The organism is Brevibacterium renqingii, from assembly GCF_017808105.1.
GTDB classification, from domain to species: Bacteria; Actinomycetota; Actinomycetes; order Actinomycetales; family Brevibacteriaceae; genus Brevibacterium; species Brevibacterium renqingii.
In genome coordinates this window covers 171,721-229,391 of sequence record NZ_JADBHF010000003.1, presented here as the reverse complement: position 1 = coordinate 229,391, position 57,671 = coordinate 171,721, and the positions used below count along the sequence as shown (strand labels likewise).

General features: G+C 67.1%; 49 protein-coding genes (2 of these 49 only partly in view). 36 read left to right on the top strand and 13 right to left on the bottom strand.

All coding sequences use genetic code 11. The features are described 5' to 3' along the window. Positions 1-238: the 3' portion of a hypothetical protein gene (locus IHE57_RS05045; RefSeq protein WP_343071753.1), read on the top strand. It extends 1,487 nt beyond the left edge of the window; 238 of the gene's 1,725 nt are visible here — the last part of the coding sequence; its start codon lies off the left edge, out of view; the stop codon is at positions 236-238. Positions 239-264: 26 nt separating this feature from the next. Here IHE57_RS05045 and IHE57_RS05040 read toward each other — a convergent pair whose 3' ends face one another. Together IHE57_RS05040 and IHE57_RS05035 are read right to left on the bottom strand one after the other, a co-directional pair. Beyond that, positions 265-657, bottom strand: coding sequence for a hypothetical protein (locus IHE57_RS05040; protein ID WP_209324089.1), 393 nt, complete (start codon positions 655-657; stop codon positions 265-267). An 89-nt stretch (positions 658-746) separates the two neighbouring features. Beyond that, complete coding sequence (locus IHE57_RS05035) at positions 747-1,097, bottom strand: hypothetical protein (protein WP_209323391.1); 351 nt, start codon at positions 1,095-1,097, stop codon at positions 747-749. Between the two features lie 113 nt (positions 1,098-1,210). On the opposite strand from IHE57_RS05035, the gene IHE57_RS05030 reads away from it, so the two are divergent. From IHE57_RS05030 to IHE57_RS04985, 10 genes are all read left to right on the top strand, one after another. Next, positions 1,211-2,422 (top strand): cysteine desulfurase family protein, encoded by a 1,212-nt coding sequence (locus tag IHE57_RS05030; protein WP_209371288.1) that lies wholly within the window; start codon positions 1,211-1,213, stop codon positions 2,420-2,422. Further along, positions 2,419-3,639 (top strand): tRNA 2-thiouridine(34) synthase MnmA, encoded by a 1,221-nt coding sequence (mnmA, locus tag IHE57_RS05025; RefSeq protein ID WP_209323389.1) that lies wholly within the window; start codon positions 2,419-2,421, stop codon positions 3,637-3,639. Before IHE57_RS05030 ends, mnmA begins: the two co-directional genes overlap by 4 nt. A gap of 44 nt (positions 3,640-3,683) precedes the next feature. After that, positions 3,684-5,708 (top strand): S9 family peptidase, encoded by a 2,025-nt coding sequence (locus tag IHE57_RS05020; RefSeq protein ID WP_209371286.1) that lies wholly within the window; start codon positions 3,684-3,686, stop codon positions 5,706-5,708. Continuing rightward, positions 5,701-6,825: a uroporphyrinogen decarboxylase/cobalamine-independent methonine synthase family protein gene (locus tag IHE57_RS05015; protein ID WP_253719910.1), complete on the top strand. Its 1,125-nt coding sequence runs from the start codon at positions 5,701-5,703 to the stop codon at positions 6,823-6,825. The genes IHE57_RS05020 and IHE57_RS05015 overlap by 8 nt, the downstream gene beginning before the upstream one ends. Continuing rightward, entirely contained in the window at positions 6,822-8,990 is a 2,169-nt protein-coding gene (gene ligA, locus IHE57_RS05010) for an NAD-dependent DNA ligase LigA (RefSeq protein WP_209323386.1), read from the top strand. Before IHE57_RS05015 ends, ligA begins: the two co-directional genes overlap by 4 nt. A gap of 127 nt (positions 8,991-9,117) precedes the next feature. Next, entirely contained in the window at positions 9,118-9,516 is a 399-nt protein-coding gene (locus IHE57_RS05005; RefSeq protein ID WP_209323385.1) for a hypothetical protein, read from the top strand. Between the two features lie 122 nt (positions 9,517-9,638). Next, positions 9,639-9,944: an Asp-tRNA(Asn)/Glu-tRNA(Gln) amidotransferase subunit GatC gene (gene gatC, locus IHE57_RS05000; protein ID WP_209323384.1), complete on the top strand. Its 306-nt coding sequence runs from the start codon at positions 9,639-9,641 to the stop codon at positions 9,942-9,944. A 1-nt stretch (position 9,945) separates the two neighbouring features. After that, the gene (gene gatA, locus IHE57_RS04995; protein ID WP_209323383.1) at positions 9,946-11,448 is read left to right on the top strand and encodes an Asp-tRNA(Asn)/Glu-tRNA(Gln) amidotransferase subunit GatA; all 1,503 of its coding nucleotides are present in this window, start codon (positions 9,946-9,948) and stop codon (positions 11,446-11,448) included. After that, positions 11,445-12,926: an Asp-tRNA(Asn)/Glu-tRNA(Gln) amidotransferase subunit GatB gene (gene gatB, locus IHE57_RS04990; RefSeq protein WP_209323382.1), complete on the top strand. Its 1,482-nt coding sequence runs from the start codon at positions 11,445-11,447 to the stop codon at positions 12,924-12,926. Before gatA ends, gatB begins: the two co-directional genes overlap by 4 nt. A 192-nt stretch (positions 12,927-13,118) precedes the next feature. Then, positions 13,119-14,153: a hypothetical protein gene (locus IHE57_RS04985; protein WP_366933856.1), complete on the top strand. Its 1,035-nt coding sequence runs from the start codon at positions 13,119-13,121 to the stop codon at positions 14,151-14,153. Between the two features lie 61 nt (positions 14,154-14,214). Here IHE57_RS04985 and def read toward each other — a convergent pair whose 3' ends face one another. Then, positions 14,215-14,787 carry a peptide deformylase gene (gene def / locus IHE57_RS04980; protein ID WP_209323381.1) on the bottom strand — a complete coding sequence of 191 codons (573 nt, stop codon included), beginning with the start codon at positions 14,785-14,787 and terminating at the stop codon, positions 14,215-14,217. Positions 14,788-15,157: 370 nt separating this feature from the next. On the opposite strand from def, the gene cysK reads away from it, so the two are divergent. Together cysK and epsC are read left to right on the top strand one after the other, a co-directional pair. Next, the gene (gene cysK / locus IHE57_RS04975; protein WP_209323380.1) at positions 15,158-16,084 is read left to right on the top strand and encodes a cysteine synthase A; all 927 of its coding nucleotides are present in this window, start codon (positions 15,158-15,160) and stop codon (positions 16,082-16,084) included. Positions 16,085-16,263: 179 nt separating this feature from the next. Beyond that, positions 16,264-16,950, top strand: coding sequence for a serine O-acetyltransferase EpsC (gene epsC, locus IHE57_RS04970; protein WP_209324087.1), 687 nt, complete (start codon positions 16,264-16,266; stop codon positions 16,948-16,950). Positions 16,951-17,099: 149 nt separating this feature from the next. Here epsC and IHE57_RS04965 read toward each other — a convergent pair whose 3' ends face one another. Next, a complete protein-coding gene (locus IHE57_RS04965) occupies positions 17,100-18,041 on the bottom strand; it encodes a hypothetical protein (protein WP_209323379.1) in 942 nt (313 codons plus the stop codon). A gap of 524 nt (positions 18,042-18,565) precedes the next feature. On the opposite strand from IHE57_RS04965, the gene IHE57_RS04960 reads away from it, so the two are divergent. The 6 genes from IHE57_RS04960 to IHE57_RS04935 all read left to right on the top strand — a co-directional run bounded on the left by IHE57_RS04960 (position 18,566) and on the right by IHE57_RS04935 (position 24,926). Beyond that, positions 18,566-19,741, top strand: coding sequence for an LLM class flavin-dependent oxidoreductase (locus tag IHE57_RS04960; RefSeq protein ID WP_209323378.1), 1,176 nt, complete (start codon positions 18,566-18,568; stop codon positions 19,739-19,741). Next, positions 19,738-20,451 carry a CE1759 family FMN reductase gene (locus IHE57_RS04955; RefSeq protein WP_253719909.1) on the top strand — a complete coding sequence of 238 codons (714 nt, stop codon included), beginning with the start codon at positions 19,738-19,740 and terminating at the stop codon, positions 20,449-20,451. Before IHE57_RS04960 ends, IHE57_RS04955 begins: the two co-directional genes overlap by 4 nt. A gap of 2 nt (positions 20,452-20,453) precedes the next feature. Next, on the top strand, positions 20,454-20,918 hold the full coding sequence (locus tag IHE57_RS04950; protein ID WP_209371282.1) for a MarR family winged helix-turn-helix transcriptional regulator: 465 nt from the start codon (positions 20,454-20,456) through the stop codon (positions 20,916-20,918). 15 nt (positions 20,919-20,933) lie between these two features. Then, the gene (locus IHE57_RS04945; protein ID WP_209371280.1) at positions 20,934-21,878 is read left to right on the top strand and encodes a 2-hydroxyacid dehydrogenase; all 945 of its coding nucleotides are present in this window, start codon (positions 20,934-20,936) and stop codon (positions 21,876-21,878) included. 181 nt (positions 21,879-22,059) lie between these two features. Continuing rightward, a complete protein-coding gene (gene ilvD, locus IHE57_RS04940) occupies positions 22,060-23,772 on the top strand; it encodes a dihydroxy-acid dehydratase (protein WP_209323375.1) in 1,713 nt (570 codons plus the stop codon). Between the two features lie 212 nt (positions 23,773-23,984). Beyond that, on the top strand, positions 23,985-24,926 hold the full coding sequence (locus tag IHE57_RS04935) for a D-2-hydroxyacid dehydrogenase family protein (RefSeq protein WP_209371278.1): 942 nt from the start codon (positions 23,985-23,987) through the stop codon (positions 24,924-24,926). A gap of 107 nt (positions 24,927-25,033) precedes the next feature. On the opposite strand, the gene IHE57_RS04930 is transcribed toward IHE57_RS04935, so the two are convergent. Beyond that, positions 25,034-25,855: an aldo/keto reductase gene (locus IHE57_RS04930; RefSeq protein ID WP_209323368.1), complete on the bottom strand. Its 822-nt coding sequence runs from the start codon at positions 25,853-25,855 to the stop codon at positions 25,034-25,036. A 205-nt stretch (positions 25,856-26,060) separates the two neighbouring features. Here IHE57_RS04930 and IHE57_RS04925 point away from each other — a divergent pair, with 205 nt between their 5' ends. Further along, on the top strand, positions 26,061-27,026 hold the full coding sequence (locus IHE57_RS04925) for a hypothetical protein (RefSeq protein ID WP_209371276.1): 966 nt from the start codon (positions 26,061-26,063) through the stop codon (positions 27,024-27,026). A 144-nt stretch (positions 27,027-27,170) separates the two neighbouring features. Here the strand turns inward: IHE57_RS04925 and IHE57_RS04920 are convergent, their stop codons facing one another. Then, positions 27,171-27,689, bottom strand: coding sequence for an adenine phosphoribosyltransferase (locus tag IHE57_RS04920; RefSeq protein WP_209371274.1), 519 nt, complete (start codon positions 27,687-27,689; stop codon positions 27,171-27,173). A gap of 118 nt (positions 27,690-27,807) precedes the next feature. On the opposite strand from IHE57_RS04920, the gene IHE57_RS04915 reads away from it, so the two are divergent. Next, positions 27,808-28,398 carry a protein-L-isoaspartate O-methyltransferase family protein gene (locus tag IHE57_RS04915; RefSeq protein ID WP_209371271.1) on the top strand — a complete coding sequence of 197 codons (591 nt, stop codon included), beginning with the start codon at positions 27,808-27,810 and terminating at the stop codon, positions 28,396-28,398. Positions 28,399-28,431: 33 nt separating this feature from the next. Here the strand turns inward: IHE57_RS04915 and IHE57_RS04910 are convergent, their stop codons facing one another. Then, positions 28,432-30,282 (bottom strand): ABC transporter ATP-binding protein, encoded by a 1,851-nt coding sequence (locus IHE57_RS04910; protein WP_209371269.1) that lies wholly within the window; start codon positions 30,280-30,282, stop codon positions 28,432-28,434. Next, positions 30,279-32,033 (bottom strand): ABC transporter ATP-binding protein, encoded by a 1,755-nt coding sequence (locus IHE57_RS04905; RefSeq protein ID WP_366933855.1) that lies wholly within the window; start codon positions 32,031-32,033, stop codon positions 30,279-30,281. The genes IHE57_RS04910 and IHE57_RS04905 overlap by 4 nt, the downstream gene beginning before the upstream one ends. 323 nt (positions 32,034-32,356) lie before the next feature. On the opposite strand from IHE57_RS04905, the gene IHE57_RS04900 reads away from it, so the two are divergent. The 5 genes from IHE57_RS04900 (at position 32,357) to serA (ending at position 39,188) form a co-directional block, all read left to right on the top strand. Next, positions 32,357-34,291, top strand: coding sequence for an acetolactate synthase large subunit (locus IHE57_RS04900; protein WP_209371267.1), 1,935 nt, complete (start codon positions 32,357-32,359; stop codon positions 34,289-34,291). Further along, complete coding sequence (ilvN, locus tag IHE57_RS04895) at positions 34,288-34,800, top strand: acetolactate synthase small subunit (protein WP_209323361.1); 513 nt, start codon at positions 34,288-34,290, stop codon at positions 34,798-34,800. Before IHE57_RS04900 ends, ilvN begins: the two co-directional genes overlap by 4 nt. Positions 34,801-34,922: 122 nt before the next feature. Further along, positions 34,923-35,954 (top strand): ketol-acid reductoisomerase, encoded by a 1,032-nt coding sequence (ilvC, locus tag IHE57_RS04890; RefSeq protein ID WP_209371265.1) that lies wholly within the window; start codon positions 34,923-34,925, stop codon positions 35,952-35,954. 230 nt (positions 35,955-36,184) lie between these two features. Further along, positions 36,185-37,477 carry a GNAT family N-acetyltransferase gene (locus tag IHE57_RS04885; RefSeq protein ID WP_209371262.1) on the top strand — a complete coding sequence of 431 codons (1,293 nt, stop codon included), beginning with the start codon at positions 36,185-36,187 and terminating at the stop codon, positions 37,475-37,477. A gap of 118 nt (positions 37,478-37,595) precedes the next feature. Beyond that, positions 37,596-39,188, top strand: a complete 1,593-nt coding sequence (serA, locus tag IHE57_RS04880; protein WP_209371261.1) for a phosphoglycerate dehydrogenase — start codon at positions 37,596-37,598, stop codon at positions 39,186-39,188. 20 nt (positions 39,189-39,208) lie between these two features. On the opposite strand, the gene IHE57_RS04875 is transcribed toward serA, so the two are convergent. Together IHE57_RS04875 and IHE57_RS04870 are read right to left on the bottom strand one after the other, a co-directional pair. Beyond that, entirely contained in the window at positions 39,209-39,988 is a 780-nt protein-coding gene (locus tag IHE57_RS04875) for a phosphatase PAP2 family protein (protein WP_209371259.1), read from the bottom strand. Beyond that, complete coding sequence (locus IHE57_RS04870) at positions 39,985-40,836, bottom strand: HpcH/HpaI aldolase/citrate lyase family protein (protein WP_209323356.1); 852 nt, start codon at positions 40,834-40,836, stop codon at positions 39,985-39,987. The genes IHE57_RS04875 and IHE57_RS04870 overlap by 4 nt, the downstream gene beginning before the upstream one ends. Positions 40,837-41,125: 289 nt before the next feature. On the opposite strand from IHE57_RS04870, the gene IHE57_RS04865 reads away from it, so the two are divergent. From IHE57_RS04865 to IHE57_RS04820, 10 genes are all read left to right on the top strand, one after another. Beyond that, positions 41,126-42,163, top strand: coding sequence for a 3-isopropylmalate dehydrogenase (locus IHE57_RS04865; protein WP_209371255.1), 1,038 nt, complete (start codon positions 41,126-41,128; stop codon positions 42,161-42,163). A 250-nt stretch (positions 42,164-42,413) separates the two neighbouring features. Further along, on the top strand, positions 42,414-43,505 hold the full coding sequence (locus IHE57_RS04860) for a branched-chain amino acid aminotransferase (RefSeq protein ID WP_209371251.1): 1,092 nt from the start codon (positions 42,414-42,416) through the stop codon (positions 43,503-43,505). Between the two features lie 207 nt (positions 43,506-43,712). Continuing rightward, positions 43,713-45,104 (top strand): MFS transporter, encoded by a 1,392-nt coding sequence (locus IHE57_RS04855; protein ID WP_366933854.1) that lies wholly within the window; start codon positions 43,713-43,715, stop codon positions 45,102-45,104. Positions 45,105-45,195: 91 nt separating this feature from the next. Continuing rightward, positions 45,196-46,815, top strand: coding sequence for an HNH endonuclease (locus IHE57_RS04850; RefSeq protein ID WP_209371247.1), 1,620 nt, complete (start codon positions 45,196-45,198; stop codon positions 46,813-46,815). Positions 46,816-46,934: 119 nt separating this feature from the next. Next, positions 46,935-49,136, top strand: coding sequence for a prolyl oligopeptidase family serine peptidase (locus IHE57_RS04845; RefSeq protein WP_209371244.1), 2,202 nt, complete (start codon positions 46,935-46,937; stop codon positions 49,134-49,136). Between the two features lie 10 nt (positions 49,137-49,146). Continuing rightward, positions 49,147-50,226, top strand: coding sequence for a lipoate-protein ligase small subunit (lplB, locus tag IHE57_RS04840; protein WP_209371243.1), 1,080 nt, complete (start codon positions 49,147-49,149; stop codon positions 50,224-50,226). Then, on the top strand, positions 50,205-51,053 hold the full coding sequence (locus IHE57_RS04835) for a Type 1 glutamine amidotransferase-like domain-containing protein (protein ID WP_209371242.1): 849 nt from the start codon (positions 50,205-50,207) through the stop codon (positions 51,051-51,053). Before lplB ends, IHE57_RS04835 begins: the two co-directional genes overlap by 22 nt. Further along, entirely contained in the window at positions 51,050-51,466 is a 417-nt protein-coding gene (locus tag IHE57_RS04830) for a hypothetical protein (RefSeq protein WP_209323348.1), read from the top strand. The genes IHE57_RS04835 and IHE57_RS04830 overlap by 4 nt, the downstream gene beginning before the upstream one ends. 131 nt (positions 51,467-51,597) lie before the next feature. After that, a complete protein-coding gene (gene thyX / locus IHE57_RS04825) occupies positions 51,598-52,383 on the top strand; it encodes an FAD-dependent thymidylate synthase (RefSeq protein WP_209371241.1) in 786 nt (261 codons plus the stop codon). Positions 52,384-52,418: 35 nt separating this feature from the next. Continuing rightward, complete coding sequence (locus IHE57_RS04820) at positions 52,419-52,994, top strand: maltokinase N-terminal cap-like domain-containing protein (RefSeq protein WP_209371240.1); 576 nt, start codon at positions 52,419-52,421, stop codon at positions 52,992-52,994. Positions 52,995-53,028: 34 nt separating this feature from the next. Here the strand turns inward: IHE57_RS04820 and IHE57_RS04815 are convergent, their stop codons facing one another. The 3 genes from IHE57_RS04815 to hrpB all read right to left on the bottom strand — a co-directional run. Beyond that, entirely contained in the window at positions 53,029-54,084 is a 1,056-nt protein-coding gene (locus tag IHE57_RS04815) for an alcohol dehydrogenase catalytic domain-containing protein (RefSeq protein WP_209371239.1), read from the bottom strand. 79 nt (positions 54,085-54,163) lie between these two features. After that, a complete protein-coding gene (locus IHE57_RS04810; RefSeq protein ID WP_253719923.1) occupies positions 54,164-55,015 on the bottom strand; it encodes a 3-methyladenine DNA glycosylase in 852 nt (283 codons plus the stop codon). 77 nt (positions 55,016-55,092) lie between these two features. Beyond that, positions 55,093-57,671, bottom strand: partial view of an ATP-dependent helicase HrpB gene (hrpB, locus tag IHE57_RS04805; RefSeq protein WP_209371237.1) — the 3' portion only. The gene runs 97 nt beyond the window's last position; only the last 2,579 of its 2,676 coding nucleotides appear in the window; its start codon lies beyond the right edge, outside the window — the gene reads right to left on this strand; it ends in the stop codon at positions 55,093-55,095.

Sequence of the window (57,671 nt, the reverse complement as noted above, 5' to 3'; positions counted from 1 at the left end):
GCTGAGCACGGAGAACGGTGCGATCGGCATGGGCGAGGTCCGCTGCACGCTGACGATCAAGGTCCCCACCGACTATGCCCTCGATCTCGGTGACACCGTCGAAGCCGTGAAGACCAATGACAAGGACGGCGACACCGTGAAGGTCGACACCGCGCACCCCTATGTGCTGATGAAGACCGGGGAATCGCTCACGGCTGTGGCCACAGACTGGAACGTTCTGTCCTCGCGCGTGGAATGAGCGAGAGGCCGGGTCCGGCAGGAACGTCAGCCCTTCGCCGCCCGGCGGCCCACGTGGACCAGCCACCAGAGGCCGATGAGCGGCAGGACGAGGGGGATGAACCCGTAGCCGCTGCCGAAGTTCGACCACACCGAAGGCTTTGCGAAGTCCTCGGGGTGGGTGTGGCTGAGGATGCCGACGACGATGACGCCGAGGAACTCGATACCGCAGGCGGTCAGGGCGATCCGGTGTGCGACGCGGTTGCCGATGACCAGGCAGATCGTTGCGAGAATGTAGATGACCGCGGCCAGCGCCGACAGTGAATAGGCGATCGGGGCGACATCGAATTCGCGGATGAGCTGATAGCCCGCCCGTGCCGTGGCCGAGAGCGCGAAGACACCGTAGACGGCGGTCAGCGCCCGGCCGGGACCGGTGTGCATCGCCGAATACGGGGTGCTCGTCCGGGTCTCCTCTGCATGGGCATCGTTCGCCGAGGCCGCGCCGGCCCCGCCGAATCTGCTGCGTCTCTTCACTGCCAAATCTGGTCCAATCTCTCGATCATCACGACCACCGTCAGTCCCGCCGCGGCGAGCACCCCCGGCCCCCACCGACTGAGTTCGGCGAACGCCCAGAAGCCGGCCAGGCCGATGACGAGGATCGCGGTGATCACGTAGCCGAAGTAGAGCAGGGGATCGACGTCATGGGCGGATCCGAAGGTCGCGATCGAGAGCACGAGCTGCACGATGAGCAGCAGCAGGAGCAGCGCGGCGGCTGCCAGCAGCGCCTTTCCTGCTGGTCTGTTGCGGATGGTCTCGACGATCGACCACACGGTCAGGACGCCGGTGACGGCGTAGAGGACGATGGTGAAAACGGTGAACACGCGCCCCAGTTTAGTCGCCATCGGAGGCGAGGCCGCAGTTCCGCGGACGTACCCGGCGGGTGAGATGCCGCACGATCCTGGCCGAAGCCGGGCTCACCCCCTAAAATTGCAGGGTGCCCATCTATCTCGACCACGCAGCCACCTCGCCGATGCCCGCCGAGGTGCTTGACGTGTACACCAGGGAGCTGGCCCGCCGGGCCAATCCCTCGGCTCTGCATGCGGTCGGACAGGCCGCTCGGATGCGCATCGAAGAGGCCCGCGAGGACATCGCCCGAGCGGTCGGTGCGGCCACCTCGTCGGAGGTCATCTTCACGTCCGGAGGCACCGAGGCGGACAACTTCGCGCTCAAGGGCCTCTACCTCTCACGCAACAGCGGTTCCTTCGACGCCCCGCTGCGGCCCCGCGTGCTGACGACGACGATCGAACACCATGCCGTCCTCGACTCCGTGGAGTGGCTGGCCGACTTCGGAGCCGAGATCGTCTACCTCGACGTCGACTCCTCCGGACGCCTCGACCTCGAGTCGTGCCTGGCCGAGCTGCGCCGGGAGCCCGAACGCACAGCACTCGTGAGCGTCATGGCCGCGAACAACGAGATCGGCACTCTGCAGCCGATCCGCGAGATCGGTCAGGCGGCGGCCGAACTCGGCGTGCCCTTCCACATCGACGCGGTGCAGGCACTCGGACAGATCCCACTGGACTTCGCCGAGTTCCGGGCCACCGCCATGACGATCACCGCGCACAAGATCGGCGGTCCCGTCGGCATCGGTGCTCTCCTGCTCGACCGTTCTGCCGCTCCGACGCCCATCCTCCACGGCGGGGGGCAGGAGCGCGGAGTGCGCTCGGGCACCCTCGACGTCGCCGGAGCCGTGGCCTTCGCGGCAGCTGTCGACCTGGTCACACGTGATCTCGAAACACGAGCGGCACGGCTGTCAGGTCTGCGCGACCGCCTCATCGCCGGCATCGAATCCGACGTCGACGGAGCCGTCCTCTCCGGCCCGCGCGGTCAGGGCCGCCTGCCGGCCAACGCCCACTTCACGTTCCCCGGCTGCGAGGGGGACTCGCTGCTGTTCGGTCTCGACGCCCGCGGCCTGGCCACCTCGACGGGTTCGGCCTGCTCGGCGGGAGTCTCCCGCCCCTCGCACGTGCTTCTGGCCTGCGGGATGGACGAGGACGCTGCCCGGTCCGCCCAACGCTTCAGCCTCGGTCACGACACCACCGAGAACGATGTCGATGCCCTGCTCGCGGCCCTGCCCGAGGTCGTCGAACAGGCACGCCGAGCCGGGATGGTCTCGGCAACACCCCGATGGATGCAAGGAGCATCATGAGAGTACTCGTCGCCATGTCCGGCGGAGTCGACTCGTCCGTGGCCGCGGCGCGCGCCGTCGATGCCGGCCACGAAGTCGTCGGCGTCCACCTGGCCCTGTCCCGCATGCCCGGCACCCTGCGCACGGGCTCGCGCGGCTGCTGCACGATCGAAGACTCCCGCGACGCCCATCGGGTGGCCGGGATGCTCGACATCCCCTTCTACGTCTGGGACTTCTCCGAGAGGTTCAAGGAAGACATCGTCGACGACTTCATCGCCGAATACGCGGCCGGGCGGACCCCGAACCCCTGCATGCGCTGCAACGAGCGCATCAAGTTCGCCGCCCTCCTCGACCGGGCGCTGGCCCTGGGCTTCGACGCCATCGCCACCGGCCACTATGCCGAGGTGCTGCGTGATGACGATGGGAAGCCCGAGCTCCACCGCGGTGAGGATCTGGCCAAGGACCAGTCCTATGTCCTCGGCGTGCTCACCTCCGACCAGCTCGAACACTGCTACTTCCCGATCGGTGCCACCGCTTCGAAGGCCGAAGTGCGCGCCGAGGCGTCCGAGCGCGGCTTCTCCGTGGCGAACAAGCCCGACTCCTATGACATCTGCTTCATCCCCGACGGGGACACGAAGGCCTGGCTGGCCGACAAGATCCCCATGCGGCCGGGCCTGATCAAGGACGCCGAAGGCGAGGTGCTCGGCGAGCACGACGGTGCGATGACCTTTACGATCGGACAGCGCAAGGGCCTGGGCATCGAGAAGCCCGCTCCCGATGGAAAGCCGCGCTTCGTCACCGGCCTCGACCCGGCCGCGAACACGGTCACCGTCGGTTCGCGCGCCGATCTCGCCGTATCGCATCTGACCGGCATCCGCACCTCCTGGGCAGGTTCGGCACCGGCGGACATGGGACGGAGTCCGGAATCCGCGATCGACTGCGAAGTCCAGATCCGCGCCCATTCCGACCCGGTTCCGGCCCGTGCCTGGCTCGGCGAGTTCGTCGCCGAGGTGCCCGAGCACGAAGCGAATCCCGTCGTCGACGAGGTCGAGGTGCCCGCTGCCCGCCCTGCCGGACAGCTCATGCACGTCGACGTCGACGAAGAGCTCTCGGGCGTGGCGCCCGGGCAGACCATGGTCATCTACCGCGGCACCCGCGTGCTCGGCCAGGCCACCATCGACTCCACGGCGAAGGACCACGTCGGCCCGCAGCGCGTCGCGGCCCGCCTCGGCTCCTGAGCCGGCCCCGGCCGGGCGGCAGGGCATGACGATACGCTGAGGACATGAAGGAATCTCCCCAAGATGTCGTCACGGCACCTTATGGAACCTGGACGTCACCTCTCAGCGCCGTCGAGGTGGCCGCCGGTGCCACGCCGATCTTCGACGCGGCCTTCCGCGGGGACGAGATCTTCTACTCGACGAAGATCCCCGCCGAGAAGGCCCGCACCGGGCTCGTCCGCACCTCGCTGTCGCGCCCCGGAGCCCGCGAGCAGATCCTGCCGGCCGGCTTCAACATCCGCTCCGCCGTCCACGAATACGGGGGAGCGGCTTGGGCGCTGGATCCCGGCAGCGAGGTCATCTACTTCGTCAACGCCGCCGACCAGCGGGTATGGCAGATCATTCCCGGCCGGGCGCCGCACGCCCTGACCCCGGACACCTCGGGGAGGATCCGCTACGGGGACCTGCACATGACCCCCTGGGGGCTGCTCTGCGTGCGTGAGGACTGCCGGTCCACCCGGCGCGAACGCGCCATCGTCCTGCTGACCAAGCACGGAACCACGAACGTGCTGTCCACGCACTCTCACTTCATGGCCTGGCCGCGACTCTCACCCGATGGCAGCACCCTGGCGTACATCGGCTGGGAACACCCGAACATGCCCTGGGACGGCACGAACCTGTGGCTGATCGATGTGCGCACGCCTGCCACACCCGCCGCAGCAGTGCTCATCGGCGACGCCGTCGAACGGCCTCTGCACGCCCCGCCGAGCCTGCCGACACCGGCGGACGGGGGAGTCTCACTCCTGCAGCCGGAATTCACCTCGGATTCCTCGCTCCGCCTCATCTCCGACCACCGGGGACACTGGACGCTCTACAGCCTCGACTTCGCTCCTGTGGCCGCGAGTCCCATCGTCACGGACGCCTCCCATGCTCCGGCGACCACGGAGATGGGGATCGAACAGCTGCGCCCCGTCCTCGACACCGGCATGGAGATCGGCGCTGCTCTGTGGCAGCTCGGCGCCAAGTGGCACCTGCACGACGGTGACGAGGTCTGGGCGCACGCCCAGGCGGCGACGGCCGCACTGGTGCGCTGTCGGCTCACTGACGGCACCTGGGCGACGGTCGCTCCGCCGGGGGAGACGTTCGGCACGATCGAACTCCTCGACCTCGGCCGCGCCCACCTGCTTATGACGGCCAGATCGACGACGAGAACCGGCATCCTCTATGCCGTCGACCGCGCCACCGGGCAATTCACCGAGATCGCCGGAGAGCGGCTCGACACCCATCAGGGCTGGTACTCCCGTCCCCGTGTGGGCGAACTTGGGGGAGTCCCGGTAGTCATCCACCCACCGCACAATCCCCGCTTCGCCCCTGTCGAGAGCGAACTGCCGCCCTATGTGGTCTCGATCCACGGCGGACCCACGGGACAGGCGACGCCGGAGATGTCGGCGCGGACGAGCTTCTTCACCTCCCAGGGGATCGGCGTCCTCGAAGTCAACTACGGCGGTTCGACGGGCTTCGGCCGAGCCTGGCGCGACCGTCTGCGCGGGCAGTGGGGAATCGTCGACGTCGAGGACACCGTGGCCGCCGTCGAGGGGCTCATCGCCGCTGGGCTGGCCGACCCGAAGCGCATCGCGATCTCCGGATCCTCCTCGGGCGGGTGGACTGTGCTCTCGGCCCTGGCCTCGACGGACGTCTTCGCCTGCGGCACCTCGTACTTCGGCGTCACCGACCTCCTGCGTTTCGTCGTCGACACCCACGACTTCGAATCCCACTACATCGACGGCCTCGTCGGACCGCTGCCCGAAGCCCTCGACGAATACACTCGCAGGTCGCCGCTGCGAAGAGTCAGCGAGATCAGCGTGCCCGTCGCCGTCATGCAGGGAGACCGCGACCCGATCGTCCCGCCCTCACAGGCCCAGGAATTCGTCGATGCACTGGAGCTGGCCGGAGTGGAGTACATTTACCGACTGTACAAGGGCGAATCCCACGGGTTCGTCCGCGCCGAGACCATCATTGATTCCCTGGAAAGCGAGTTCGGATTCTATGTCGACGTCTTCGGAATCCCGCGCGGCGGCCGCCATGGCTGAGCCAGGCGAGCCCGTCCCGACCGAGGGGCCTCCGACCACTGTGCTCCCGGCCGCCACGACGACCGGCATCTGGCTGCCCGCAGCCCGCGACCGGCGTGACGGCTACATCGCGACGAGCCCGGTCCGCGAAGCGGCCGCGGCCGCCTTCGACATCCTCGCCGAGGAACTGCCGCCGGTGCCGCTGACAGCCCATCTTGCCGAGGGCCGGTGGGGCGCCGACGCCATCGGTCGGGCCGCCGGCCTGATCACGGACCTGCATGTCGACCTCACCTCCTTCGGCTGGCGGCTGACCGCCTCGGCGGGCAAGGACGAACGACTCGAGGACTCGGCGCTGGGGGAGGCCTTCGACGCGATCGCCGAATACGGCCGATCGCGTCCCGGCCAGGTCCAGCTCTCTCTGCCGGGACCGTGGACGCTGGTGACCGCCCTGAGTCTGAGCTCCGGGGCGCGAGTGCTGGGCGACCACGGAGCCCGTCGCGATGTCGTCCAGGCCTATGCCTTCGGCATCGCCGCGTTCACCGAGAAGATCGCCGCCCTGGGCATGCAGCCGACCGTCCGCCTCGTCGAGTCCCGCCTGGACCCGGTCCTCACCGGCACCTGGCCGTCAGTGTCCGGATGGCAGAGCCTGCCGGCGATCAGCGAGACCCAGGTCTGGGCCGCCCTCGACTCCACCCTGCGCCACCTGCCGCCGACCGTGCTCAGCCTGCCGAACCTCGCACCCGTGCACCGGCGCGGCAAGGAGATCGCAGCCGCCGAGGCGCTCCGAAGCACCGGAGCGCGTTCCGTGTCCGTGCCCGTGGACGGACTGAACGCCCACAGCTGGGAGCAGCTGGCCGTCCTCGCTGAGGCGGACCTCGGGATCTGGCTCCACCTGCCCGCCGGTTCCGGCCGCCGCCCGGACGCGGTCAGCCATTGGGTCGAGCGCCTCCGCACCCCGTGGACGCGCATCGGCATGAGGGCGAGCGATCTGCGCGGTTTCGGCATCGTCGCCGGACCCGAACTGCCGATGACTCACCCACCGCTGCTGGGGGTGGCGAACGAGACCGACCCGGACGACAATCGGGGAACCATGACCATCGCCGCGGGTCTGCGGCGCGCCCTTGAGGAGATCGAATGACTGCGACACCGGAGAACGCGGATCTGTCGGATGCGGCCGAACGCGCCCAGGCCCACGCCCAGCTGACTCAGAAGATCGAGGAGTACCGAGCCGCGTACTACCAGGACTCCCTGCTCGTCTCCGACGCCGAGTACGACGAACTCGTCCACCGTCTCGAAGACCTCGAGGCCAGCTACCCGGAACTCGTCACGGACTCCTCACCGACGCAGACCGTCGGCGGCATCGTCGACACCTCGACCTTCGACCCGGTCGAGCACATCGGTCCGATGTACAGCCTCGACAACGTCTTCGACTTCGAGGAGCTGAGGGCCTGGTACGAGCGGGTGCGCACGGCCACCTCGGCGAAGTCGAAGTTCCTCTGCGAGCTCAAGATCGACGGGCTCGCCGTCAACCTGCTCTACCGGGACGGCGAACTCGTCCGTGCGGCCACACGCGGCGATGGACGCATCGGCGAAGACATCACTGCGAACGTGCGCACCATCGACGACGTTCCCGACAAGCTCGACACCGACTACCCGCCCGCCGAGGTCGAGATCCGCGGCGAGGTCTTCTTCCCCGTGGAGGAGTTCGGCGAACTCAACGCCGCCCTCGTGGCGGAGGGCAAGTCCCCCTTCGCCAACCCGCGCAACTCCGCGGCCGGATCGCTGCGGCAGAAGGATCCGGCCGTCACCGCGCGCCGGCCCCTGCACATGCTCGTCCACGGCATCGCCGTGTGGGCCCCGGCCGATGATTCGCATCCGGAACCGGCCCAGCAGTCCGAGGTCTACGAGCAGTTCCGGTCCTGGGGGCTGCCCATCAGCGACTACTTCAAGGTGCTCGAGACGATCGACGAGATCGAGGACTTCGTCTCCTACTACGGCGAGCACCGTCACGACGTCACCCACGAGATCGACGGCATCGTCATCAAGATCGACGACATCGCCGTGCAGGAGACTCTCGGCTACACCTCACGCGCGCCGAGGTGGGCGACGGCCTTCAAATACCCGCCCGAAGAGGTCACGACGAAACTCCTCGACATCCAGGTGCAGGTCGGCCGGACCGGACGGGTCACCCCGTTCGCGGTGATGGAGCCGGTGACCGTGGCCGGATCGACCGTCGAGCGCGCCACCCTGCACAACGGGCACGAAGTCCGACGCAAGGGCGTGCTCATCGGCGACACCGTCACCCTGCGCAAGGCCGGAGACGTCATCCCCGAGGTGCTCGGACCCGTCGTGGCTCAAAGAGACGGCAGCGAGCACGAATTCGTCATGCCCACGCACTGCCCCTCGTGCGGAACGAAGCTCGGGCAGCAGAAGGAGGGGGACAAGGACCTGCGCTGCCCGAACTCTCGGTCCTGCCCGGCCCAGCTGGCCAACCGCATCTTCTACCTCGCCTCCCGCGCCGCATTCGACATCGAAGCCCTCGGCGAGGAGGCCGCACTGGCACTGACGGCCCCGGCCGAACCTGAGACACCGCCCTTGACGTCCGAGGCCTTCCTCTTCGACCTCACACCCGAGGATCTGAAGGATGTGAAGATCTGGCGGAACAAGAAGGACAAGGGCGTCGAAACCGGAGAGCGGGAGCTCGTGCCCTACTTCTTCACACGCGGGACAGCGAAGAAGCCGAGCGCGCCGAGTGCGAACACGAACAAGCTCTTCGACGAACTCGACAAGGCCAAGGACCAGGACCTCTGGCGCGTTCTCGTGGCCCTGTCGATCCGCCACGTCGGCCCCACCGCCGCGCGGACCCTGGCGACGAAGTTCCGCACACTCGACGCCATCCGAGCCGCCGAGCTCGACGAGCTCTCCGCGGTCGAAGGCATCGGTCCGACGATCGCTGCGAGCATCCGCGACTGGTTCGACGTCGACTGGCATGTCGAGATCGTCGAGGCGTGGAAGGCAGCCGGGGTGCGCATGGAGGACGAAGAGGTCGAGTCCGCGGCTCAGACTCTCGAGGGGCTGACGATCGTGGCCACCGGCTCGCTGAGCACCTTCACCCGCGACGGCATCAAGGAGGCGATCCTGTCGGCCGGAGGCAAGGCCGCGAGCTCGGTGTCGAAGAAGACCGACTACGTCGTCGCAGGGGAGAACGCCGGATCGAAGTTGGACAAAGCGGAATCGCTCGGCGTGCCCGTGCTCGACGAGGACCGGTTCCGGACCTTGCTGGACACCGGCAGCCTCGACTGAGTCGCCCGAGCCCTCGCCCGAGCCGCATCCCGGTCGGAGCTGCTCGCACTGATTCGTGGTCGGACGTGGAGACTGATCACAGCCGGAGCCAAGTGGAAGGACAGCTTCGGCTGGGAAAGTGGGGGACATGACATCGATCTCCCGGCTGATCGCCGGCACTGCCGTCGTCCTCGCCGCCGTCCTGGCCGCCGCTCCCGTCACCGCAGGCGTCGCCGACCAGCTGATCAATCCGGGTCAGCAGCCGACGAAGCGGGTCTCGTCCCAGACGACGACCGGCCAGCCGATGGCCGCGGGCGGGGTCCTCGCCGATGCCGCAGCCGAGGCGAGCGGGAGCCTCGAAGAGGCGGCGGCCCTCGTGGCCGAGACGGCCACCGATGCCGAAACACGAGTGAGCGCACTCGCCCGAGACCTGCAGGTCGGCGTCGACGCGGGAGAGTTCTCGCAGACCGATGCCGAGCGCGTCCTCAGCGACATCTCGAGCTACATCCGAGGCGAACGCACCTGGCCCGAGCGCTCGGTCGCCTGACGTGCCCTGATCCATCCGTTCCCGAGCCCTGCCTCGGCGAAGCTCACACCGCACCCGCCTCGGGCGGTCCGCCGAAGAGATTAGACTGGGGTGTCAGTGTTAACGTCGATGAAAGGCAGGGAATGACGGAGTCCTCCGCAATCACCCCCGAACAGGTGGAGCATCTGGCTTCACTGTCTCGGATCGCCATGAGCGAGGACGAGCTGAAATCGCTCGCCGGTGATCTGACCACAATTTTGGGAAACGTCGCCAGGGTCAATGAAGTGGCCGGTGACGATGTGCCCGCAACCAGCCACCCCATCCCCTTGACGAACGTCATGCGCCCCGATGTCGTGGGCCCGACGCTGAGCAGCGAGCAGGCTCTGGCCGCGGCCCCGGCCGCCGCCGATGACAAGTTCCTCGTCCCGCAGATCCTCGGGGAGGAATGAGATGCCCGAACTGACGAACTCCAGTGCCCTCGAACTCGCCGCAGGACTGGCCTCCGGCGAGTTCTCTTCGGTCGAGGTCACACAGGCCCACCTCGACCGCATCGCGGCCACCGAGGACGACTTCAACTCCTTCATCACCGTCACCGACGAGCTGGCCCTGGACACGGCGAAGGCCGTCGACGCCAAGCGCAGCGCCGGTGAGGACGTCCATGCGCTCGCCGGTGTGCCGGTGGCGCTCAAGGACCTCGTCGTCACCGAGGGCGTGCGCACCACCGCGGGCTCGAAGATGCTCGAGAACTGGGTCCCGCCCTACGAATCGACCGTGCACAGCAAGATCAGGGCCGCCGGCCTGCCGGTGCTCGGCAAGACCAACCTCGACGAGTTCGCGATGGGATCGACGACCGAGCATTCGGCCTTCGGCAACACCCGCAACCCGTGGAACCTCGACCACGTCCCCGGCGGGTCCTCCGGCGGCGCTGCCGCCGCGCTCGCCGGATTCCAGGCTCCGCTGTCCGTGGGCACCGACACGGGCGGGTCCGTCCGCCAGCCCGCAGCGTTCACCGGCACCGTCGGCGTCAAGCCCACCTACGGTTCGATCTCGCGCTTCGGCATCATCGCCATGGCCTCCAGCCTCGACCAGGTCGGTCCGATGGGCCGCTCCGTCGCGGATGCGGCGGCCCTGCACGAACTGCTCGCCGGACACGATCCGCTCGACTCGACCTCGCTGCCCGACGAGGTGCCCGGATTCCTCGACGCCGCCCGGACCGGCGAACTCAAGGGCAAGAAGCTCGGCGTCATCAAGCAGCTGCGCGGTGAGGGGTACCAGGACGGGGTCCGCGATGCGTTCTCCGCCGCACTCGAGGTCGCCGCTGCCGCCGGCGCCGAGATCGTCGAGGTCGACTGCCCCGCCATCTCCTACGCTCTCGACGCCTACTACCTCATCATGCCCTCCGAGGTGTCCTCGAACCTGGCCCGCTACGACGGCATGCGCTACGGGCTGCGCGTCGAACCCGAAACCGGCCCCGTCACCGCCGAAACGGTCATGTCGGCCACGCGTGCCGCCGGTTTCGGCGACGAGGTCAAGCGCCGCATCATCCTCGGCACCTATGCGCTCTCGGCCGGGTACTACGACGCCTATTACGGTTCGGCGCAGAAGATCCGCACGCTCGTCCAGAACGACTTCGCCGAGGCCTTCGCCTCCTGCGACGTCCTCGTGTCGCCGACGGCGCCGACGACCGCATTGGAGTTCGGCGCCGAGGCGGCCGCCGATCCGATGGCGCTCTACTTGGGCGACGTGGCCACGATCCCGGCGAACCTCGCTGGCATCCCCGGCCTGTCGCTGCCGGCAGGACTGTCCGAGGGACTGCCCGTCGGATTCCAGATCCTCGCTCCGGCCCGCGAGGACGTCAGACTCTACGAGGTGGCCGGACCGCTCGAGGCCGCACTGGAATCGGCCGGCGGCCGCGTGCTCGACACCCTTGCGGAAGGACTGGAAGCCAAGTGAAATACGAAGACGCGATCAAGAAGTACGATCCGGTCATCGGCATCGAGGTCCACGTCGAGCTCGGCACCGCGACCAAGATGTTCGATGCCGCCCCCAACACCTTCGGCGGGGGACCGAACACGAACATCACCCCAACCTCGCTCGGCCTGCCCGGCTCCCTGCCCGTGGTGAACGAGAAGGGCGTGGAGTATGCGATCAAGATCGGCCTGGCACTGGGCTGTGAGATCGCCGAGACCTGCCGCTTCGCCCGCAAGAACTACTTCTATCCGGACGTGCCCAAGGACTTCCAGACCAGCCAGTCCGATGAGCCCATCGCGGCCGAGGGCCAGGTCGAGGTCGAACTCAGCGACGGCACTCTCGTCACCGTTCCCGTCGAGCGGGCGCACATGGAGGAGGACGCCGGCAAGAACACCCACGTCGGCGGAGCGACCGGACGTATCCACGGCGCCGACCACTCCCTGGTCGACTACAACCGCGCGGGTGTGCCATTGGTCGAGATCGTCACCCACCCGATCACCGGAACCGGGGAACGCGCCGCCGAGGTGGCCGCCGCATACGTCCGGACGCTGCGCGACATCTTCCGCGCCCTCGACGTATCCGAAGCGCGCATGGAGCAGGGCAACGTCCGCGCCGACGTCAATGTGTCTCTGCGCGAGAGCCCGGACGCCCCTCTGGGAACCCGTACGGAGACGAAGAACGTCAACTCCTTCCGCTCGATCGAACGCGCCGTGCGTTTCGAGATCGCCCGCCAGGCGACCCTCCTCGAGGCAGGGGAGAAGATCGTGCAGGAGACACGGCACTTCCATGAGGAGTCGGGGGAGACCTCCTCGGGACGACCTAAGTCCGATGCCGATGACTACCGCTACTTCCCGGAACCGGACCTCGTCCCGCTGCAGCCCAGCCGCGAATGGGTGGACCGGCTGCGGGAGACTCTGCCCGAGCTGCCGGCGCAGAAACGCAGGCGGCTGCTCGCGGAGTGGAAGTTCTCCGACCTCGAGATGCGCGATATCGTCAACGCCGGTCTCCTCGAGGCCATCGAGGACACCGTCACCGCCGGAGCGAAGCCCTCCGCGGCACGGAAATGGTGGACCGGTGAGGTCGCCCGCCTGGCCAACCAGGAGGACAGGCATCCCACTGAGATCGTCACCCCTGCCCAGGTCGCAGGGCTCGTCGATCTCATCGGGCAGGGCAAGCTCAACGACAAACTGGCCAAGGAGGTCCTGTCCGGGGTCGTGGCCGGTGAGGGCGAGCCCGCCGAGGTGATGGACGCCCGCGGCCTCGAGATCGTCGAGGACACCGGAGCGCTCGAGGCCGCCGTCGAAGAGGCCATCGCGGCCAACCCTGACGTGGTCGAGAAGATCAAGGGCGGAAAGATGCAGGCCATCGGCGCGCTCATGGGGCCGATCATGAAGGCCACCCGCGGCCAGGCCGACGCCGGCAAGGCCAAGGAGCTCATCCTGGCCAAGATCGGAGTCTGAGCACCGACTCGGTCCTGATCCGCAGCTGAGCGCAACTCAGGATTGATCCAGCCACACCCTCTAGACTGTGCGAGCAAAGGGAGCCGCCCGGCTCCCGAGCACAGCGGAGGGTGTGGCTGTTCGCATTCTCCGACGACCACGGTCGGCTGCGACCGAACCGTGAGCGTGCGCCACACGCGTGGAGGTGAAGCGGTGTCTGAGTGGAAGTCTCTGTGGAGAAGCGAGTGCGGGAAGACGGCCCCGATCTATCGAGTCCTCGTTCCCGAGAGCGTCAACGAGCACGTCATCCGTGCTTGGAACGCACGTGGATACCGCTATACGGCAGGAGCGCCGAGCGCGATCATGCTCACTGGCGGGATGAGTCGGAACTTCTTCCGCTCGAGCGTCCTGTTCAAGGGCGGCACCGCGGCGGGAACTGCCGCGACCGCCGGCTTCGTCGCACCCGGGGGGCTGGCGCTGCTCTCGGGATTCGGCGACGCCGCGCTGACCTTCGGCGGCATGGGCGCGGCCACGGCCCTGGGCACCGGGATCTTCGCCGCCGTGACCGGTCCCAGATATCTGCGTGATCCGAAGCGACTGAGTCGGAGGAACCGACGCAAGGTCTCCGGCGCCCGCTGGATCACGCCGGCTGGCCTCGGATACATTCCCGGCCGCGGAGAGGGACGCGACACCGATGAGCAGCGCCTGTTCCACCTGGCGGTGATGATCGCGCGCAAGATCGTGCGCACCCGTGCATGGACCCACCCGATCCTCAGAGACCACGTCTCCCGTGTCGATCTCGATCATGCCGTCGCCTCCATCGGCGTGCGTCTGCAGGAGCTCGTCGGACTGCGGGAGGAGATCGAGGGCATCCGCGACTCGGGCACCGCGAAATCGGTCGAAACGTATCTGTCCAAACTCGCCGTCGCGTTCTCCTCGATGGCCCGCCGGGTCGAGTCGATGCACGAATACTACGAGCGGCTGACCGAGCTCGACCAGCAGCTCATGCTGCTGCACAACTCCGAACGCTCACGCGAACTCGGCGACCGGGTGCTCGACGTGCTCTCCCGCACCGCCGCCGACGATTCGGCCGACTGGCAGTTCCGGGAGCTGCGCATCGACGCGGAATCGCAGTCGTCGATCATCACCGGACTCGTCGCCGAACTCGAACAGACGGCCGATGACTTCGACGATTTCGACACCCGCCTGGCGGCGGCGCAGAGATCCGTGGACGAACTGGAGAACTAGAGAGCACGGCAGCCGAGGGGTCGACTTCCGCGCACCGAGTGGCAGCCGAGGGGCCGGCGGCTCAGTGCCCGAACGGGTCGGGATCGACCCCCGGCATCCATGATCGGCCCGGCTGGTCATAGCCATGGGCGGCCTGCGCCCTCTTCCACTTCTTCGACCAGCGCCTGTCGAGCCGGTCGACGTAGAGGGTCCCCTGCAGGTGGTCGTACTCGTGCTGCATGATGCGGGCGAACCAGCCCTGAGTGCTCAGCGTCACGGGCCGGCCCTTCTCGTCGACGCCGTTGACGGTGACACGCTCGGCGCGCTTGAGCGGGAAATCGAGGCTCGGCACCGAGAGGCAGCCCTCGGTCTCCTCGTCCGGGTCCGGCCGGGTGTCGGGGACCTTCGAGGCGATGAGGACGGGATTGACGAAGGTGCCGCGACGGCGCACACCATAGTCGTCATCGGCGTTGAAGACGAAGATGGCCTTGCCGACGCCGATCTGCGGGGCGGCCAGGCCGACGCCGTTGCTGGCGTCGAGAGTCTCGTGCATGTCCGCGATGAGATCTGCGAGCTTCTCGTCGAACTCGGTGATCTTCTCCGCGCGTCGGTGCAGAACGGGCTCGCCGTAGACGACGATGGGATGAATAGCCATGAGGACAATCGTATCGGTGTCCTCTCAGCCCTTCGTCGCCCGCGACGCCGCTGTCCTTGCGACCGGCCGCAGGCGTGTGCAGACGAGCCTGATTGCTCAGCGGTCGAACCGGTGGGACTCGCGAGTTCGGGCGGAGGGAGGCACTGATTCCGGGAGTATGACGCCGGAAGTCGGAGATTTTCGCCGCCAGCGAACAGAGATTGTTGAGCAACAGATCTGGGAACATGCTCGGGGTCGGCGTGGTTATGATGAGAGCAAGCCGTCTCGGACCACGAGATGAAAGCCGTCGCTCACCCCTGCCGGCGCAGGTCTGCCGATCGGTGAGAGGCCTGTGGCGGCAGGTGCACACAGAAGCCTGAAAGGACTCACTTTGACTATCTTCGACAACGTCTCCGACCTGGTCGGCCGGACGCCGCTGATCCGCGTCAACAAGGCAAGCGAGCGTTCCGGCGCCGAGATCGTCGCCAAGCTCGAGTCGTACAACCCCGCGAACTCGGTCAAGGACCGCATCGGCGTGGCGATGATCGACGCGGCCGAGAAGTCCGGAGAGCTCAAGCCCGGCGGCACGATCGTCGAGGCCACCTCGGGCAACACCGGCATCGCCCTGGCCATGATCGGCACTTCGCGCGGCTACACGGTCAAGCTGACCATGCCGGAGTCGATGTCGAAGGAGCGTCGCGCCCTTCTGCGCGCCTTCGGAGCCGAACTCGTCCTCACCGACAAGTCCGAGGGCATGAAGGGAGCCGTGGCGAAGGCCGAGGAGCTGGCCGCTGACGGTGCGGTGCTCGTGCGTCAGTTCGAGAACGAGGCCAATACCGCGATCCACCGCTCCACCACCGGTCCCGAGATCCTCGCCGACACCGATGCTCAGGTCGACGTCTTCGTCTCGGGAATCGGCACGGGCGGAACCATCTCCGGTGCCGGTGCGGCGCTGCGCGAGGCCAACCCTGATGTTCGCATCGTCGCTGTCGAGCCCGCCGCCTCCCCGCTGCTGTCCGAAGGCACCGCCGGACCGCATGCGATCCAGGGCCTCGGTGCGAACTTCGTGCCCGGCATCCTCGACACCGAGATCTACGACGAGGTCGTCGCCGTCGAGAACGATGCGGCCGTCGATCGCGCCCGCGATGTCGCCAAGGAGGAGGGTCTGCTCGTGGGGATCTCCTCGGGAGCCGCCCTCGTCGCAGCCGAGGAGGTCGCCTCACGGCCGGAGAACTCCGGCAAGCGCGTGGTCGTCATCCTCCCCGACTTCGGTGAGCGCTACCTGTCGACACCGCTGTTCTCCGAGTACCTCGACTGAGCCGACGGCATCGGTCGTGGGCTCCTGTGAGCCAGCGGCCGAGCGCGAGGGCGTCAAACTCCGGTTTGGCGCCCTCGCTGTCTCGGAATCTCCGACACTCGAACGGGCTTGGGACAGGCAGGCGGGGCGTCTCGGACGGGCGCGGACGCGGAAGACGACGATGAGCAAGGACGGACATGATGAAGGCACTGTGGACGGCGGCCGCTGCGGCCGCGGGCGCGGCGGTATACGGGCTCAGCCGCCCGGGAGTGCGAAAGACACTGCGTGAGGACCTCGAGACGGTGCGCAGGCGCGATCCTGCAGCCCGGAACGACTTCGTCTCCCTCGTGTCCTACCCCGGTATGCACGCGATCTGGGCCCATCGTGGTCTGCACCGGCTGTGGCAGCACGATCTCGGAAGGGTGCCCGCCCGCCTGATGTCCCAGGCCGTGCGCACCCTGACCGGGGTGGAGATCCACCCCGGCGCACGGATCGGCCGTCGCTTCTTCATCGACCACGCCAACGGGGTCGTCATCGGCGAGACTTCGGAGATCGGCGACGACGTCATGCTCTACCACCAGGTCACACTCGGCGGCACGTCGATGGAGCAGACGAAGCGCCACCCGACGATCGGCGATCATGTCCTCATCGGCGCAGGGGCGAAGATCCTCGGGCCCGTGACCGTCGGCGACAACTCCGCGGTCGGGGCCAATGCCGTCGTCGTCAAGGATGTCGCGCCTGATTCGAGTGCCGTCGGCATCCCCGCTGCCGTGCGTCCGAAGCGCAGTCGCGTCGCAGCCGGGTCCTCGGGCGGACAGCACGGCGAAGGGGCGGCGTCCTCGAAGTATGCGGATTTCGAGCTGGTGGACCCCGCCCTCTGGATCTGATTCCGGTCCCGCCCTCTGGACCTGATTCCGATTCCGACTCCTCTTCCTCTGGGTCACATCTCGTCAGACGCCGCTGCGGTGTCTCCTGCGGGTGGATCCACCGCGATTGCGGACGAGGATTCACGGTGGATCCACCCTCAGGAGACCGGTCAGCGTGACGAGGATCGCTCCGCGATGCAGTGCCTGAGGCGCTTTGCGAACGAGGCCATGTCGCTGCGCTTCGCCACACGCAGCAGCACCCAGCCCTCCGCTTCGAACAGTTCTCTGCGGCGGATGTCCTGCGCGTACTGGGCGGGGGAGGTGCGGTGCTGGTCGCCTTCGTACTCGATCGCGATCCGCAGCTCGGGGTAGCCGAGGTCCGGGTGGAGCACGCAGTCGTCGATCGGACTGTAGACGGCGGGATGGACGACCGGTTCCTGGAACCCGCAGCCGATCAGCCATAAGCGCAGCCAGGATTCCTGCGGCGAGTCGACCGTCTCGCGCATGAGGGTGAGCGCCTTCCGCACTTTGCGGCGGTGGGCAACGCGGGGAAGCGCGGCGATCTCCTCTCGCAGCCGCTCGCGGGTGATGTACGGTCCGCTGGCCTGCCTGCCGATTGCGGCATCGCCGACTGTCACGAGCTCATTGAGGCTGAGCAGCGGTGCCAGGGTGGCGATGACGCGCGGAATGGTGGCCAGCGGCAGCCCCAGGAGCTCGACCCACTCGGTTCGGAGCGTCGCCGGTCTGCGGACGACGAGGCCGGGCCGGCTGATGCGAAGATTGCGCGAGGCCGTGGCCACATGGATGCTCTTGTCTGAGATATGGCTCGGCAGCGGAAGGCCGTACAGACGCGCCGCTGTCAGGTGGTCCGCGGCCAGGCTGGGATAGAGCATACGGATGCCTGTCATGCGCACCCAGGTCTCGAGCCATCGGTGATCCGCCCAGCGAGGCGCCGGCACGTCGGTCAATGACTCGGTGTCGACCCAGATGCCGCGGAAGATCTGGCTGAAGCGGTGACGGTCCGCCAGTGCGTAAGCAGTGATGCCCCGTCGCCTGGCTTCGGAGGCCGTGAAGGGCAGCGGTACGGGTCTGAAATCGACGGTCTGATTCATCGTTTTCCACATACTCTCAAGGCTCCTCTTCCTGGGAGCGGAAGCCGAGGAGGGGGACGAGGCTGTGCACAGCGCGCTGTTGCCCACAGGATCGTGCACGCGAGTCGATCTCCGAGAATCCGGGCGGCAGGTTCTTTTGATGAGGATCTGCCCACAGGCGAATACGTACGAGTGGTCTTCTCGACGGCACTGCGAACGTGCGGCCGCGCTGTGCGGAGGCGACCGCGCATCGGCTGGTGGAGGCGCCTGGGCATCGTCTGTACGGAGGCGCCTGGGCTGCGGCTGGTTGAGTGCCAAACCGAAGTGCCTCGTCTCCTGCGGGCGGATCCACTTCGAAATCCCGTGCTGGATCGCGGCGGATCCGCCCGCAGGAGACGAGTCACCGCACGCAGGAATACTTTCCATGGGCAGTCTGTTAAGCTTTCAACTAGTTACTTCAAAATTGAAGTTAGTTGGAGGCGGGGTCCAGCCGGGCCACCAGGCCGCAGCCGTCGCCTCACCTGCAGCGAACAGAAGGAGCAGCCATGGAATTCGGAATCTTCACCATCGGTGATGTCACCAGCGACCCCACCGACGGCACCACCGTCACAGAGAACCAGCGCATCAAGAACACGGTCGAGATCGCGAAGAAGGCCGAAGAGGTCGGACTCGACGTCTTCTCCACCGGTCAGCACCACAACCCGCCGTTCGTCGCTCCGGCCAATCCCGCCGTCCTGCTGTCGAACATCGCGGCCCAGACCGAGAAGCTGCACCTGACGACTTCGACGACGCTGATCACCACCACCGACCCGGTGCGCATCGCCGAGGACTACTCATACGCCCAGCACCTGTCCGACGGTCGGCTCAGCCTCATGATGGGACGCGGCAACACCGGTCCCGTCTACCCGTGGTTCGGCAAGGACATCCGTTCGGGCATCCCGCTGGCGGTGGAGAACTACAATCTTCTCTATCGCCTGTGGCGGGAGAAGAACCTCGACTGGGAGGGCAAGTTCCGGACCCCGCTCAATGGGTTCACGGTCACCCCGTGGCCGCTCGACGACGTTCCGCCCTTCGTCTGGCACGGATCGATCCGCAGCCCCGAGATCGCCGAGCAGGCCGCCTACTACGGCGACGGGTTCTTCCACAACAACATCTTCTGGCCGACCTCGCACACCGCAAGGATGGTCCAGCTCTACCGCCAGCGCTACGAGTACTACGGCCACGGCACCGCCAGCCAGGCGATCGTCGGCCTCGGAGGACACATCTTCATGCGCAAGAACTCGCAGGACGCGGTGCGTGAGTTCCGTCCCTACTTCGACAACGCGCCGGTCTACGGCCACGGTCCGAGCCTCGAGGACTTCTCGACGCAGACCCCGCTGACCGTCGGCTCGCCGCAGCAGGTCATCGAGCGCACCCTGAGCTTCCGCGACTGGGCCGGGGACTATCAGCGCCAGCTGTTCCTCATCGACCACGCCGGAATCCCGCACAAGACCGTGCTCGAGCAGCTCGACCTGCTCGGAGAGGAGGTCATCCCGGTCCTGCGCGAGGAGTTCGCGAAGAACCGTCCCGCCGACGTCCCCGAGGCGCCGACCCACGAATCGCTGGTCCTCCGCCATCGCGAGGGCCGCGACCCGATCCCCGGAGGAGGCCCGGGATCACGTGCCTTCACCGACCGCGAGCAGGCCCGTGCCGCCGAGAAGTCAGGAGCTGATCAGGCATGACCGGACAGACCATGAAGGTCGTGGCCGTGACGACCTCTCTGAGCGAGGACTCGACCACACTCAAACTCACGGACAGGATTCTCGCCGGGCTCACCTCGGTGGGGGAGTCGGTGGGCATCGAGGTCGCCACGGAGAACATCAACATCCGCAACCTCGCCTCGGCGCTGACGGACATGACCCTGACCGGGTTCCGCTCCGAGCAGCTCGAGACGGTGTTCGCGACCGTCGCCGAGGCGGACGCCGTCGTCACCGTCTCGCCCGTGTACAAGGTCGCTCCGGTGGGGCTGCACACCCTGTTCTGGCAGCTCATCGACGAGAAGGCACTGGCGAACAAGCCCGTGCTCATCGCCTCCACCGGAGGCACCCCGCGTCACTCCCTGGCCGGGGAGGCCGCGCTGCGGCCGATGCTGTCCTACCTCAAGGGGATCGTCGTGCCGACCACGGTCTTCGCCGCGACCGACGACTGGGGCTCGATGGAGGGCGGGCGTGCGCTGAGCGCCCGCGTCCGCCAGGCCGCCGAGGAGCTCGTCTCGCTGACCTCGACGATCATCGGCGCTTCGCGAGATGATCTCGCCGAGGTGGCCGAGGGCTCGCACTCCGAGCCGGTCTCGCGTCGTGCCGGAGGCGCAACCTCCGGCGCCGTCCGCGGCGTCGACGACGAGTTCGATCCGGATCGCATCACGCCGTTCGCCCAGCTGCTCGAGGGCTGACGATGACCGAGATCAAGTTCGGACTGGGCCGGGATCTGCTCGCGCAGAGCTCGTGGCGAGTGTACTTCGAGACCTCGCAGCGGATCCGGCAGGCCCTCGAGGCGCAGCTGAAGGAGGACGCGGGCCTGACCGTCAGCGACTACAACACCCTGCTCCTGCTCTGGGAAGCGCCCGATCGGACACTGACGATGAGTGCCCTGGCGAGGAAGCTCGTGTTCTCGCCATCCAGGCTGAACTACCGGATCAAGGTGCTCCAGGACGCGGGACTGGTGCTGAAGACCGAGTGCGCCGACGACAGGCGGGCCCACAATGTGGCGCTCACCGAAGCCGGCGCACGGGCCTTCCTCGCCGCCGGACAGAGGCACCGCGGCTATGTCGACGAGGTGTTCCTCGACCATGTCAGCGACGAGGAGCTCGAGGTCATCCGCAGCGTGTTCGGTCGGATCTCCCGCGCGCTGCCCGAATAGTGCCACAATGAGGGCATGTCCCTCACCACCATCGCCTTCCCGAATTCCGAACTCCGCGACCGGGTGATCGCCCAGATACCCGCTCATCAGCGGGCGAACGTCGACCTCGTCGTCCTCTCCGATGCCGAACGATCCGCGAAGCTCAGCCGCGACGATGTCGACGTCGTCGTCCTGCCCTACCTCGGCTCGGGACCGACCATCGAGATGCTCGACGAGCTGCCGAACCTCCGGCTCGTCATCACCCAGACAACCGGCTACGATCCCGTGGCCCACCTGCCCGAACGCGGCATCGAGGTGGCCACCGCCTCGGGCGTGCACACCGGCGGGACCGCCGAGCTCGCGCTGGCGCTGACCCTGGCGAGCCTGCGCGGCATCGACGATGCCGTCCGATCGCAGGTCTCGCGGAGCTGGGCTCACGAGCGTTACCGGTCCCTGCAGGACCGGCGCGTGATGGTCATCGGCGTCGGAGAGATCGGCGCCGCCATCGCCGATCGCTTCGCCCCCTTCGAAGTCGACCTCACGCGCGTGGCCTCGTCCGCCCGCGACGACGACCGGGGGCACGTCCACGGCGTCGACGAACTCCCGCAGCTGCTGCCCCACACCGAGGTCGTCGTCCTCATCACGCCGCTCACCGAAGGCACGCACCACCTCGTCGATGCCGAATTCCTCGGACTCCTTCCCGACAATGCGCTCATCGTCAATGTCGCTCGCGGCAAGGTCGTCGACACCGAGGCGCTCGTGGCCGAGCTGTCGACCGGCCGCCTCCATGCCGCCCTCGACGTCACCGATCCCGAGCCGCTGCCGCGCAATCACCCGCTGTGGGGGACCCCGAACACGCTCATCACTCCGCATGTGGGAGGGGACACCTCGGCGTTCGAACCGCGGGTGGTGAAGATCCTCGCCGATCAGGTCCGTCGGATCAACGACGGCGAGCAGCCGATCAACCTCGTCAGGGCCTGAACCGACCGCAGCAGTACGAAACGATCGCAGCGGTGCCAACCGAACTCAAGGGCACACATTCCTCACCGAATGCGAGCGTCCTGGTCTGTCGTCGGCGCGGAACGCCGTCGGTTGCCCAGATGAGGTTCCACCATGCGAGAGTCGGGCGTGCGGATGCTGAAATCCGGCGTAGCATGCCTGCATGAGCATCGATACAGACACCACCACTCCGGACATCAAACCTCGGTCTCGCGATGTCACCGACGGCCTCGAAGCCACCGCCGCGCGCGGCATGCTTCGCGCCGTCGGCATGGGCGATGACGACTGGGTGAAGCCGCAGGTTGCGATCGCGACCTCGTGGAACGAGATCACTCCCTGCAATATGTCCCTGCAGCGTCTCGGCGCGGCCGCCAAGGAAGGCGTCCACGAGGCCGGCGGCTTCCCACTGGAGTTCGGAACCATCTCGGTCTCGGACGGCATCTCCATGGGCCACGAGGGCATGCACTACTCGCTGGTCTCCCGTGAGGTCATCACCGACTCCGTGGAGACCGTGATGAGCGCCGAGCGCCTCGACGGCTCGGTCCTCATGGCCGGCTGCGACAAGTCGATCCCCGGCATGCTCATGGCCTCGGCCCGCCTCGGTCTCTCCAGCGTCTTCCTCTACAACGGCTCGATCATGCCGGGCACCGCGAAGCTCTCGGACGGCACGGAGAAGGAAGTCACTCTCATCGACGCCTTCGAGGCCGTCGGCGCCTGCCGCGCGGGCACCATCACCCAGGGCGACGTCGATGCCATCGAACGTGCGGTCTGTCCCGGCGAGGGAGCGTGCGGCGGCATGTACACGGCGAACACCATGGCCTCGGCCGCCGAGGCCATGGGGATGTCGCTGCCCGGTTCGGCCGCCCCGCCGGCCATCCACCGCAACCGCACGATGTTCGCACGCAAGTCCGGCGAAGCGGTCGTCAACCTGCTCCGCCGCGGAATCACCGCCAAGGACATCATCACCCGCGAATCGCTGCACAACGCGATCGCCGTGGTCATGGCCTTCGGCGGTTCGACGAACGCCGTGCTCCACCTGCTGGCGATCGCCCACGAGGCGGGGGTCACCCTCGAGCTCGACGACTTCAACCGGATCGGCGACAGGGTTCCGCACCTGGGCAACGTCAAGCCCTTCGGCCAGTACGTGATGAACGATGTCTTCAAGATCGGCGGCGTGCCCGTGGTCATGAAGGCTCTGCTCGATGCCGGACTGCTCAACGGCGACTGCCTGACCGTGACCGGCAAGACCGTGGCCGAGAATCTCGAGTCGATCAACCCGCCGGACCCCGACGGCAAGATCCTCCGCGCGCTGAACAACCCGATCCACGCCACCGGCGGTCTCACCGTGCTGCAGGGCTCGCTGGCACCTGAAGGCGCCGTGGTGAAGTCCGCGGGCTTCGACGCCGATGTCTTCGAGGGAACTGCTCGTGTGTTCGACCAGGAGAAGCCGGCCATGGACGCCGTGCTGAACGGCGAACTGAAGAAGGGCGACGTCGTGGTCATCCGCTACGAGGGGCCCAAGGGCGGGCCGGGGATGCGCGAGATGCTCGCGATCACCGGCGCCATCAAGGGCGCGGGCATCGGTAAGGACGTCCTGCTGCTCACCGACGGCCGCTTCTCCGGCGGATCGACCGGTCTGTGCATCGGCCACATCGCCCCAGAGGCCGTCGACGGCGGCCCGATCGCCCTGGTCGAGGACGGAGACAGGATCACCGTCGACATCGCGGCCCGGTCCATCGAACTCCACGTGGACGAGGAGGTGCTGGCCGAGCGCCGGAAGACCTGGACGATCCCGGACAACCATCGCCTGACCGGGGTGCTCGGCAAGTACGCGAAGCTCGTGCAGTCGGCCTCGAAGGGCGCGGTCTGCTTCTGATCGCAGGAACTTCCACCATCGGGTGACACCGCGGCAGCTGAACGTGACCCGAGCATGAAATCGCCGAGGCGGTGCTGACATCCTGTCTGCACCGCCTCGGCGATCTGTGTGCGGATCTGTGTCCACCGGTCACTGTCTCAGGATGATCTCTGCGCTCACCGGGCCAGCTTATCGCTCTACGATGGAGGTCCCACGGACTCAGGAGGGACAGCATGCGCATCGTCGTGCTCGATGACTATCAGCAGGTGGCGGCCGATTTCGCGGACTGGAGCAGCCTCGGTGCCGAGGTCGAATTCGTTCCGCGCCCCATCCGGGATGACAGTGACCTGGTCACGGTGCTCAGCGGCGCCGAGGTGGTCGTGGCGATGCGGGAGAGGACCGCGTTCACAGCCGACCGTCTTGCCCTGCTGACGGATCTGCGACTGCTCGTGACCACGGGGCGGGTGAATGCCTCCATCGATGTGGAGGCGGCGCGTGAACGTGGCATCGTGGTCTGTTCAACCGAGTCGACGACCTCGGCAACACCGGAGCTGACCTGGGGCCTCATTCTGTCGGTGCTGCGCAGCATCCCGGTCGAGGATGCCTCTGTCAGAAACGGAGGATGGCAGACGACGGTCGGGGGAGACCTCGACGGGCACCGCCTCGGGGTGATCGGCCTGGGACGCCTGGGAACGAAGGTCGCCCGGATCGGGGCGGCGTTCGGGATGGAAGTCGTGGCCTGGAGCCAGAACCTCGACGCCGAACGGGCCTCGGGTCTGGGAGTGCGGGCAGTGAGCAGGGAGGAGCTGTTCTCGACCTCCGATGTGGTCACGATCCACTACAAGCTCAGCGATCGCAGCCGCGGCCTGGTCTCGGCGGCGGAACTTCAGCTCATGAAGCGAAGCGGCATCCTCGTCAACACGTCCCGGGCGGGGCTCGTCGACACCGACGCCCTCCTCGCGGCCCTGGACGAGGGACGGATCCGAGGCGCGGGGCTCGACGTCCACGACCTCGAACCGCTGCCGGCCGACCACCCGCTGCGCTCGGCGCCGCGCACGGTGCTCACTCCGCACCTGGGATATGTCACCGAGGACACCTACCGGATCTTCTTCACCCAGGCGGTCGAGGACATCGCCGCCTGGGCGGACGGCCGGCCGATCCGCGTACTCGGCTGAGCGCGGAGCCGGAAGCCACGACGAAGCCGCCGAAGAGTCGGAACTCTCCGGCGGCTCGGTCAGTGTTCGGACGAGTGTGTTCGGCGGTCTCGCCCGACCGCGGTGGATCAGTTCACCTCGGCGGGATCGGCCGAGACGCGGCCGCCGTTCTCGAGGGCGTCGATGGACGCCATCTCGGAGTCGCTGAGCTCGAAGTCGAAGACATCGAAGTTCTGCTCCATCCGGTCGCGGTTGTTCGACTTCGGGAACAGGATGTGGCCCTTCTGCAGGTGCCAGCGGATGATGGCCTGGGCCCAGGACTTCTCATGGGCGGCGGCGATCTCGCCGATGACGGTGCTCGCGTAGTCGACATTGCCCTGGCCCAGCGGCCCCCAGGCCTCGATTCTGATGTCGTTCTCGGCCAGCAGGGGACGGGTGTCGACCTGCTGGAACTGCGGGTGGCATTCGATCTGGTCGACCGCGGGGATGATGCCGGTGTCGAGGATCTCCGGCAGGAAGCGGTGATCGAAGTTCGACACGCCGATCGAGGTGGTCAGCCCCTGGTCACGGTAGCCGGGGAAAGCCTCCCAGGTCTCGACGGAGTTGTCGTTGGCCGGGGTCGGCCAGTGGATGAGGTACAGGTCGACATGGTCGAGGCCGAGCTTCTCGAGGCTCTCTCCGAGCGCACGCTTGGACTCCTCGGCACCGTGGCGATCGTTCCACAGCTTGGTCGTCACGAAGAGCTCGTCACGGGCGATTCCGGATTTCGCGATCGCCTTGCCCACGCCTTCTTCGTTGCCGTAGACGGCGGCGGTGTCGATGTGGCGGTAGCCGACCTCGAGGGCGTCGGTGACGATGCGTTCGGTCTCCTCAGGATCGACCTTGAACACGCCGAAGCCCAGCTGGGGAATGGTCTTGCCGTCGTTGAGAGTGAGTGTGGGAACCGTCATGGTGCCGCCTTTCGTCACAGGTTGTCTGGTCTGCTCGGGCATCCGGGTGCGATGCTTCTGCCTGATCAGGCGCTGGTTTCGCGCTGTCACGAGCCTATAACGTCAGCAGACGCTGGTGGAATTCCGCTGTCGGCGTCCCCATCTGTTCCGAGACTGTCACGACCGCGGCCGCCACGGCCCGGGACGGTGGCCATAAGGTGAGAGCATGGAACGGAGAAGCAGCCGAGGGACAGTGTCGATCGCGTTCGTGCTGGCGATCGTCCTCCTCGGGCTGGTCGGATGCGTCCCGAGACCCGACCTCAGCGACCGAGGCGAGGAGATCGCGGACGTGCTCAGGGGGATGCCCGGAGTCGACGAGGTCGTCCATCACTATCAGAACGGATTCGACGCCGGTCTGGTGCTCAGTCACCAGGTCCGAATGGCGGCGGGGGCGAGCGACGATGAGGTCGTCGGTGTCGCGTCGACCCTCAACAGCGAAGTCGGCCTCGAATTCGACGACTACAACCGCGAACTGAGATTGCTGCTGACCGGGTTCACGATCGATATCCGAGGGGTGCCAGACGTCGGTGCGCTCAGACAGCGGCTGGCCGGAATGAAGAGGCTGAGCTGGACCCTTCACGCCGAGCCCTTCACCTGGGAGGTCCGCAACGACGACGACAGCGAGGGCATTCTGACGATCGGTGAGACGAATGGACCCGCCGATGAGGCGCTGACTGCTTTCACGGATCTGATCGGGAGCGAACCGACGCGCGTCAGCTTCTCGCCCCATCACGGGCCCAGGTGGGACGTGAGTTTCCCGTACTCCGTGCAGGCGCAGAACAGACTCCTCGCGGCCCTTCGTCCCGGCGTGCCCGAGGACGTCGACACGATCGAGATCAGAGATGATCGGGTCAATCGCGTCTCCGTCGATCTGGACAGCGCCACGGACGTGACGACCCGGCTGATGATCGTCATCGACACGATCTCTGGCGGAACCTCATCGCCGTGGACTCTGAGGTGGTCGGTGGCGACGCCGAACCCGAGCCACCTGGCGACGGGAGCGACGGTGAGCGTCGGAGGCTGCGATTACGCCCATGACAGCGAGTACGAGCGCGAACCGGCCAAGCACTTCACACAGGACGCGATCTCCGTCCGCGACCGGCTGCGAGCGAAGTACGACACCTGCGGCTGATCCTCCTGGCCCGATCCGTCGCGCCCGGCCCGTCGCGCCCGGCCCCTCGGGCCCGGTCCCTCGGGCCCGGTCCGCAGCGCGATCCCAGCCGCCGGAGCGGGAACCTCGACTTCGGCTCGGTCCCTGGAGCTCAGCCCGTGGAGCTCAGTCCGTGAAGACCGCGTGGACGTCACCTGTGAGGCTTCGTCCGCCGAGCGCTGCGAGTTCGAGCACGACCGCGGAACCTACGACCTCGGCACCGAGGTCGGCCACGAGCGCCTGAGCCGCGGTGAGCGTTCCGCCCGTGGCGAGGATGTCGTCGATGAGCAGAACCCGTTCTCCGGGCCGGAGCACATCCGGCCCCTCGATCGTGGCAGTGCCGTATTCGAGCGAATAGGACACGGCGGCAGCGGGTTTGGGCAGCTTGCCCGCTTTGCGGATGGGCAGGATTCCGACCCCGGTCTGGGCGGCGATCGTGCCGGCGAAGAGGAACCCGCGAGCCTCGAGTCCGCCGACGATGTCGAACTGTCCGGCGAACGGTGCGATGAGCGCCTCTGTGACGGTGCGCAGTGCCGGACCATCGGCGATCAGCGGTGAGATGTCGCGGAAGTTCACCCCCGGTTCGGGATAGTCGGGGATCGAGGTGATGAGGGACTTCGCGCGCTCGAGTTCAGCAGTATTCACGCGTCAACGATACTCGGTGGGCTCGCAGGGGCGCTCGCCGGAGTGCGGAGGGTCTTGAAATCTGCTGTTGGGGCCCGCAGACTGCGACTGAGTCATCCACACGCTCCCAGGAGGGCCCATGACAACCGAACGCAGTCGTCTCCCCGTCGCCGAGGCGTTCGACTCGGTGCCGCGGGCCCCGTTCCTGCCTGCGACCGAACGGACACTGACCAAGTGCAACGTCCCGCTGGCGATCGGCCACGGCCAGACGAACTCCCAACCGAGCACGGTCGCCGATATGCTCGAACTCCTCGACGTGCGCCTCGGCGATCGGGTCCTCGACCTCGGTGCGGGGTCCGGGTGGACGACCGCCCTGCTCAGCGTCCTGGTCGGAGACGAGGGGCAGGTATCAGGAGTCGAACGCCATCAGGCGCTCGTCGATACGGCGCGGACCGCTCTGAGCCATCTGGACTGCGAGAATGCGGAGATCCTCACCGCACGCCCCGGGCAGCTCGGGCTGCCCGAGGCCGGTCCCTTCGACAAGATCCTCGTCTCGGCCGGTGCCGAGGAGGTTCCCGCGCAGCTGCTCGACCAGCTCGAGATCGGAGGCATCATGGTCATCCCCGTGAATGGTCAGATGCTCAAGGTCGTACGCGACGGGCGCGGGGACGATGAGGTCACGATCACTCGCCACGGCCTGTACCGCTTCGTCCCCCTGATCACCGAGTGACAGTGCTGCTCTCTCTGCCGCGACGCGGATCGATCACACGAGCGAATCGCGCCACGCCTGGTGCAGCTGAGCGAACCTGCCGGTGCCGGATATGAGCTCGTCCGGGGTGCCGTCCTCGACGATCCGCCCCGCCTCCATGACGAGCACTCGATCGGCGATCTCGACGGTGGACAGGCGGTGGGCGATGATGATCGCGGTCCTGCCCTCCAACACGGTGGCCAGAGCGTTCTGCACCAACCGCTCCGAAGGGATGTCGAGGTGCGCGGTCGCCTCGTCGAGGACGACGACATCAGGGTCGGCGAGGAAGACGCGGGCGAAGGACACGAGCTGACGCTGTCCCGAGCTCAGCCGGCCGCCTCGCTTCTTCACATCCGTGGCGTAGCCGTCCGGCAGACGGCGGATATAGGCGTCGAGGCCGACTGCCCGAGCGGCGGCGAGGACTTCCTCGTCTCCGGCCTCCGGATTGCCGATGCGGATGTTGTCGGCGATGGTGCCGGCGAAGAGGAACGACTCCTGAGTGACCATGACGACCGACGAGCGCAGCTGCTCATCGTCGAGATCACGCAGATCCACCTCGTCGAGGCTGACTCGGCCGTCGCTGGGATCGTAGAAGCGGGTGACGAGCTTGACCAGGGTCGACTTGCCCGCACCTGTGGCGCCGACGAGCGCGACGATCTGCCCGGCGGGGATGTGCAGATCGAAGCGGGGGATGACGTCGGGACCGTCCGCATAGGCGAAGCGGACGGCCTCCAGATCGAGGGCGCGACCGCTGCCGGCCGCGGACTCCGCCGCGGAGGAAGCCGAATCGGCGCTCTCCTCGCCATGCGTGGGCAGCATCTGCGGGTTCTCCGGTGCGACCACCTCGGGGTCGGTGTCGAGGACCGCCGCGATCTTCTCCAGTGCCGCCGAGGCGGACTGGTAGAGGTTGAACGCCTGCACGAGTTCGTCGAGCGGACCGTAGAACCGGCGCAGGTAGAGGATGAACGCGGCGAGCACACCGATCTGCGTCCACCCCTCGATGACCAGCCACGCGCCGACGACGATGATCACAGTCTGGGTGACGTTGCCGATCAGCCGGGTCCAGCCGGCGAACCAGGCGACCCCGCGCAGCGCATCGGTGTTCGCATCGCGATAACGGGTGTCCTGATCGCTCAGCGTCCCGCGCCGCTCGGGCTGACGGCGATAGGCCTGCACCGCGCGGATGCCGCCCATCGTCTCGACGAAGTGGACGATGACCTTCGCGATCGAGGTCCGCGTCCGCCGGTAGGCGCTGCGTTGCGTCGAATTCGCCGCCTTCGTGATGAAGAACAGTGGAACGAACCCGGCGAAGACGACCACGGCCAGCGGCACGTCGAGGACGATGAGGGTGACGGCGATGAAGCTCATCTGCAGCAGGGCCAGCGCCGTTTCGAACAGCGAGTAGGACAGGAACTGCTGCACGGACTCCATGTCCGAGGTCTGCCGGGACACCAGCCGGCCCGAGGTCGACTTCTCGTGATAGCCCAGGTCGAGGCGCTGCACATGGGTGACCATCCTCTCGCGCAGGGTGAAGAGGATCTTCTGCGCGGTGATGCCCACCAGCCTCGTCGAGGTGAATGCGAGGATCGCCGAGCCGAGGGCCGAGGCGACGAACAGGGTGACCGCGCGGATGAGCGGGGCGAGGTCGCCGTCGATGGCGGCTGGGATCCCCTTATCGAGGGCGTCGGCGATGAAGACGGGTCCGATGACGAGCAGGACCGCGGTGAGGACGACGATGACGGCGAGGAAGATCACCATCGGCAGATGGGGTCTGACCAGCGACTTGAGCAGGGCGCGGGCCTTGGCGGCGATGTCCGGCGGCAGCTGTTCGATCTCGTCGTCGCTGTCGAGGCGCGGAGCGCTCATGCCCGTCCTCCTTCCTGTGTGATCGCGCTCGCCCCCATGAGTTCGCGGTAGAGCGGCGAGGATTCGAGGAGCTCCTCGTGCGTGCCGTGGGCGGCGATCCGACCGTCGTCGATGACGGCGACGACATCGGCCAGTGCCGCTGTCGAGGGGCGGTGGGCGATGATGAGTGTCGTCGAATCCGGCAGGATCTCCCGCAGCGCCCGCTGCACGCGGTCCTCGGTATCGACATCGACGGCCGAGAGCGGGTCGTCGAGGACGAGGATGCGCGGGCGGCCGATGACCGCACGGGCCAGCGCGAGACGCTGTCGCTGACCGCCGGACAGGGACAGTCCCTGCTCGCCGACCTGCGTGTCCAGGCCTTCGGGCAGGCGGGAGACGAAGTCCTTCGCCGAGGCGATCTCGAGGGCATTCCAGATCTCCTCCTCGTCGGCACCCGGGGCGCCCATCTCGACGTTCTCGGCCACGGAGGTCGAGAACAGGATCGGATCCTCGAAGGACACGGATACGAGGCGGCGCAGTTCGTTGACCGGCATCTGCCGGATATCGACGCCGTCGATGCTCACCGTCCCCGAGGTGACGTCCTGCAGCCGGGGGACGAGCGAGGCCAGCGTCGTCTTCCCCGAGCCCGTCGCACCGACGAGGGCCAGGGTCTGCCCGGGTTCGATCCGCAGATCGAGGCCCTCCAAGGTGAGACGGTCGGTGTCGGAGAAGTGGAAGGAGACGTCGTCGAAGCTCAGCTGTCCCCGGTAGTGACCGACCTCGGGATCGTCCTCGACGCTGCCGTCGGCATCGGTGATGTCGTGTCTGATGTCGATGACCTCCCAGTATCGTCCGGCCGCGGTCAGCGCCATGAGCGCATCGGCGAGCAGGAAGCCGAGCATCTCGATCGGCATGCGCAGGACCATCGAGATCGTCACCGCGGCGACGACCGTGCCCACGGTGGTCCAGCCCTGGACGACGCCCCAGGTGCCGATGGCGACGATTGCGGCCTGGGCGAGCGTGGGCAGCAGCAGGAGCACGCTCCACAGCCAGGAATCGAGCTCGGCCTTGCGGATCTCAAGCGCCTTCAGCCGGCTCGAGATGGCCGAGAACCGTTCGGCGGCCCAGGGGGAGCGGCCGAAGGACTTGAGGATCCGGATGCCCTGAATGGACTCCTCGACATCGGTCGTGACCTCGCCCATCGTGTCCTGCGAGCGGCGGGAGGTCTCACGGTAGCGCTTCTCGAAGACGGCGACGGCGATGATCGCCGGCACCGCCATGACGATCATGATCAGCCCGAAGACCGGCTGCATCACAACGAGCATGATCGTACCGACGGCGAGCACGATCGGAGTCGAGACGAGGAAGGGCAGTCCGAAGGCGAAGAAGCGCCGCAGCATGGACAGGTCGTTGACCGCGCGCGAGAGCAGCTGGCCGGATTCCCAGGAGTCGTGGATCGCCACCGAGGTGTACTGCAGGCGGTCGAAGAGACGCGACCGCCAGGTGATCTCCCAGCTTGCGACGACGGGGGCGACGATCATGCGTCGGGCCCACATTCCCACGGCTTCGGCGATGCCGATGACGAGCACGCCGAGGACGGGCAGCCACAGTGCAGAGAGGTCGCGATGGGCGATCGGTCCGTCGATGATGTGGCCGGTGATCATCGGCACGACGAGCTGGATGCCGTTGGCCAGGAGAGTGAGGACGAGCACGAGGACGTACACGCCGATGCGGGAGCGGAGATCGGGCCAGAACCGAAGGAGGGGACGCACGAATATCAAGCGTAGTCCTCGGATGTGATCTGTTCCACGGTTCCGGCAAAGAGGCTTCCCTTTTCTCTCACCGCTGAATCCGCACCGTCTCACCGGCCACCGGCCCTGAATCTCGGATTACGAGACGATCGATTGCGAGGTTTGACACCGTCGTCCGCTGCGGTGAACCATTGAGGCATGACTCACCTTCTCGTCGTCGTTATTAGCCAGCGCGCGGATCTTCCGTAGCCTGTCGAGACGACACGTTCCGCGCGCCCCTACCGAAACCGGAGGGGCTTTTTTCATGCGGAGACGAGAGGGAACACTAGGAAGGATAGGAATCGATGGCAGCCAAGCCCTCGACCGCGAAGGCCGCCGGGAACCAACCCGCGGCCGCGCCGGTCACCGCCACACCGTCCAGCATTCGCCGCGCAGCCGGCCCGGAGGTCCTCACCGGTGCCCAGGCGATCGTCCGCAGCCTCGAGAAGCTCGGGGTCGACACGGTGTTCGGGCTTCCCGGCGGGACCATCCTCCCCACCTATGACCCGCTGTTCGAGACCGACGAGATCCGACACATCCTCGTCCGCCACGAACAGGGCGCCGGACATGCGGCCGAAGGCTATGCGGCCGCCTCCGGCAGGCTCGGCGTGTGCATCGCGACCTCGGGACCCGGTGCAACGAACCTCATCACGGCACTGGCCGATGCCCATATGGACTCGGTGCCGATGCTTGCGATCACCGGGCAGCAGGCGTCGAGCCTGCTCGGCACCGACGCCTTCCAGGAGGCCGATATCGTCGGCATGACGATGCCGGTGACCAAGCACAGCTTCCTCGTCACGAAGCCCGAGGACATCCCCGCGGCGCTCATCAACGCCCACCACATCGCCACCACGGGACGTCCCGGGCCGGTCCTCGTCGACATCACGAAGGACGCGCAGACGGGCTCCGTGCCGTTCGTCTGGCCGGAGGAACCGGCGCTGCCCGGCTACCGTCCGGTCCTCAAGCCGCACGCGAAGCAGATCCGCGAGGCGGCGAGGCTGATATCCGAATCGCAGCGCCCGGTGTTCTACATCGGCGGCGGCGTCATCCGCTCGGAGGCGGAGAAGGAGCTGCTGCGTCTGGCCGAGGCGACGAACATCCCCGTGGTCACGACCCTCATGGCCCGGGGTGCCTTCCCCGATTCGCATCAGCTGCACCTGGGCATGCCGGGCATGCACGGCAGCGTGCCGGCCGTGACCGCTTTCCAGAAAGCCGATCTGCTCATCGCCATCGGCGCCCGCTTCGACGACCGGGTCACCGGCAGGCTCGATTCGTTCGCCCCGAACGCCCAGGTCATCCACGCCGACATCGACCCGGCCGAGATCGGGAAGAACCGGGACGTCGACGTCGCGATCGTCGGCGATGCCCGCGAGGTGCTCGCCGAGATGCTGGGCGAGATGCGCGAGAGGTTCCCCAAGGCGCTCGAACGCCAGCGTGAGCCCTGGTGGCGGTTCCTCAATCGTCTCAAGGAGACCTATCCGCTCGGCTACGACCGGCAGGGGGAGCTCTGCGATCCGCAGTACGTGATCTCGCGGATCTCCGCGCTCACCGGCCCCGAGGCGGTCTACGCGGCGGGTGTGGGCCAGCACCAGATGTGGGCCGCCCAGTTCATCGAATTCGAACGTCCGAAGTCGTGGCTGAACTCCGGGGGCCTGGGCACCATGGGCTACTCCGTGCCCGCCGCCATGGGGGCGAAGGTCTCGCAGCCCGACCGCGTGGTGTGGGCGATCGACGGGGACGGCTGCTTCCAGATGACCAATCAGGAGCTCGCCACCTGCGCCATCAACAGCATCCCGATCAAGGTCGCGATCATCAACAACTCCTCGCTGGGCATGGTCCGGCAGTGGCAGACCCTGTTCTACGACGGCCGGTACTCGAACACCGACCTCAACACCGGTCATGAGACGATCCGCATCCCCGACTTCGTGGGCCTCGCCGAGGCCTACGGCTGCGAAGCCCTGCGCGTCGAACGCAACGAGGACGTCGACGCGGCGATCGAGAAGGCGCTGTCGATCAACGACCGGCCCGTCGTCCTCGACTTCACGGTCCCGCCGGATGCGATGGTGTGGCCGATGGTCGCGGCCGGCGTGTCGAACGACGAGATCGAATACGCCCGCGGCATCCGCCCCGAATTCGACGGGGAGGACGACGATGAGGCCGAGGCGCCCATCGCCGGGCCCGGCACGGAAGAAGACGGCACGGTGCGTTCCGTGGCTCAGATCGAAGGAGGCCTGGAATGAACAACCGGCACACACTCTCAGTCCTGGTCGAGAACAAACCCGGTGTGCTCACCCGTTTCACCGGACTCATCGCCCGACGCGGCTTCAACATCCACAGCCTCGCGGTGGGCGTGACGGAGCACGAGGAGCTCTCGCGCATCACCGTCGTCGTGGACGTCAAGGACGTGCCGCTCGAGCAGGTGACCAAGCAGCTGAACAAGCTCGTCAACGTCATCAAGATCGTCGAACTCGAACCCGAGACCTCGGTTCGCCGCGCGCACATCATCTACAAGGTCAAGGCCAATGCCGCGACCCGGCCGCAGGTCGCGGCGGCGGTGGAGATGTTCCGCGCGAAGATCGTCGACGTCGGTCCCGAGTCCGTCAGCGTCGAAGCCACCGGCGAGCTCGGCAAGGTCGAGGCGCTGCGCGAGGTCCTCGAGCCCTTCGGGATCAAGGAGATCGTGCAGTCGGGAACCGTGGCCATCGGCCGCGGCGCGAAGTCGATCACCGACCGTGCCCTGCGCGGCTGAACCGCCTCGGCGAAGGAATCTGCGTTCCAATCCGTGGAACGTCCGTCATCTCAATAAATGAGCAGCAGTACCGAACTGTGAAACAATGGGTACATCACCCGTAATCCTAAGGAGCTAGAACTATGGCAGCAGAACGCTATTACGACGACGATGCCGACCTGTCCGTCATCCAGGGCAAGAAAGTCGCCGTCATCGGCTACGGCAGCCAGGGCCACGCCCACTCGCTGAGCCTGCGCGATTCGGGCGCGGAAGTCCGCATCGGACTCAAGGAGGGCTCGGCCAGCCGCGACAAGGCCGCTGCCGAAGGCCTCGAGGTCGGCACCCCCGCCGAGGTGGCCGCCTGGGCCGATGTCATCACCATCGCCGCCCCCGACCAGGTGCAGGCCGACATCTTCAACAGCGAGATCAAGGACCAGCTGGCACCGGGCAAGACGCTCGTGTTCATCCACGGCTTCAACATCCGCTACGACTACATCCAGGCTCCCGAGGGCGTCGACGTCATCATGGTCGCCCCCAAGGGGCCCGGCCACGTGGTCCGCCGCGAATTCGTCGGCGGACGCGGTGTGCCCGTGCTCGTCGCCGTCGAGGTCGACGCCTCGGGCAAGGCCTGGGACACCGTCCTGTCCTACGCGAAGGGCATCGGCGGCCTGCGCGCCGGCGGCATCAAGACCACCTTCACCGAGGAGACCGAGACCGATCTGTTCGGCGAGCAGACCGTCCTCTGCGGCGGCGTCTCCCACCTCGTGCAGTACGGCTTCGAGACCCTGACCGAGGCCGGCTACCAGCCCGAGATCGCCTACTTCGAGGTCCTCCACGAGCTCAAGCTCATCGTCGACCTGATGGTCGAAGGCGGCATCGCCAAGCAGCGCTGGTCCTGCTCCGACACCGCCGAGTACGGCGACTACGTCTCCGGACCGCGGGTCATCACCCCCGAGGTGAAGGAGAACATGAAGGGCGTCCTCGACGACATCCAGAACGGCAAGTTCGCCGAGCGCTTCATGAACGACCAGAAGAACGGCGCCCCGGAGTTCAAGGAGCTGCGCGCCAGGGAAGAGCAGCACCCGATCGAGGCCACCGGCCGCGAACTGCGCAAGATGTTCGCCTGGCTCAAGGACTCCGACGACGACTACACCGAGGGCACTGCCGCACGCTGAGTCCGAGTCCCACCCTCGCCGAGGCGGTGCCGCACTGAGCAGGGCGGTCGAGCGCGGCGAGAGGGGAAGGGCGGAGCCCCGGACACCGATCGGTGTCCGGGGCTCCGTCGCGTTCGTGCATGCGTCGGCGCGGGCGCGCGGCGTCGGCCGGCTCCGGACGTCGCTCGCCATCGCCGAGCAATTCGACGATTCGCTCCGACTCCGGGGCCGAACTGGATTACTGTGGGTGTGTGACGAATTACAGATTCGAAGACTTCAGGCCCGGCATCGACGAGACCACCGGTGAGCCGGACGCCCGCACGAAAGGCTATTTCGCCTCGACGAGCGTGGGATTCCACGACCCTCGGTCGACCGATGCCGCGCTGTTGGGCCGGGTCGAGCGGGCGATCGCCGATGGGCGCCGCCTCACCGCCGTCTACGCCGATCAGGAGTACGAGCACGGACTGGACTCCTCGATCCCCGTGGCGACCTTCGCCTGGTTCGAGAAACTCGTCAACGTCGGCGGGGGACGGCTCGTCCCCGGCCACCTCATCACCTGGATCACCGTGCGCCCGACGCACCGCCGGCGGGGTCTGCTGCGGTCGATGATGACCACCGACCTCGCCGAGGCGAAGGCGAACGGCTACCCGTTCGCCGCGCTGACGGCGACGGAGGGCGGAATCTATTCGCGGTTCGGATTCGGCGTGGCCACCTGGTCGCATTCGATCGAGGTCGACACCTCGCCGGGCTTCAAGATGGTCCGCGAACCCGATCGGCGCGTCGAGATGTGCCTGCCCGGCGAACTGCGGGAGCTGGCGCCGAAGATCTATGACAGATTCATGCGCACCTCGCCGGGCGCCATGGAACGGCAGCAGACCTACATCGAGCGCGCCACGGGTGCGCTCAACACCGAGACCGGCGAGGAGGACCGCGGTGTCCGCGCGGCCCTGCACTTCGATGAGCAGGGTGAGCCCGACGGCTACGTGTCCTATAAGTTCGCCGGCTGGTCGAAGACCCCGCCGACCGTCGACATCATCGACTTCGTGGCCGTCACCGACGCCGCCTACGCCTCTCTGTGGTCCTTTCTCGCGGCCATCGACCTGTCCACCCGGGTGACCTTCTCGGAGTCGGCCGAATACTCTCCGCTGCCGTGGCTGCTGACCGATTCGCGGCGGGTGAAGACGGTGGCGACCGAGGACAACATCTGGATCCGCATCCTCGACATCAAGTCCGCTCTCGAGGCCCGTCCTTGGTTTGTGCCGGGGACGCTGACGATCGATGTCGACGATTCGCTCGACCTCGCCGGGGGACGCTTCACCATCACGTCAAACGGGGAGAACGCCGAGGTGACCCCCGCTTCAGTATCCACGCCCGCGGACTTGGGCCTGGGCATCGCCGAGCTCGGTTCGCTGTACTTCGGCGGCGCGGATCCCGTCATCCTGGCCAGGGCCGGACGCATCGACGAGAAGACGCCGGGAGCGGCAGTTCTCGCCAGCGCGATGTTCAGCCTCGGCCGGGCGCCGTATTCGCCGAACGGGTTCTGAGGCCTCCGGCTGCTGGGCTGCGTTCTGTTGAGCGATCTTCCCAGAATCTGAGACTTTGTGAAGGCTCGCCCGAAGTCTCATAAGATGGACAGGTCCCGGACGCTACAGGAGGAAATCAGTGCCCAAGCCCGTCGTGCTCATCGCCGAAGAACTGTCACCGGCCACTATCGAAGCCCTCGGAGGAGACTTCGAGATCCGCCACACCGAAGGCGCTGACCGATCCCAGCTCCTGTCCGCCATCGTCGACGCTGATGCGATCCTCGTCCGCTCGGCCACGCAGGTCGACGCCGAGGCCATCGGAGCTGCGAACAACCTCAAGGTCATCGCCCGTGCAGGCGTCGGACTCGACAACGTCGACGTCCCCGCGGCCACCTCGGCGGGTGTCATGGTCGTCAACGCACCGACGTCGAACATCATCTCCGCAGCCGAACTGACCATGGCGCACATCCTGGGATCCGCACGCTACCTCGGTGCCGGCAACACCTCGCTCAAGGCGGGGGAGTGGAACCGGAAGAAGTACACCGGCGTCGAACTCTACGAGAAGACCCTGGGCATCGTCGGACTCGGGCGCATCGGAGGCCTCGTGGCCGAGCGCGCGAAGGCCTTCGGCATGCGGCTCGTCGGCTACGACCCCTACATCACGCAGTCCCGTGCCGCGCAGATGGGCGTCGAGGTCCTCGACCTGCAGAGCCTGCTCGCCGTGTCCGACTTCGTCACGGTCCACATGCCCAAGACCCCCGAGACCATCGGTATGATCAGCACCGAGGAGTTCAAGGCCGCCAAACCCGGTGCCCGCTTCATCAACGTCGCCCGCGGCGGGATCATCGATGAAGAGGCGCTGGCCGAAGCGATCGCTACCGGCGAAGTCGGCGGCGCCGGAATCGACGTGTGGAACACGGAGCCGCCGGAGCACTCGGCGCTCATGGAGTTCGACTCCGTCAACGTCACCCCGCATCTGGGGGCCTCCACCGCCGAGGCGCAGGAGAAGGCCGGAGTCGCCGTGGCGAAGTCCGTGCGCAAGGCCCTGGCCGGCGAGCTCGTACCCGATGCGGTCAACGTCGCCGGCGGGGCCATCCACGAGGACGTGCGTCCGGGCATCCCGCTGGCCGAGCGGCTCGGCCGGGTCGTCAACTCGCTCGCCGACTCCTCCGTCACCCATTTCAAGGTCGAGGTCAACGGGGAGATCGCGGACAAGGACGTCTCCGTCCTCAAGCTCTCCGCGCTGAAGGGTCTGTTCAAGGACGTCGTGTCCGATCAGGTCTCCTACGTCAACGCTCCGCTGCTGGCCGAGGAGCGCGGCATCGGCGTCGAACTCACCACCGACCCCTACTGCGAATCGTTCCGCAACATCACCCGCCTGACGGCGACGACGAGCACCGGACAGCGGATCTCCGTCTCGGGCACCGTGACCGGGCCGAAGCTCGTGCAGAAGCTCACGGAGGTCGACGGCTACGAACTCGAGATCGAACTGACCGACAATCTGCTCATCTTCCGCTACGAGGACCGTCCGGGCATCATCGGCCAGCTCGGTCTGGCCCTCGGCGCCAATGAAGTCAATATCGCCGGCATGCAGGTCTCGCCCGCGTCGACGAGCAATGAGGCGCTGTCAGTCCTGGCGGTCGATTCGGCCGTCTCCGATGAGGTCGTCAAGGCGGTCGCCGGTGCGGTGAATGCCTCGGCGTTCACCGCCGTGTCGCTGCAGGAGGACTGAGCCGCACCGATCGGGCCCGTTCACCCCTGGAGCCACAGTGCGAACCGGGGTGAGCGGGTCCTCTGTGCTGTCAGGGACCAGATCTCGTCCACGATGACGGCGACGGCGACGCCGATGAGGGCGCCGGCGATCGTGTCGGTGAGCCAGTGGACCTGCAGGGCGGTGCGTGACCACATCATCGCCAGGATCCAGATCGCGGCGAGGACGAAGGACCAGTGGAAGCGCAGCCTCGGTGTGGGTGCGGATGCGGGTGCGGGTGCGGGTGCGGGTATGGGGTCGGCCGAGAAGTCGGCTTCGTCGTCCGTGTCTGCCGCATGCACGGTTCGGGCACGCCTGCCGTGGGCGCGGGCAGCGATGATGGCCAGGCTCGTGGCCAGGGCGGCCGCTCCCATCGAATGGCCCGAGGGGTAGGAGAACCCGGTCGATTCATAGAGCTGCTCGACCGGGCGGAGGCGGGTGACGACGATCTTGAGCAGTTCGGACGTGATGATGCCTGCGCCCATGGCCGAGACGAGGAAGGCTGCGGCGCGGAATCGTCGCCGCAGGGCGAAGATCACGGCCAATACGCCTGTGCACGCGACCGCCCCCGTCCCGCCGCCCACCTCGGCGAGGACGACCGCGATCCAGTAGGGGACGGTCTCTCGGTCGAGGCCGACGAGATCCAGCCAGGTCCTGTCGACGGGAGTGGGACCGAGTGCTTCGAGGCGCACCCACAGCCCGAAGGCGATGATGAGGAGGAGCGCCGGCAGAAGCGACCACAGCAGCCAGGCCGGCTGGCGCAGCTGCCTTTCGAACCTCAAGCGTTCCAGAGGCCGTACGTGTCGGCCAGGGACGCGATCTTCTTCGCGCGGGCCAGCCGGGGCAGGTAGGAGCCGTCGGTGATCTCGGATCCGCCTTCTGCGGCCTCGAGCATCTGGCGCGCCCAGTGGCGTTCGTCCTCGCTCGGGCTCATCGCCTCGTTGAGGGCATTGACCTGGCCGACGTTGAGGACGAGCTTGCCGGTCATGCCCATCATATGAGTCGCCTCGGCGTCCTGGCGGACCTTGTCATCGTCGGCATCGGCTGCCGAGGGGCCGTCGATGGCACCGGGCAGGCCGCCCATGCGCGAGGCGATGGTCAGACGCGAACGCGCATAGGCCAGAGCCATCGGATCGCCGGAGAAACCGGTGTCCTTGCGGAAGTCATTCGTCCCGAACGCAAGGCGGAATGTTCCCGGCGCCTCGGCGATCTTCGTCGCGTTCTCCACTCCGCGGGCCGATTCGAGAAGTGCGAGCACGGGCAGTCCGGCTTTGGCGCGCATAGCCGTGTAGGAGACCTGTTCGGGACGTTCGGTCTCGGGCAGCATCACTCCGCGCATGCCCGGGAGCATGGCCACGGCGGCGAGGTCATCGTCCCAGAATTCGGATTCCATCTTGTTGATCCGCACCCAGGCCGACATGCCGGATTCCAGGGCCCGCACGACATTGTCGCGAGCTTGGAGCTTCTGATCGTCGGCGACGGAGGCTTCGAGGTCGAAGATGACGGAATCCGCTTCCGAGGTCTGTGCGGGAGTGAAGGCCTCCTCCTTCGCAGCATTGACGAGCAGCCATGACCGGGAGAGTTTGGCGGGCAGAGCTGCGGCACGGGCATTGCGGATGGTTTCGGTCAATGATCGACTTTCTCTCGGGGCTGGTCGGTGTGGCCCCCACGGGGTTCGGGGTGCTATGACCATCTTCGTCGCTCCCGTCGCAGATGTGTAGTCGGCAACAGTGATTGAGACGTGAAATTGTTCATGGTGGCACACAGCGGAGCCCTGTCGAGGAGATTGCCGAAGCGCCGCGGACTCGCGACGATGCCGAAGACGACGCAGAACCCGCCGACGGTGCAAGGACGCGGACTCTTGTCCGAATCGTAGGACAGGGTAGTTGAATGCTGAGACTGCGGCCTATTCTCTGACTATGAAGTTCTCAATCGCAGTCATGCCCGGTGACGGAATCGGCAACGAGGTAGTCCCCGAAGGTCTCAAGGTCCTCCAGCGCGCCATCGAGGTCTCCGGTGAGCCCGTCGAACTCGAACTCACCGATTACACGGTCGGCGCCCAGCGCTGGCACGAGACCGGTGAGACGCTCACCGATGAGGAGCTCGAATCGCTGCGCGGCCACGATGCCATCTTCTTCGGCGCCTGCGGCGATCCGTCCGTGCCCTCGGGCGTGCTCGAGCGCGGTGTCATCCTGAAGATGCGCTTCGGGCTCGGACATGCGGTGAATCTGCGTCCCTCGAAGCTGTTCGCCGGAGTGACCAGCCCGCTGGCGAAGCCGGGCAAGATCGACTTCGTCGTCGTCCGCGAAGGCACCGAGGGCTCCTACACGGGCTCGGGTGGATCGGTGCGCACCGATACACCTCAGGAGGTGGCGACCGAGGTCTCGGTCAACACCTGGTACGGCGTCGAGCGGGCCGTCCGCGATGCCTTCGGGCGAGCCCAGGCCCGGAACAAGAAGCTGACCTATGTGCACAAGCACAATGTGATGGTCCACGCGGGCCATCTGTGGCGGCGCGTCGTCGAGAAAGTCGGTGCGGAGTATCCCGAGGTGACGGTCAACTACGAACACACCGATGCGTGCACCATCTATATGGTGACCGATCCGGAGCGTTACGACGTCATCGTCACCGATAACCTCTTCGGCGACATCCTCACCGACCTCGCCGCTGCGGTGACCGGTGGAATCGGATTGGCCGCCTCGGGCAATCTCAACGTCGAGGGCACGGCGCCGAGCCTGTTCGAACCCATTCACGGATCGGCTCCCGACATCGCCGGGCAGCAGATCGCCGACCCCACCGCATCGATCCTCTCGGGCTCGCTCATGGCGGCTCACCTCGGTCTCGATGTCGTGGCCGAGTCCATCGAAGCGGCCGTCGAGGCCGATCTCGCCGAGCGCGACGGCACGAAGCGCTCCACCGCCGAGGTGGGCGACGCGATCGCAGCGCGACTGGGCTGAGAACACCTCCGCCGCCGGACCCCGACCGAGCCGGCAGCGGGCGGGGGCGGCCACGGCCGCCTCGGTGACGGCATCCCCGACTGCAGGGGCGAAGAGCGGCTGCAGGCGGGAAGGCGGTTGCAGGTGCGAGAGCGGCTGCAGGCGGGAGAGCGGCTGCAAGGGGGAAGAGGACGTCACCCCGGTGCGACGTGCGCGGGGGTGATGGACTACCCTGACAGTGTCACTCATCACAAATGAGAAAAGAGTTCCCATGACAGATTTCACCGTTCTCAAGAACCTTCAGCCGCAACCCGAGCTGGTGCGCGAGAACATCAAGAAGGACCCCGGTTTCGGCCAGTACTTCACCGACCACATGGCGCACATCCGATACACGGTCGATGACGGTTGGCAGGCGCATGAGGTCAAGCCCTATGGCCCGCTGGTGCTCGACCCGGCCGCCGCAGTGCTCCACTACGCGCAGGAGATCTTCGAAGGGCTCAAGGCGTACCGTCACGCCGACGGCTCGGTCTGGACCTTCCGGCCCGAGCGCAACGCCGCGCGCATCAACCGTTCCGCCGAGCGCCTCGCGCTGCCGCAGCTGAGCGAAGAGGACTTCATCGACTCGCTCAAGGCACTGGTCTCCGTCGACCAGGCCTGGGTGCCGACGCCGCAGTCGGACACCGACGAGTCGAGCATGTACCTGCGCCCGTTCATGATCGCGACGGAACGGTTCCTCGGGGTGCGGGCCAGCCACGAAGTCGACTACTACGTCATCGCCTCGCCTGCCGGACCGTACTTCTCCGGCGGCATCAAGCCGCTGTCCATCTGGCTCTCGCCCACGCTCAAGCGCGCCGGCTCCGGTGGCACAGGGTTCGCCAAGTGCGGCGGCAATTACGCGGCTTCGCTGGTCGCGACCAATGAGGCCGCCGCGAAGGGCTGCCAGCAGGTGCTCTTCACAGACGCCGAGGAGAACAAGTACATCGACGAGCTCGGCGGCATGAACCTCATGCTCGTGACCAAGGACGGGAAGCTGCTCACGCCGGCGCTCAGCGACACGATCCTCGACGGCGTGACCCGTCGCTCGCTGCTCGAGCTGGCACCGCAGCTCGGACTCGAGCCCGAGGAGCGCAAGATCTCCGTCGAGGAGTGGCGCGCGGGGGCGGCCAGCGGCGAGATCGTCGAGGCCTTCGCCTGCGGCACGGCCGCGGTCATCACGCCGATCAGCAAGCTCGTCAGCGAGGACTTCGCCATCGACCACGGTGAGACGGCCGGAGAGAAGACCATGGAGCTGCGCAGGACGCTGCTCGACATCCAGTACGGCCGGGTCGAGGACACGAACAACTGGCTCGTGCGTCTGGCCTGAGGGAGCTCCGCTCTGACAGCGCTGAGGCGGGTATCGCGATCACGGTCGCGGTGCCCGCCTTCGCTCTTCGTGCTTGTCATGAGCCTCGGGACACCTGCCGGACCGGAGGTGCTGTGGTCCCTGCCGTGTTCTTCGACGATCGCTCTTGAGCGAGAACCTTCCTGACTCATTTGCGCAATTATGCGCAAAATGGGGTACTGTGTCCTCGTGTCCACCACCACCTCGGCGTCGGTACCGACAGCCTCCGAAGTCATCGCCAACCTGCCATGGAGATGGCGCACCCAGGGCGCCATCTTCATCATCGGCGGGCTCGGGTTCATGTTCGACGCCTGGGACGTCGCACTCAACGGATTCCTGATCCCGCTCCTCAGCGACTATTGGAGTCTCAGCGTCGGTCAGGCGTCCTGGATCGCTGCGGCGAATCTCATCGGAATGGCCCTCGGGGCTTTCATCTGGGGCGGTGTCGCCGATGTCATCGGCCGCAAGAAAGCCTTCACACTCACGCTCCTCGTGTTCTCGATCTTCACGGTCGCGGGAGCCTTCGCTCCCGCATACGGATGGTTCATCCTCTTCCGCTTCCTCGCAGGATTCGGACTCGGCGGATGCATTCCCGTCGACTATGCGCTCGTCGGGGAGTTCACTCCGAGCCGGCATCGTGGCCGGGTGCTCACGGCCATGGACGGCTGGTGGCCGATCGGTGCCTCCCTGTGCGCCTTCGTCTCCGCGTATCTGCTGGACTTCGGCGACTGGCGGCTGATCATGCTCATCATGATCGTGCCGGCGCTGCTCACCGTCGCCGTCCGGTTCGGGATTCCCGAATCACCTCTCTATCTCGCCTCGGTCGGTCGCTACGAGGAGGCCGACGCCGTCATCGCCGGGCTGGTCGCACGCACCGGTGCCGAGGCGCGCGAATGGACGCACGTCGTACCCGCGAGCGCGTCTTCCGGCTCAGGGGACGAAGCCGACGGACGGTGGCGCGCCGCGAGCGGCCAGCTGGTGCAGCTGTGGCGGCACTCAGCCAGGACGACGCTCGTGGCATGGTCGCTCTTCGTTTCCATCCTCCTCGTCTACTACGCGGCGCTGACATGGCTTCCCGGGATCCTCAAGCAGCAGGGTCTGGCCGATCAGGCGGCCTTCCTCGTGACAGGCTCGATGACAGCGGTCGGAATCCTCGGCGTCGTGGTCTCAGCGCTCACCGTCGAACGTTTCGGACGCAAATGGGTGCTCGGTTCGACTGCCATCGCCTCGGCGGTGCTGCTCGTCGCCTCGGCAGTGTTCATCGAATCGTCCGGTTCGCAGCTGACGTTCTCGGCCAAGGCGACGATCATCGGCTTCGGCTTCGTCGTCCAGGTCGCGATCCCGGCCCTGTACACATACGTGTCCGAGCTCTATCCGACCCGGCTGCGCGGTTCGGGATTCGGCTGGGCCTCGGCGGCCTCCCGCGTGGCCACGGGCATCGCCCCGATCGTGTTCGGAGCCTTCATGTGGCCGGTGCTCGGCCTGACGCTGACGTTCGTCCTCACCGGAGTGCTCGTCGTCGCGGCAGTCCTGATGATGAGTCTCCTGGCCCGCGAGACGACCGGCGAGGAACTCGGCTGAAGAGTGCCTGCGGGAGCCCGTGGTGATGGCGTGACCTCGGAAGACAGGCGCAAATGAAGTCGTGTCAGTGCCGCCGTATAGTGTCGGAGTCATGGAAGCAGAGCAGGTTCCGGACGTTCTCACCGAGATCCATCGGTGGCGCCGTTCCCTGTCCGAACTGCCGCCGGCGAAGACCGAGGAAGAGGCGATCGACCGGATCGCCGCCCTGGAGGAGTTGAACTCGGCGAGCGCGGCAGCTCAGGCTCGGGAGACCCTGACCTTCGACATGCTCCGGAGGAACCGGGAGGCCGAGGACGGAGTGGCCAGTGAGAAGCAGGGCCGCGGTCTCGGGGCGGAGATCGCGTTGGCGCGCAGGGTCTCCCGTTCGCGCGGCGATGGGCTGCTGAAGTTCTCCCGCACACTGCTCATGGATCTGCCCAGGACGTATGCGGCGATGAAGAGCGGAGACATCTCCGAGGAGAAGGCGCGGGTCGTCGTCCGGGAATCCGATTGGCTGCCGCGCGAGAAGAAGCACGAACTCGATGAGCGCATGGCAGAGCGCCTCCCCGAAGCCGGAGTCAAGCGACTCGGGAACGAAGTGCGCGCACTGGCCCAACAGCTCGATCAGCGAGCTGCGGTCAAACACCTTGAACGTCGTGTCGAGGAGCGGTCGGTGAGTGTGCGCCCTGCCCCGGGGAACATGGCCTATCTGACGGCGCTGCTTCCGATGCCGCAGGCGGTGGCCGCCTTTGCCAATCTCCAGAAGTCGGCGCAGTCACTCATCGCCACCGGAGAATCATCAGGTCGGACGCAGAGCCAGATCGCCGTCGATCTTCTGGTCGAACGTCTCACGGGACAGGCATCCGCAGCCGCAGTGCCCACAGAAGTCCACCTCATCATGCAGGCCAGCAGTCTGTTCGAGCCCGGAGCCGAATCTGCCTGGTTCCCGGGATGTGGTCCGATCCCGGCGCAGGCTGCCCGGGATTTCGTGACCGAGAACGAGGCGGCCGTGTTCGTTCGGCGGATGTACACACGACCGGAAGACGGCCAGCTCGTACGCATGGATTCCCGCCGAAGGGAGTTTTCCGGTCTGCTCAGGCGCATGGTCGTCTTCCGTGACGACGTCTGCAGGTCGCCGTGGTGTGAAGCGCCCATCAAACATGCCGATCATGCCGATTCGTACGCTTCGGGCGGAACGACCGGTTGGGTCAATTCCTCCGGACTGTGCGCCGCCTGCAATTTTGCTAAGGAACTCTCCGGGTGGCGGCACGAGGCGACACCGGATGAGCTCGAGGTGATCACCCCGACGGGGCACCACTATCGCTCACGCACCAAACCGATCAGCGGCCCCGACCCTGCACTGGTCCGGGGCGAAGTCGTAACGGAGGCGAACGCTCCTCCCAGCATCCAGGACGGCCGCGGATCGCCGGGTGCCGACCCGCCGGGTGCCGCTCCGTCGAATACCGGCCCGCCAGGCGCCGATGCCAGTCCGCCGGGTGCCGACCCGTCGCACACCGATCAGCCGGGGGCCGATGCCAGTCCGCCGGGTGCCGATCCGTCGATCAATGTGCTGATCCCGTGGCGGTTCCGCCCTCGGGACTCGCAGCCATCGATGATCGACATCGGCGGGAAGACCATCGGAGTCGAGGTATTCGAGGCCGACGACGATCCGCTCAGTCCTGCCGAAGAACTCCTGTGCATCGGCACCTGGGAGCACCGCAGACAGAGGTGATGAGACGTCGGCGTCAACCCAGCGCGGCCTGCTGGCGCCGGTCGGGCAGCTCGGGCTGGTCATGCTGCGCCCGTCCGCACACAGTGGCAGCCGCGACAGGATTCACTAGGATGGGTGGCATGCGTGAAGAGAGTACAGCCCCGACGACGAGCGGTGAGATGCCCGACGACGAGAACTTCTGGCTCGAGGACATCACCGGCGAAGCACAGCTCGACTGGGTCAGAAAGCAGAACGCGAAGACGCTCGACCGCTTCCACGACGGACTCTTCGACGCCATCTCAGACGAACTGCGCACCGCACTGGACTCCGACGACCGGATCCCGATGGTCACCAAACGCGGAGAACACTTCTTCAACTTCTGGCGGGACGAGACGAACCCGAAGGGAATGTGGCGACGTACGACCTGGGACAGCTACCGCACTCCGACACCCGACTGGGAAGTGCTGCTCGATCTCGACGAGCTGGCCGCCCGTGAGGACACGGCATGGGTCTGGTCAGGAGCGATGGTCCGCCGCAGCGACAATCGTCGCGCTCTCGTCCTGCTGTCGCCTGACGGGGGAGACTCACATCGTGTCCGCGAATTCGATCTCGAGGACAAGGAGTTCGTCGACGGCGGCTTCGACATCCCGGCTGCCAAGACGCGACTGGCCTGGCTCGACGACGACACCGTGCTCGTGGCGACCGAGACCGACGAGGACTCCCTGACGACCTCGTCCTACGCCCGCCAGGCCAGAGCGCTCAGACGCGGGCAGGATGTGTCCGAGGCTCCGATCGTCGCCGAGGTGCCCCGTAACCATGTCGCCATCTTCGTCGGCAGCGACGTCAGGCCCGGCACAGAGACCACCGATCGGGTCGTCCTCGATGACGCCATCGACTTCTTCAACTCCCGATTCAGCTTCCTCGACCTCGATGACATCAAGGAGGCCGATGGGACTGTCTCCACCGACCCCGAAGTGTGGAAGGAGGCAATCACCACGGTCGAGGTCCCGACCGACGTCCAGGTCGGTTTCGAGCGCGATCTGGTGCTCTTCCGACCGCAGTCGTCCTGGGACGCAGGTACCGCCGTGGTGCCCGCCGGAGGACTCGCCATCGCCGATATCGGCGACGTCAAGGCCGGTGAGATCACTCCTCGGGTGATCTTCACCCCCGACGAGCACACATCGCTGCAGTCATTCACCTTCACCCATGACTTCCTCGTCCTCGAGCTGTTGGCCGATGTGCAGTCGAAGCTGGTCGTCCTCGACCTCGAAAACGATTTCGCCGAGTCCGCACTGCCGGGGGTGCCGGCCAATCACATGGTCGGGCTCGCCGCGGTCGACAAGTTCGACCCGGCGACCGCCAACGACTACTGGATGGTCAGCACAGGCTTCCTCACCCCCTCGACTCTGTCGTACGGAACATTGGGCACACCGTCGCATGGCGCCTCGGAGGCTCCCTCGTCCGAGGGAGACGAAGCCGTCGCCGAGGTGATCAAGTCCGCAGCCGCACTGTTCCCGTCCGATGGGCTGAGGGTCGAACAGCACTTCGCCACCAGCGCCGACGGCACGAAGGTCCCGTACTTCCAGATCAGCGACGAGGACATCGAACTCGACGGCGGCAACCCCACGCTGCTCGACGGCTACGGAGGCTTCGAAGTCAGCCGCACCCCCGTGTACTCGCCGGTCGTCGGCATCGGCTGGCTGAGCCGGCGCACAGGAGCGGAGACGGCACGCAGGGGCGTCTATGTGCTGGCCAACATCCGCGGGGGCGGCGAATACGGACCCGACTGGCACACCTCGGCGATGCGGGAGAACCGGCTCCGATGCTTTGAGGACCACGCGGCGGTCGCCCGTGACCTCATCGATCGCGGGGTGACGAACCCGAAACGACTCGCCTGCGCCGGAGGTTCGAACGGCGGCCTTCTGGTCGGGAACATGCTCACCCAGTACCCCGAGCTCTTCGGCGCCGTCTCCTGCGGCGTGCCACTGCTCGACATGCGGCGATACACGAAGCTCAGCGCCGGCTATTCGTGGAAGGCCGAATACGGAGACCCGGACGTGGCCGAGGACTGGGAATTCATCCGCACGTTCTCGCCGTACCACCTCATCGAGGCCGACCGGGACTATCCGCCCGTGCTGTTCTGGACAGCGACCTCGGACGATCGGGTCGGTCCCGTCCAGGCACGGAAGATGGCCGCGCGGATGCAGGCACAGGGCATCGAGAACGTCTGGTTCTTCGAAGACACCGAAGGCGGGCACTCGGCGGCCTCGGACAATGAGCAGACGGCATTCACCCGGGCTCTGAGCTACCGCTTTCTGTGGAACTCGCTGACGGGGGAGTAGGTTGGGAAGCATGACGAACGAGACGCAGCACTTCCACGGCGAATTTAAGGTCATCGGCGGCAAGCTCGTGGTCGCCGATGTGACCACCGACGGCAAGACCATCACCGAGGTCAAGATCTCCGGCGACTTCTTCCTCGAACCCGAAGAAGCGTATTTCGACCTGGCACCGGCACTCGAAGGCGCCAGCGTCAACGCCGACAATGCGGCACTGCGCCAGCGACTCGACTCCGCGCTCGCCGGCTACGGCTCCGAGCTGGCCATGCACGGCTTCTCGACGGCCGACATCGCCACGGTCGTCCGCCGTGCCCTCGGTTCGGCCGCGAACTTCACCGATTTCGATTGGCAGGTCATCCGCGGCGAGGTCCTGCCGACCCAGGTGAACGTGGCCCTCGACCAGGTGCTGCTCGAAGAGGTCGCCGCCGGACGGAGGAAGCCGACGCTGCGGTTCTGGGAATGGGAGGACACCGCAACCGTGATCGGTGCCTTCCAGTCCTATGTCAACGAGCTGCGTCCCGAAGGCGTGGAGAAGCACGACGTCCAGGTCGTCCGCAGGATCTCCGGCGGTGGTGCCATGTTCATGGAGGGCGGCAACTGCATCACCTATTCGATGTTCGTCCCGCCCGCCCTCGTCGCCGGGCTCGACTACGAGGAGTCCTACGTCTTTCTCGACCAATGGGTGCTGGCAGCGCTGGCCAGCCTCGGCGTCGACGCCTTCTACAAGCCCATCAACGACATCTCGTCGACAGGCGGCAAGATCGGCGGCGCCGCTCAGAAGCGCCTGCGCGACGGCACGCTGCTCCACCACGCGACGATGAGCTACGACATCGACGCCGACAAGATGGTTGAAGTCCTGCGGATCGGCGAGGCGAAGATCTCCGACAAAGGAGTTTCGAGCGCGAAGAAGCGCGTCGATCCGCTGCGCAGCCAGACCGGTGAGGCCCGGAAGGACATCATCGACGTCATGGCCGAGACCTTCGCCTCCCGGTACGGCGCCTCCTACGACACCTACACCGAGGCCGAGCTGGAGAGGGCGCAGACCCTCGTCGACGAGAAGTTCGGGACCGACAAATGGACCCATCGCGTGCCCTGAGGAACGAGACCGGGTGCCCCGACATTCGCAACGAGAAGAGAGTCGACGGCACGATCGTGGCCCTCGGCGGCGGCGGATTCTCGATGTCAGAGGACGGGAAGTCCGTGATCGACGAACGCCTGCTCGACATGGCAGAAGAGGCACGGGCGAATCGCCGGAAACGTGCGCCGCGCCCCGATGTCGGGACGGAGAGCCCGAACGCGGTCTCTGACCTGCGTGTCTGCTTCGTACCGACGGCCTCCGGCGACGACCCCGCCTATATCCAGCGCTTCGAAGACGCCTTCGCCGAACGTGTCGAGACACATGTTCTGTCCCTGTTCGGGCAGGCCGGGCAGGAGTATTCGGATCCGAGCATGCTCTTGGACATGGACCTCGTCTATGTCGGGGGTGGATCCAGCGTCAACCTCCTCGCCCTGTGGCGACGGCATGGGGTCGACGATGCCCTCCGACAGGCGGCCGCCAACGAGGTCATCCTGGCCGGCATCAGCGCGGGGGCGAACTGCTGGTTCGATGCCTCATCCACCGACTCCTTCGGACAGCTGGCGCCGCTCAACGACGGGCTCGGGTTCATCTCCGGCAGCGCATGCCCGCACTTCCACGGTGAAGCCGACCGCGCGGAGACGTTCCATGACTGGATCGGCTCCGGCGAGCTGCCCGGCCCGGGACTGGCCATCGACGACGGAGCCGCGGTCGTCTTCGATCGCGCAGGGGCCGCCTCGGTGATGGTGGAAGAACCCGAGGCATGGGCCTTCGTCGTCTCCGACCAGGTGCCGGTGCGGCCGGTGACGCGCTGCGCCGACCGGGTCTGGGGGCGGGCCGAACCGTGAGCGACGACGAGCTGCAGGCGATCTTCACCTATGCCTGGCGCAGACAGCGGCGTGAGGCGGTGCTGCTCATCCTCGTCTCGTGCCTGTTCGTCGTCGTCGGACTGATCATGCTCATCGGCGCGGGTCTGATGGCCGGGCTCTTCGTAGCTGTATTCTTCGCTGCCGGCATTGTGGCCGGCAGCATGCAGCTGGTCGGCATGGGCACCCGGCGCGGACTGCTCTTGGGCATCACATCCGCGGTGCTGCTGACGTTCGCCTGCGGATTCCTCGTTGTGATGACGCTGACCGGGATCGTCATCGATGCTCCCGGACGGTCGCAGCTGATCGCCACGATCGCCGCAGCCGTCGGCGTCGTGTTCTTCGGCGGCGGGTCGGTCGTGCTCATGGTCAGATTCGGTCGGAGATATCGGTAGCGATCTGAGAATCCACCCCTTTTGCTCGGGTCTGTGGGATAGTGTTCGGGTCTGTAGGATTGGGAATCACACTCCACCGCTGAACGACTGCACTCTGCACCCGAACAACTGCACCCTGCACAAGGAGAGCCATGCGCCAGGTCGAACCGTCCGTTGAACTGCTCGCCAAACCCAGCATCGATTGGGAAGCGATGAGGACGTACCTCGATGAGGTGGGCGGCAACAACTGGGCCGATCGCGTCGAAGAGGCCGATTCGCCCGACGCCGAGGATCTCCTCGAGTTCTCCGGCCGCATGTGCTACCGCTCCTGGGAGCCCGGACTCAATCCGAACGTCTCCCGAGTGCGCACCGATTCCGCTCAGTACCTGGGCAATGTCGTGCGTTCCCAGCACGGTTCCGTGCTCGAACACGCGAACTTCACCTTCGTCCTCCACAACGTCTCCCGCGTGCTCACCCACGAGCTCATCCGCCACCGCGCCGGCTCCGCGTTCTCGCAGGAGTCCCTGCGCTACGTGCGCCTGTCCGACATCCCGTTCTGGTTCCCCGAATGGGCCCGTGAGGATCCCGAGCTGATGGAACGCTCGCTGAAGGTCCTCGACACGCTCGAGGAGCATCAGAAGTGGATGGCCGAGCACTTCGCACTCGACGAGGAGGGCACGAAGTTCTCCCACAAGAAGCACATGACCTCGTTCATGCGCCGCTTCGCCCCCGAAGGGCTGGCCACCGGCATCGTCTACACCGCGAACCTGCGCTCTCTGCGCCACGTCATCGAGATGCGCACCGCCAAGGGCGCCGAAGAGGAGATCCGCCTCGTCTTCAACAAGATCGGCGAGGTGATGCGGGAGGAAGCCCCCGCCGTCTTCGCCGACTACGAGGTCGTCGACGGTGAGTGGATCCCCGGCACCCGCAAAGCCTGAGGCCGCCCCGAACACCGACGTCAGGAGGAACCGTCATGGCCGATATCTATGCCGCGCAGCTCAATCCCGGCAAGCTCGAGGTCGTCACCGAATGGGTGGCCGCACAGGATTGGGCGGCCGACCTCGACCTCGGTTCCGCGCCGCTGGAGCCGGCCACGTCCTACCGATTCGATGATCCCGCCGGTGAGGTCGGCCTCGAAGTGCACATCGTCCGCAGCGGCGACCGCCACTTCCAGGTTCCGCTGAGTTACCGCGGAGCCCCGCTCGACGGTGCCGATGAGCACCTGATCGCGACCATGGAGCATTCCGTGCTCGGCAAACGCTGGGTCTACGCAGGTATGGGCGATCCGGTCTTCCGCCGGCGCCTCGACGAGGCCATCGTCACGGCCGGAACCTCGGCGAGGCAGTTCCGCGTCGACGATGAAGGCCGGCGGATCGATGAGATCACCGAGGTGGCCCATGCCTTCGGGACAGGCCCGCTGCCCGGAGCCGGCGACGTCGAAATGCTGCACCGGCTGAGCCTCGACTCACCGGCCGAAGGAACCGAGGGTCGGCTGCTGGGGCGCTGGACCGGTCAGGAGGCGGCCGTCGTCCTCGCCGTCATGGTGTGAATCCTCGCCGTCATAGTGGGAGCTGAGGACGCGATCACCGCGCCAGATCGATGATCGTCATCCCGGCCGATGCCGCAGGCAGGCTCATGGCCTCCATCGCCTCCGGCGCGTCAGCGAGGCCGATGACGGTGGTGACGAGATCCTGCGGGCGCAGTCGCCCCTGCACCACGAGGTCGACGAGCTCGGGATAGTCGGCGGCGGCCATGCCGTGGGAGCCGAGCACACTGAGTTCGAGTGCGATCACGCGCGGCAGATCGACGATCGGCGCCTGCGGCAGCAGACCGATCTGCACATGCCGCCCCAAAGGCGCCAGAGCGCCGATGGCCGCCCGGATCGTGTCCTCACGGCCCAGCGCGTCGACGGTGACGGCCACCCCGTCCGGGCACTCGCCGTGAACCTGGGAGACGACCTCGGCGCTCAGCTCCTCCGGGCTCAGTCCGCCGGCGTCGATGGTTCGAACGGCACCGAGACGACGGGCGGACGAGAGCGCGGCCTCGCTGATGTCGACGGCCACGACCTCGGCGCCGAGGGCTCGAGCGATCATGATCGCCGACAGTCCCACGCCCCCGCAGCCGAACACGGCCACCGTTTCACCGGCGGTCAGCTCCGCCCGCACGCGCAGTCCGTGGAAGGCGGTGACGAATCGACAGCCGAGTCCGACCACGGCGGCGGCAGGCAGTTCCTCGGGCACGGACACGAGGTTCGCATCGGCCTGGTGGATGATGACCTGCTCGGCCCACGACCCGAAATGGGTGAAGCCCGGCTGGGTCTGATCGGGGCAGACCTGCGCATTGCCGGAGCGGCACCAGCGACAGCGGCCGCACCCGCAGACGAAGGGCACGGTCACCCGCTGACCGACATGGAATTCCTCCACACCGTCCCCCGTCGAGGCGACTCGACCGACCAGCTCATGCCCGGGAACGTGCGGCAGGCGGACCGAATCGTCGTGACCGGTCCAGGCGTGATGATCGCTGCGGCACACCCCTGTGGCCTCCACGTCGATGACGACGCCGGCAGCGGGGGCGACCGGAGCAGCGATGTCCCGCAGCTCGGGACGGGCGGAGAACTCTTCGAAGACGATGGCGCGCATGACGTCGAGAGTAGGCGGCACGCCAGCCGAGTGCCGATCGTGTCCAGTCTGTGAAGTCCGCCCCCGTTCAGCGCAGCGTTCAGCGCGGTCGCACGCCTGCGGATCCCAGGGCCTCGAGCAGCCGCTGGCGGAGCGCCTGCGCGCGTGCGGAGAACTCCTTCTGCCGGTGCATGTACTCGGCCTTGCCCGCTGCGGTCTCGACGGCGACGACTCCGTAACCCCATCCGCGCAGGTCATAGGGAGAGGCCTCCATGTCCAAGGTGCGGATGTCGAGGGCGAGATCGAAGCAGTCGAGGACGAGAGCCGAGGGCGCGACCGGTCCGATCTTCATCGCCCATTTGTAGAGGTCCATGCCCGCATGCAGGCACCCGGGCTGTTCGTTGTCGATCATGCCGGACCGGCTCGGCTGCAGCGTGTTCAGCGGCCGTGCCGGTTCGGTGAAGAAGCGGAAGGCATCATGGTGCGAGCACTGGATGCGATGGCCCTCGACCACGGCATCGGTCTCGGCCGGGCTGAGACGCAGCGGCACCTGCTGATGGCGGCGCTCTTCCTCGCTCAGCCGGTAGACCATCGCCCATTCATGGATCCCGAAGCAGCCGAAGTTCGCTTCCCGGTGCAGGGTGGCGGCGAGGAGCGAGGCGATGAACTTCGCTCCGTCCCCCCGATCGGCCTGCCAGGCGTCGAGATCGAACTCGGCGTTCGTGCCTGCGCGGTTGATGCGGTACCAGCGACGATCGAAGCACTGGCGATCGGCCTCGGTGTCGAGCTCGAGGCGGATGCCGGGTCCGGGGTTCCACTTCGCCAGCTGCCCGACCTTGAACGGATAGTAGGTGAACAGGAAGTCCTCGACGGGATGGGCCTCTCCGCGCATCCGGCGGGCGATGTGCGCATCGGTGCGCGCGGCGACCGCCGCGGCGTGCTCGTCCCGCATCCGCCGCCAGGTGCGGGCGGGCAGGACATCGCCTCGGCCGAAGGTCATCGGCGCGGCAGGACGGGCGGGTGCTGAGGTCACCGGTTCATTGTCCCAGACCGCTTCGTGCCCCGCGTCGCGGGTGCGCCCAGCGGGTCCTCCGGCCAGGGGTGCTTCGGATAGCGTCCCCGGTTCTCGGCGCGCACCTGTGAGTACGCATTGGCCCAGAAGGAGGCGAGATCGGCGGTCACGGCGAGCGGACGTCGGGCGGGGGAGAGCAGATGGAGGGTGACCGGCACCCTCCCATCGCAGATGTGCGGGACCGTCTCCCAGCCGAAGCACTCCTGGAGCTTGACCGCGAGAACCGGACCGTCATCGGCCCGTTCGGGATCCGGGTAGTCCAGGCGGATGCGCGATCCGCTGGGCACCTCGAGCGCTTCCGGGACCAATTCGCGAAGCCGTGCGGCTTCCGGCCAGGGAAGCAGGGTCCGCAGAGCCGATACGAGGTCCACCCGGGCGGGATCCGAGCCCTTCGCCATCCGGTCGAGCGCGTCCGGGCACCAGTCGGTCAGAGTCTGCTCCAGGTGTGACCAGCGCACGTCCGGCCAGGGCTCGCCGAAGACGGAGCGGAGCAGGCCGAGCCGGGCACGCAGGGATTCGAAGGAGTCCGAGGGACGCAGCACTTCGCGTGCTCCGCGGGTGCGTACGGATTCGGCGATCGCCGTGCGTGCCAGTTCGGGACCGGCTGTGATCGGTGTGGCCGAGAGTTCGATCCCGCCGAGGCGGGTCCGGCGCACCGCTCGCACCCGTCCTTGGTCGAACACCGCGGTCTCCTCCGCGGCCAGCAGCCCGGCACCGGCGAGCTCGGCAGTGTCCTGGTCGATGATGGCAGCCGCGCGGATGAGCGCTCTGGAACCGACCAGCCCGACCTCGGAGATCGCCAACCATGCAGCGCCTGTGAGAGACGAATCGCGCGGCAGCGTCGCGGCCGTCCCCGAGGCGAGCAGGTATTCGGACTCCGAGGCGCTGCGCAGCCGGGCGATCTGCAGCGGCTGGGACAGAGCGGTGACGAGCCCGAGATCGTCCGGATCGAGAGCCGTGTGGGTGCCCGCCGATGTCGGCGAGATTTCCGCGGCCAGCCCTGCGAACCGCTTCGTGTCCTGACCGAAGCGAGGATCCCTGCTCCGGCGCAGTTGGCGCAGCAGCGCGGTGAGGTCGGCGCCCGGGGCACGCTGTTCGGATTCGATGACGGCGATCGCCTCGGCGGCAGCGGTCGGCGACAGCAGCGCGGCTCCGTCGAGAAGCCCCCTGGCCGACCAGACGAAGGCGGGAATCCGGGCGATCGTGCGTCCGAGTTCGGTGACGATCAGCCGTGCGCTGCCGGCACCCGCCTCGGCGGATTCGACCGCCCCGATGGCTGTGAGGTTGCCGATCGCCAGCTTCCGCGGTCCCTCGGGCATCGGTTCGGGCAGCAGGGACTCGTCCCCGCCCCACACTGCGAGCTGGAGGACCGCCGAGGTGAGATCGGCTGTCGAGATCTCGGCGGGTGTGTGCTCGGGCAGACCTGCCCAATCGGCCTCACTCATGCAGCGGTACGCGATGCCGGGTCCCTGTCGGGCGGCGCGACCCGCGCGTTGAGTCCCCGAGGCCTTCGACTCCCGCATCGTCACGAGTCCCGACATCCGCCGGCGGGTGTCCAAGCGCGGGCCGCGCGCCAGACCCGAATCGACGACGATGCGGACCCCGGGAACCGTCAGGGCCGATTCCGCAACTGCCGTCGAGACGATGACGCGGCGCCCACCCGCCCTGCAGGTGCGGGGCCGCAGGATCCCATCCTGCTCCTTCGCCGGGGTCCGGCCGGTGAGGGTGTGCACCTCGATGTCGGCACTGTCTGCCGCGGAGCCCTCGGGCAGGCCGCGACGGATGCGGGCGGCGACCTCCTCGACCTCACGAGCACCGGGAGCGAAGACGAGGACATCGCCGCTGTCCTGCGACAGCGCTGCGACCGTCGTCTGCGCGATGTGGTCGAGGAAGTCCCGGCTCACACCCCGGGCATCGAGCGGCTTCTCCTGCGCCGGTGCCCACCGGATCTCGAGGGGATGCGCCTCGGCAGCTGCCGACAGCCGCACCGCGTCGAACTTCTCAGCCCACAGGCCGGCGTCAAGGGTCGCCGACATGACGACGAGTGCGAGGTCCTCGCGCAAGTCGATGAGTTCCCGGCACATCGCGAAGACGAGGTCCGTGTCGAGCTGACGTTCGTGCACCTCATCGAGGACGACCGCCGAGGCTCCGCCGAGCTCGGGGTCGCGCAGCAGCCGATTCAGGAGCACACCGGTGGTGACAAATTCGATGCGGGTCCGCGCCGAGGTCCGCGCCTCGCCGCGGACCGTGAAGCCGATCTCCTCGCCGAGGCGGGTGCCCGTGAGGGCAGCCAGCCGCCGGGCGGCGGCACGGGCGGCCATCCGTCGCGGCTGGGTGACGATGACGCGGCGCGGCCCGACATCGGTGCTGTCGGCGCCGGCTCGCACGGCGGCTCGGCTGTCCAGGTATTCGGCGATGAGCGGGGGCACGAGCGTGGTCTTGCCGGTGCCGGGAGGAGCCTCGACGACGAGGCGGGGGAAGGGGCCCGCCTCGGCGACGGCGAGCTGCTCGACGAGCGCGGCGGCGGGCAACCCGG

Excerpts from the sequence above, each read along its gene's own strand:
- IHE57_RS05040 (WP_209324089.1), bottom strand. The coding sequence starts at position 657 with ATGCACACCGGTCCCGGCCGGGCGCTGACCGCCGTCTACGGTGTCTTC.
- mnmA (WP_209323389.1), top strand. The coding sequence starts at position 2,419 with ATGAGAGTACTCGTCGCCATGTCCGGCGGAGTCGACTCGTCCGTGGCC.
- IHE57_RS05020 (WP_209371286.1), top strand. The coding sequence starts at position 3,684 with ATGAAGGAATCTCCCCAAGATGTCGTCACGGCACCTTATGGAACCTGG.
- IHE57_RS05015 (WP_253719910.1), top strand. The coding sequence starts at position 5,701 with ATGGCTGAGCCAGGCGAGCCCGTCCCGACCGAGGGGCCTCCGACCACT.
- ligA (WP_209323386.1), top strand. The coding sequence starts at position 6,822 with ATGACTGCGACACCGGAGAACGCGGATCTGTCGGATGCGGCCGAACGC.
- IHE57_RS05005 (WP_209323385.1), top strand. The coding sequence starts at position 9,118 with ATGACATCGATCTCCCGGCTGATCGCCGGCACTGCCGTCGTCCTCGCC.
- gatC (WP_209323384.1), top strand. The coding sequence starts at position 9,639 with ATGACGGAGTCCTCCGCAATCACCCCCGAACAGGTGGAGCATCTGGCT.
- gatA (WP_209323383.1), top strand. The coding sequence starts at position 9,946 with ATGCCCGAACTGACGAACTCCAGTGCCCTCGAACTCGCCGCAGGACTG.
- def (WP_209323381.1), bottom strand. The coding sequence starts at position 14,787 with ATGGCTATTCATCCCATCGTCGTCTACGGCGAGCCCGTTCTGCACCGA.
- epsC (WP_209324087.1), top strand. The coding sequence starts at position 16,264 with ATGAAGGCACTGTGGACGGCGGCCGCTGCGGCCGCGGGCGCGGCGGTA.
- IHE57_RS04965 (WP_209323379.1), bottom strand. The coding sequence starts at position 18,041 with ATGAATCAGACCGTCGATTTCAGACCCGTACCGCTGCCCTTCACGGCC.
- IHE57_RS04960 (WP_209323378.1), top strand. The coding sequence starts at position 18,566 with ATGGAATTCGGAATCTTCACCATCGGTGATGTCACCAGCGACCCCACC.
- IHE57_RS04955 (WP_253719909.1), top strand. The coding sequence starts at position 19,738 with ATGACCGGACAGACCATGAAGGTCGTGGCCGTGACGACCTCTCTGAGC.
- IHE57_RS04950 (WP_209371282.1), top strand. The coding sequence starts at position 20,454 with ATGACCGAGATCAAGTTCGGACTGGGCCGGGATCTGCTCGCGCAGAGC.
- IHE57_RS04945 (WP_209371280.1), top strand. The coding sequence starts at position 20,934 with ATGTCCCTCACCACCATCGCCTTCCCGAATTCCGAACTCCGCGACCGG.
- ilvD (WP_209323375.1), top strand. The coding sequence starts at position 22,060 with ATGAGCATCGATACAGACACCACCACTCCGGACATCAAACCTCGGTCT.
- IHE57_RS04935 (WP_209371278.1), top strand. The coding sequence starts at position 23,985 with ATGCGCATCGTCGTGCTCGATGACTATCAGCAGGTGGCGGCCGATTTC.
- IHE57_RS04930 (WP_209323368.1), bottom strand. The coding sequence starts at position 25,855 with ATGACGGTTCCCACACTCACTCTCAACGACGGCAAGACCATTCCCCAG.
- IHE57_RS04925 (WP_209371276.1), top strand. The coding sequence starts at position 26,061 with ATGGAACGGAGAAGCAGCCGAGGGACAGTGTCGATCGCGTTCGTGCTG.
- IHE57_RS04915 (WP_209371271.1), top strand. The coding sequence starts at position 27,808 with ATGACAACCGAACGCAGTCGTCTCCCCGTCGCCGAGGCGTTCGACTCG.
- IHE57_RS04910 (WP_209371269.1), bottom strand. The coding sequence starts at position 30,282 with ATGAGCGCTCCGCGCCTCGACAGCGACGACGAGATCGAACAGCTGCCG.
- IHE57_RS04900 (WP_209371267.1), top strand. The coding sequence starts at position 32,357 with ATGGCAGCCAAGCCCTCGACCGCGAAGGCCGCCGGGAACCAACCCGCG.
- ilvN (WP_209323361.1), top strand. The coding sequence starts at position 34,288 with ATGAACAACCGGCACACACTCTCAGTCCTGGTCGAGAACAAACCCGGT.
- ilvC (WP_209371265.1), top strand. The coding sequence starts at position 34,923 with ATGGCAGCAGAACGCTATTACGACGACGATGCCGACCTGTCCGTCATC.
- IHE57_RS04865 (WP_209371255.1), top strand. The coding sequence starts at position 41,126 with ATGAAGTTCTCAATCGCAGTCATGCCCGGTGACGGAATCGGCAACGAG.
- IHE57_RS04860 (WP_209371251.1), top strand. The coding sequence starts at position 42,414 with ATGACAGATTTCACCGTTCTCAAGAACCTTCAGCCGCAACCCGAGCTG.
- IHE57_RS04850 (WP_209371247.1), top strand. The coding sequence starts at position 45,196 with ATGGAAGCAGAGCAGGTTCCGGACGTTCTCACCGAGATCCATCGGTGG.
- IHE57_RS04845 (WP_209371244.1), top strand. The coding sequence starts at position 46,935 with ATGCGTGAAGAGAGTACAGCCCCGACGACGAGCGGTGAGATGCCCGAC.
- lplB (WP_209371243.1), top strand. The coding sequence starts at position 49,147 with ATGACGAACGAGACGCAGCACTTCCACGGCGAATTTAAGGTCATCGGC.
- IHE57_RS04835 (WP_209371242.1), top strand. The coding sequence starts at position 50,205 with ATGGACCCATCGCGTGCCCTGAGGAACGAGACCGGGTGCCCCGACATT.
- thyX (WP_209371241.1), top strand. The coding sequence starts at position 51,598 with ATGCGCCAGGTCGAACCGTCCGTTGAACTGCTCGCCAAACCCAGCATC.
- IHE57_RS04820 (WP_209371240.1), top strand. The coding sequence starts at position 52,419 with ATGGCCGATATCTATGCCGCGCAGCTCAATCCCGGCAAGCTCGAGGTC.
- IHE57_RS04815 (WP_209371239.1), bottom strand. The coding sequence starts at position 54,084 with ATGCGCGCCATCGTCTTCGAAGAGTTCTCCGCCCGTCCCGAGCTGCGG.
- IHE57_RS04810 (WP_253719923.1), bottom strand. The coding sequence starts at position 55,015 with ATGCGGGACGAGCACGCCGCGGCGGTCGCCGCGCGCACCGATGCGCAC.